General features: G+C 31.2%; 103 protein-coding genes and 2 tRNA genes (2 of these 105 running past the window's edge). 93 read left to right on the forward strand and 12 right to left on the reverse strand.

Features of this window, described 5'->3' with window-relative positions; genetic code table 11:
- The 11 genes from ACQRD1_RS05730 to ACQRD1_RS05780 all read right to left on the reverse strand — a co-directional run.
- Nucleotides 1-127, reverse strand: the 5' portion of a protein-coding gene (locus tag ACQRD1_RS05730; RefSeq protein WP_427787047.1) for a hypothetical protein. Its footprint begins 101 nt before the window's first position; only the first 127 of its 228 coding nucleotides appear in the window; the start codon lies at nt 125-127; its stop codon lies off the left edge, out of view.
- Between the two features lie 53 nt (nt 128-180).
- A complete protein-coding gene (locus ACQRD1_RS05735; RefSeq protein ID WP_427787184.1) occupies nt 181-732 on the reverse strand; it encodes a ClpP family protease in 552 nt (183 codons plus the stop codon).
- A gap of 79 nt (nt 733-811) precedes the next feature.
- A complete protein-coding gene (locus tag ACQRD1_RS05740; protein WP_427787048.1) occupies nt 812-2,050 on the reverse strand; it encodes a PhoH family protein in 1,239 nt (412 codons plus the stop codon).
- 862 nt (nt 2,051-2,912) lie between these two features.
- Nucleotides 2,913-3,146 carry a hypothetical protein gene (locus tag ACQRD1_RS05745; RefSeq protein WP_427787049.1) on the reverse strand — a complete coding sequence of 78 codons (234 nt, stop codon included), beginning with the start codon at nt 3,144-3,146 and terminating at the stop codon, nt 2,913-2,915.
- 229 nt (nt 3,147-3,375) lie between these two features.
- A complete protein-coding gene (locus ACQRD1_RS05750; protein ID WP_427787050.1) occupies nt 3,376-6,243 on the reverse strand; it encodes a hypothetical protein in 2,868 nt (955 codons plus the stop codon).
- On the reverse strand, nt 6,225-6,440 hold the full coding sequence (locus ACQRD1_RS05755) for a hypothetical protein (RefSeq protein ID WP_427787051.1): 216 nt from the start codon (nt 6,438-6,440) through the stop codon (nt 6,225-6,227). The genes ACQRD1_RS05750 and ACQRD1_RS05755 overlap by 19 nt, the downstream gene beginning before the upstream one ends.
- Nucleotides 6,441-6,583: 143 nt before the next feature.
- Nucleotides 6,584-6,865 (reverse strand): hypothetical protein, encoded by a 282-nt coding sequence (locus ACQRD1_RS05760; protein ID WP_427787052.1) that lies wholly within the window; start codon nt 6,863-6,865, stop codon nt 6,584-6,586.
- Nucleotides 6,862-7,083, reverse strand: a complete 222-nt coding sequence (locus ACQRD1_RS05765; protein WP_427787053.1) for a hypothetical protein — start codon at nt 7,081-7,083, stop codon at nt 6,862-6,864. The genes ACQRD1_RS05760 and ACQRD1_RS05765 overlap by 4 nt, the downstream gene beginning before the upstream one ends.
- Nucleotides 7,084-7,507: 424 nt before the next feature.
- The gene (locus tag ACQRD1_RS05770; RefSeq protein ID WP_427787054.1) at nt 7,508-8,332 is read right to left on the reverse strand and encodes a hypothetical protein; all 825 of its coding nucleotides are present in this window, start codon (nt 8,330-8,332) and stop codon (nt 7,508-7,510) included.
- Between the two features lie 104 nt (nt 8,333-8,436).
- Entirely contained in the window at nt 8,437-9,138 is a 702-nt protein-coding gene (locus ACQRD1_RS05775) for an HNH endonuclease (protein ID WP_427787055.1), read from the reverse strand.
- Between the two features lie 1,904 nt (nt 9,139-11,042).
- Entirely contained in the window at nt 11,043-11,267 is a 225-nt protein-coding gene (locus ACQRD1_RS05780) for a helix-turn-helix domain-containing protein (RefSeq protein WP_427787056.1), read from the reverse strand.
- Nucleotides 11,268-11,476: 209 nt separating this feature from the next.
- Here ACQRD1_RS05780 and ACQRD1_RS05785 point away from each other — a divergent pair, with 209 nt between their 5' ends.
- The 39 genes from ACQRD1_RS05785 (at nt 11,477) to ACQRD1_RS05975 (ending at nt 25,184) form a co-directional block, all read left to right on the forward strand.
- Nucleotides 11,477-11,644 (forward strand): hypothetical protein, encoded by a 168-nt coding sequence (locus ACQRD1_RS05785; protein ID WP_427787057.1) that lies wholly within the window; start codon nt 11,477-11,479, stop codon nt 11,642-11,644.
- Between the two features lie 1,229 nt (nt 11,645-12,873).
- Nucleotides 12,874-13,041: a hypothetical protein gene (locus ACQRD1_RS05790; RefSeq protein WP_427787058.1), complete on the forward strand. Its 168-nt coding sequence runs from the start codon at nt 12,874-12,876 to the stop codon at nt 13,039-13,041.
- 31 nt (nt 13,042-13,072) lie between these two features.
- Nucleotides 13,073-13,252 carry a hypothetical protein gene (locus ACQRD1_RS05795; RefSeq protein ID WP_427787059.1) on the forward strand — a complete coding sequence of 60 codons (180 nt, stop codon included), beginning with the start codon at nt 13,073-13,075 and terminating at the stop codon, nt 13,250-13,252.
- A 27-nt stretch (nt 13,253-13,279) separates the two neighbouring features.
- Entirely contained in the window at nt 13,280-13,522 is a 243-nt protein-coding gene (locus tag ACQRD1_RS05800) for a hypothetical protein (protein ID WP_427787060.1), read from the forward strand.
- 34 nt (nt 13,523-13,556) lie between these two features.
- A complete protein-coding gene (locus ACQRD1_RS05805) occupies nt 13,557-13,703 on the forward strand; it encodes a hypothetical protein (RefSeq protein WP_427787061.1) in 147 nt (48 codons plus the stop codon).
- A gap of 3 nt (nt 13,704-13,706) precedes the next feature.
- Complete coding sequence (locus ACQRD1_RS05810) at nt 13,707-13,877, forward strand: hypothetical protein (RefSeq protein ID WP_427787062.1); 171 nt, start codon at nt 13,707-13,709, stop codon at nt 13,875-13,877.
- A 120-nt stretch (nt 13,878-13,997) separates the two neighbouring features.
- Nucleotides 13,998-14,534 (forward strand): hypothetical protein, encoded by a 537-nt coding sequence (locus ACQRD1_RS05815; RefSeq protein WP_427787063.1) that lies wholly within the window; start codon nt 13,998-14,000, stop codon nt 14,532-14,534.
- Nucleotides 14,535-14,574: 40 nt separating this feature from the next.
- On the forward strand, nt 14,575-14,838 hold the full coding sequence (locus ACQRD1_RS05820) for a hypothetical protein (RefSeq protein ID WP_427787064.1): 264 nt from the start codon (nt 14,575-14,577) through the stop codon (nt 14,836-14,838).
- A gap of 18 nt (nt 14,839-14,856) precedes the next feature.
- A complete protein-coding gene (locus ACQRD1_RS05825) occupies nt 14,857-15,027 on the forward strand; it encodes a hypothetical protein (RefSeq protein ID WP_427787065.1) in 171 nt (56 codons plus the stop codon).
- Nucleotides 15,028-15,078: 51 nt separating this feature from the next.
- Nucleotides 15,079-15,243, forward strand: a complete 165-nt coding sequence (locus tag ACQRD1_RS05830) for a hypothetical protein (RefSeq protein ID WP_427787066.1) — start codon at nt 15,079-15,081, stop codon at nt 15,241-15,243.
- Between the two features lie 29 nt (nt 15,244-15,272).
- Nucleotides 15,273-15,497, forward strand: coding sequence for a hypothetical protein (locus tag ACQRD1_RS05835; RefSeq protein ID WP_427787067.1), 225 nt, complete (start codon nt 15,273-15,275; stop codon nt 15,495-15,497).
- Nucleotides 15,498-15,514: 17 nt separating this feature from the next.
- Nucleotides 15,515-15,709 carry a hypothetical protein gene (locus tag ACQRD1_RS05840; protein ID WP_427787068.1) on the forward strand — a complete coding sequence of 65 codons (195 nt, stop codon included), beginning with the start codon at nt 15,515-15,517 and terminating at the stop codon, nt 15,707-15,709.
- A 41-nt stretch (nt 15,710-15,750) separates the two neighbouring features.
- On the forward strand, nt 15,751-15,993 hold the full coding sequence (locus ACQRD1_RS05845) for a hypothetical protein (protein WP_427787069.1): 243 nt from the start codon (nt 15,751-15,753) through the stop codon (nt 15,991-15,993).
- A 41-nt stretch (nt 15,994-16,034) separates the two neighbouring features.
- A complete protein-coding gene (locus ACQRD1_RS05850; RefSeq protein WP_427787070.1) occupies nt 16,035-16,205 on the forward strand; it encodes a hypothetical protein in 171 nt (56 codons plus the stop codon).
- Nucleotides 16,206-16,311: 106 nt separating this feature from the next.
- Nucleotides 16,312-16,485 (forward strand): hypothetical protein, encoded by a 174-nt coding sequence (locus ACQRD1_RS05855; protein WP_427787071.1) that lies wholly within the window; start codon nt 16,312-16,314, stop codon nt 16,483-16,485.
- Between the two features lie 86 nt (nt 16,486-16,571).
- A complete protein-coding gene (locus ACQRD1_RS05860; RefSeq protein WP_427787072.1) occupies nt 16,572-17,237 on the forward strand; it encodes a hypothetical protein in 666 nt (221 codons plus the stop codon).
- 240 nt (nt 17,238-17,477) lie between these two features.
- A complete protein-coding gene (locus tag ACQRD1_RS05865; protein WP_427787073.1) occupies nt 17,478-17,831 on the forward strand; it encodes a hypothetical protein in 354 nt (117 codons plus the stop codon).
- A 32-nt stretch (nt 17,832-17,863) separates the two neighbouring features.
- Nucleotides 17,864-18,055 (forward strand): hypothetical protein, encoded by a 192-nt coding sequence (locus ACQRD1_RS05870; RefSeq protein ID WP_427787074.1) that lies wholly within the window; start codon nt 17,864-17,866, stop codon nt 18,053-18,055.
- A gap of 4 nt (nt 18,056-18,059) precedes the next feature.
- The gene (locus ACQRD1_RS05875; RefSeq protein ID WP_427787075.1) at nt 18,060-18,368 is read left to right on the forward strand and encodes a hypothetical protein; all 309 of its coding nucleotides are present in this window, start codon (nt 18,060-18,062) and stop codon (nt 18,366-18,368) included.
- Nucleotides 18,369-18,378: 10 nt separating this feature from the next.
- Nucleotides 18,379-18,618 carry a hypothetical protein gene (locus tag ACQRD1_RS05880; RefSeq protein ID WP_427787076.1) on the forward strand — a complete coding sequence of 80 codons (240 nt, stop codon included), beginning with the start codon at nt 18,379-18,381 and terminating at the stop codon, nt 18,616-18,618.
- On the forward strand, nt 18,615-18,812 hold the full coding sequence (locus tag ACQRD1_RS05885; RefSeq protein ID WP_427787077.1) for a hypothetical protein: 198 nt from the start codon (nt 18,615-18,617) through the stop codon (nt 18,810-18,812). The genes ACQRD1_RS05880 and ACQRD1_RS05885 overlap by 4 nt, the downstream gene beginning before the upstream one ends.
- Nucleotides 18,813-18,823: 11 nt before the next feature.
- Nucleotides 18,824-19,006 (forward strand): type II toxin-antitoxin system HicA family toxin, encoded by a 183-nt coding sequence (locus tag ACQRD1_RS05890; RefSeq protein WP_427787078.1) that lies wholly within the window; start codon nt 18,824-18,826, stop codon nt 19,004-19,006.
- A 156-nt stretch (nt 19,007-19,162) separates the two neighbouring features.
- A complete protein-coding gene (locus tag ACQRD1_RS05895) occupies nt 19,163-19,330 on the forward strand; it encodes a hypothetical protein (RefSeq protein ID WP_427787079.1) in 168 nt (55 codons plus the stop codon).
- 18 nt (nt 19,331-19,348) lie between these two features.
- Nucleotides 19,349-19,531 (forward strand): hypothetical protein, encoded by a 183-nt coding sequence (locus ACQRD1_RS05900; RefSeq protein WP_427787080.1) that lies wholly within the window; start codon nt 19,349-19,351, stop codon nt 19,529-19,531.
- Nucleotides 19,532-19,579: 48 nt separating this feature from the next.
- Nucleotides 19,580-19,723: a hypothetical protein gene (locus ACQRD1_RS05905; protein WP_427787081.1), complete on the forward strand. Its 144-nt coding sequence runs from the start codon at nt 19,580-19,582 to the stop codon at nt 19,721-19,723.
- 75 nt (nt 19,724-19,798) lie between these two features.
- Nucleotides 19,799-19,999, forward strand: a complete 201-nt coding sequence (locus ACQRD1_RS05910) for a hypothetical protein (RefSeq protein WP_427787082.1) — start codon at nt 19,799-19,801, stop codon at nt 19,997-19,999.
- 34 nt (nt 20,000-20,033) lie between these two features.
- A complete protein-coding gene (locus ACQRD1_RS05915) occupies nt 20,034-20,243 on the forward strand; it encodes a hypothetical protein (RefSeq protein ID WP_427787083.1) in 210 nt (69 codons plus the stop codon).
- Between the two features lie 124 nt (nt 20,244-20,367).
- Nucleotides 20,368-20,514, forward strand: coding sequence for a hypothetical protein (locus ACQRD1_RS05920; RefSeq protein WP_427787084.1), 147 nt, complete (start codon nt 20,368-20,370; stop codon nt 20,512-20,514).
- A gap of 50 nt (nt 20,515-20,564) precedes the next feature.
- Nucleotides 20,565-20,720, forward strand: a complete 156-nt coding sequence (locus ACQRD1_RS05925) for a hypothetical protein (protein WP_427787085.1) — start codon at nt 20,565-20,567, stop codon at nt 20,718-20,720.
- A gap of 61 nt (nt 20,721-20,781) precedes the next feature.
- A complete protein-coding gene (locus tag ACQRD1_RS05930) occupies nt 20,782-21,567 on the forward strand; it encodes a hypothetical protein (protein ID WP_427787086.1) in 786 nt (261 codons plus the stop codon).
- Between the two features lie 13 nt (nt 21,568-21,580).
- The gene (locus tag ACQRD1_RS05935; protein WP_427787087.1) at nt 21,581-21,886 is read left to right on the forward strand and encodes a hypothetical protein; all 306 of its coding nucleotides are present in this window, start codon (nt 21,581-21,583) and stop codon (nt 21,884-21,886) included.
- Nucleotides 21,887-21,928: 42 nt separating this feature from the next.
- Nucleotides 21,929-22,123, forward strand: coding sequence for a hypothetical protein (locus ACQRD1_RS05940; protein ID WP_427787088.1), 195 nt, complete (start codon nt 21,929-21,931; stop codon nt 22,121-22,123).
- A gap of 29 nt (nt 22,124-22,152) precedes the next feature.
- Complete coding sequence (locus ACQRD1_RS05945; protein ID WP_427787089.1) at nt 22,153-22,413, forward strand: hypothetical protein; 261 nt, start codon at nt 22,153-22,155, stop codon at nt 22,411-22,413.
- Between the two features lie 102 nt (nt 22,414-22,515).
- Nucleotides 22,516-22,659 (forward strand): hypothetical protein, encoded by a 144-nt coding sequence (locus ACQRD1_RS05950; RefSeq protein WP_427787090.1) that lies wholly within the window; start codon nt 22,516-22,518, stop codon nt 22,657-22,659.
- Nucleotides 22,660-22,670: 11 nt separating this feature from the next.
- Nucleotides 22,671-22,940 (forward strand): DUF6618 family protein, encoded by a 270-nt coding sequence (locus ACQRD1_RS05955; RefSeq protein WP_427787091.1) that lies wholly within the window; start codon nt 22,671-22,673, stop codon nt 22,938-22,940.
- A 15-nt stretch (nt 22,941-22,955) separates the two neighbouring features.
- Nucleotides 22,956-23,981 (forward strand): tyrosine-type recombinase/integrase, encoded by a 1,026-nt coding sequence (locus tag ACQRD1_RS05960; RefSeq protein WP_427787092.1) that lies wholly within the window; start codon nt 22,956-22,958, stop codon nt 23,979-23,981.
- 475 nt (nt 23,982-24,456) lie between these two features.
- Nucleotides 24,457-24,636, forward strand: coding sequence for a hypothetical protein (locus tag ACQRD1_RS05965; RefSeq protein WP_427787093.1), 180 nt, complete (start codon nt 24,457-24,459; stop codon nt 24,634-24,636).
- A 14-nt stretch (nt 24,637-24,650) separates the two neighbouring features.
- Nucleotides 24,651-24,830: a hypothetical protein gene (locus tag ACQRD1_RS05970; RefSeq protein WP_427787094.1), complete on the forward strand. Its 180-nt coding sequence runs from the start codon at nt 24,651-24,653 to the stop codon at nt 24,828-24,830.
- 42 nt (nt 24,831-24,872) lie between these two features.
- Nucleotides 24,873-25,184 (forward strand): hypothetical protein, encoded by a 312-nt coding sequence (locus ACQRD1_RS05975; RefSeq protein WP_427787095.1) that lies wholly within the window; start codon nt 24,873-24,875, stop codon nt 25,182-25,184.
- Between the two features lie 51 nt (nt 25,185-25,235).
- Here the strand turns inward: ACQRD1_RS05975 and ACQRD1_RS05980 are convergent, their stop codons facing one another.
- The gene (locus ACQRD1_RS05980) at nt 25,236-25,508 is read right to left on the reverse strand and encodes a helix-turn-helix domain-containing protein (RefSeq protein WP_427787096.1); all 273 of its coding nucleotides are present in this window, start codon (nt 25,506-25,508) and stop codon (nt 25,236-25,238) included.
- A gap of 175 nt (nt 25,509-25,683) precedes the next feature.
- Between ACQRD1_RS05980 and ACQRD1_RS05985 the strand changes: the two genes are divergently transcribed.
- From ACQRD1_RS05985 to ACQRD1_RS06250, 54 genes are all read left to right on the forward strand, one after another.
- Nucleotides 25,684-26,121: a type II toxin-antitoxin system PemK/MazF family toxin gene (locus ACQRD1_RS05985; protein ID WP_427787097.1), complete on the forward strand. Its 438-nt coding sequence runs from the start codon at nt 25,684-25,686 to the stop codon at nt 26,119-26,121.
- Entirely contained in the window at nt 26,105-26,407 is a 303-nt protein-coding gene (locus ACQRD1_RS05990) for a hypothetical protein (protein WP_427787098.1), read from the forward strand. The genes ACQRD1_RS05985 and ACQRD1_RS05990 overlap by 17 nt, the downstream gene beginning before the upstream one ends.
- Before the next feature lie 302 nt (nt 26,408-26,709).
- Nucleotides 26,710-26,781 (forward strand) — tRNA-Gln (locus tag ACQRD1_RS05995).
- Nucleotides 26,782-26,786: 5 nt separating this feature from the next.
- Nucleotides 26,787-26,855, forward strand: a tRNA-Leu gene (locus ACQRD1_RS06000).
- Between the two features lie 78 nt (nt 26,856-26,933).
- Nucleotides 26,934-27,554, forward strand: coding sequence for a hypothetical protein (locus tag ACQRD1_RS06005; RefSeq protein WP_427787099.1), 621 nt, complete (start codon nt 26,934-26,936; stop codon nt 27,552-27,554).
- 80 nt (nt 27,555-27,634) lie between these two features.
- Nucleotides 27,635-28,264, forward strand: a complete 630-nt coding sequence (locus tag ACQRD1_RS06010) for a hypothetical protein (protein WP_427787100.1) — start codon at nt 27,635-27,637, stop codon at nt 28,262-28,264.
- Between the two features lie 19 nt (nt 28,265-28,283).
- Nucleotides 28,284-29,654, forward strand: a complete 1,371-nt coding sequence (locus ACQRD1_RS06015) for a hypothetical protein (protein WP_427787101.1) — start codon at nt 28,284-28,286, stop codon at nt 29,652-29,654.
- 48 nt (nt 29,655-29,702) lie between these two features.
- A complete protein-coding gene (locus ACQRD1_RS06020; protein WP_427787102.1) occupies nt 29,703-30,092 on the forward strand; it encodes a hypothetical protein in 390 nt (129 codons plus the stop codon).
- A gap of 3 nt (nt 30,093-30,095) precedes the next feature.
- On the forward strand, nt 30,096-30,983 hold the full coding sequence (locus ACQRD1_RS06025) for a tRNA(His) guanylyltransferase Thg1 family protein (RefSeq protein WP_427787103.1): 888 nt from the start codon (nt 30,096-30,098) through the stop codon (nt 30,981-30,983).
- A 257-nt stretch (nt 30,984-31,240) separates the two neighbouring features.
- Nucleotides 31,241-32,530 carry an RNA-guided endonuclease IscB gene (gene iscB / locus ACQRD1_RS06030; protein ID WP_427787104.1) on the forward strand — a complete coding sequence of 430 codons (1,290 nt, stop codon included), beginning with the start codon at nt 31,241-31,243 and terminating at the stop codon, nt 32,528-32,530.
- Nucleotides 32,531-32,542: 12 nt separating this feature from the next.
- Entirely contained in the window at nt 32,543-33,184 is a 642-nt protein-coding gene (locus ACQRD1_RS06035; protein WP_427787105.1) for a hypothetical protein, read from the forward strand.
- Nucleotides 33,185-33,217: 33 nt separating this feature from the next.
- Nucleotides 33,218-33,598, forward strand: a complete 381-nt coding sequence (locus ACQRD1_RS06040; RefSeq protein ID WP_427787106.1) for a hypothetical protein — start codon at nt 33,218-33,220, stop codon at nt 33,596-33,598.
- Nucleotides 33,591-33,929, forward strand: coding sequence for a hypothetical protein (locus ACQRD1_RS06045; RefSeq protein WP_427787107.1), 339 nt, complete (start codon nt 33,591-33,593; stop codon nt 33,927-33,929). The genes ACQRD1_RS06040 and ACQRD1_RS06045 overlap by 8 nt, the downstream gene beginning before the upstream one ends.
- Nucleotides 33,901-34,512 carry a metallophosphoesterase gene (locus ACQRD1_RS06050; protein WP_427787108.1) on the forward strand — a complete coding sequence of 204 codons (612 nt, stop codon included), beginning with the start codon at nt 33,901-33,903 and terminating at the stop codon, nt 34,510-34,512. The genes ACQRD1_RS06045 and ACQRD1_RS06050 overlap by 29 nt, the downstream gene beginning before the upstream one ends.
- 316 nt (nt 34,513-34,828) lie before the next feature.
- Entirely contained in the window at nt 34,829-35,728 is a 900-nt protein-coding gene (locus ACQRD1_RS06055) for a DNA cytosine methyltransferase (protein WP_427787109.1), read from the forward strand.
- 58 nt (nt 35,729-35,786) lie between these two features.
- Nucleotides 35,787-36,659 (forward strand): DNA (cytosine-5-)-methyltransferase, encoded by an 873-nt coding sequence (dcm, locus tag ACQRD1_RS06060; RefSeq protein ID WP_427787110.1) that lies wholly within the window; start codon nt 35,787-35,789, stop codon nt 36,657-36,659.
- A gap of 41 nt (nt 36,660-36,700) precedes the next feature.
- Entirely contained in the window at nt 36,701-37,024 is a 324-nt protein-coding gene (locus tag ACQRD1_RS06065; RefSeq protein WP_427787111.1) for a hypothetical protein, read from the forward strand.
- Between the two features lie 27 nt (nt 37,025-37,051).
- On the forward strand, nt 37,052-37,375 hold the full coding sequence (locus ACQRD1_RS06070; RefSeq protein ID WP_427787112.1) for a hypothetical protein: 324 nt from the start codon (nt 37,052-37,054) through the stop codon (nt 37,373-37,375).
- A gap of 43 nt (nt 37,376-37,418) precedes the next feature.
- Nucleotides 37,419-38,153 carry a hypothetical protein gene (locus ACQRD1_RS06075; protein WP_427787113.1) on the forward strand — a complete coding sequence of 245 codons (735 nt, stop codon included), beginning with the start codon at nt 37,419-37,421 and terminating at the stop codon, nt 38,151-38,153.
- 31 nt (nt 38,154-38,184) lie between these two features.
- The gene (locus ACQRD1_RS06080) at nt 38,185-38,505 is read left to right on the forward strand and encodes a hypothetical protein (protein ID WP_427787114.1); all 321 of its coding nucleotides are present in this window, start codon (nt 38,185-38,187) and stop codon (nt 38,503-38,505) included.
- On the forward strand, nt 38,498-38,899 hold the full coding sequence (locus ACQRD1_RS06085) for a hypothetical protein (protein ID WP_427787115.1): 402 nt from the start codon (nt 38,498-38,500) through the stop codon (nt 38,897-38,899). Before ACQRD1_RS06080 ends, ACQRD1_RS06085 begins: the two co-directional genes overlap by 8 nt.
- On the forward strand, nt 38,889-39,410 hold the full coding sequence (locus ACQRD1_RS06090) for a hypothetical protein (RefSeq protein ID WP_427787116.1): 522 nt from the start codon (nt 38,889-38,891) through the stop codon (nt 39,408-39,410). Before ACQRD1_RS06085 ends, ACQRD1_RS06090 begins: the two co-directional genes overlap by 11 nt.
- 151 nt (nt 39,411-39,561) lie before the next feature.
- On the forward strand, nt 39,562-39,804 hold the full coding sequence (locus tag ACQRD1_RS06095) for a hypothetical protein (protein ID WP_427787117.1): 243 nt from the start codon (nt 39,562-39,564) through the stop codon (nt 39,802-39,804).
- A 102-nt stretch (nt 39,805-39,906) separates the two neighbouring features.
- Nucleotides 39,907-40,620 carry a hypothetical protein gene (locus tag ACQRD1_RS06100; RefSeq protein ID WP_427787118.1) on the forward strand — a complete coding sequence of 238 codons (714 nt, stop codon included), beginning with the start codon at nt 39,907-39,909 and terminating at the stop codon, nt 40,618-40,620.
- A gap of 22 nt (nt 40,621-40,642) precedes the next feature.
- Nucleotides 40,643-40,921: a hypothetical protein gene (locus ACQRD1_RS06105; protein WP_427787119.1), complete on the forward strand. Its 279-nt coding sequence runs from the start codon at nt 40,643-40,645 to the stop codon at nt 40,919-40,921.
- A gap of 1 nt (nt 40,922) precedes the next feature.
- Nucleotides 40,923-41,186 carry a hypothetical protein gene (locus tag ACQRD1_RS06110; protein ID WP_427787120.1) on the forward strand — a complete coding sequence of 88 codons (264 nt, stop codon included), beginning with the start codon at nt 40,923-40,925 and terminating at the stop codon, nt 41,184-41,186.
- Between the two features lie 44 nt (nt 41,187-41,230).
- Complete coding sequence (locus tag ACQRD1_RS06115; protein WP_427787121.1) at nt 41,231-41,713, forward strand: hypothetical protein; 483 nt, start codon at nt 41,231-41,233, stop codon at nt 41,711-41,713.
- A 53-nt stretch (nt 41,714-41,766) separates the two neighbouring features.
- Complete coding sequence (locus ACQRD1_RS06120; RefSeq protein ID WP_427787122.1) at nt 41,767-42,024, forward strand: hypothetical protein; 258 nt, start codon at nt 41,767-41,769, stop codon at nt 42,022-42,024.
- The gene (locus tag ACQRD1_RS06125) at nt 42,021-42,503 is read left to right on the forward strand and encodes a hypothetical protein (RefSeq protein ID WP_427787123.1); all 483 of its coding nucleotides are present in this window, start codon (nt 42,021-42,023) and stop codon (nt 42,501-42,503) included. Before ACQRD1_RS06120 ends, ACQRD1_RS06125 begins: the two co-directional genes overlap by 4 nt.
- A 3-nt stretch (nt 42,504-42,506) precedes the next feature.
- Nucleotides 42,507-42,998, forward strand: a complete 492-nt coding sequence (locus tag ACQRD1_RS06130) for a hypothetical protein (protein WP_427787124.1) — start codon at nt 42,507-42,509, stop codon at nt 42,996-42,998.
- A 35-nt stretch (nt 42,999-43,033) separates the two neighbouring features.
- On the forward strand, nt 43,034-43,282 hold the full coding sequence (locus ACQRD1_RS06135; RefSeq protein ID WP_427787125.1) for a hypothetical protein: 249 nt from the start codon (nt 43,034-43,036) through the stop codon (nt 43,280-43,282).
- 3 nt (nt 43,283-43,285) lie between these two features.
- Nucleotides 43,286-43,603, forward strand: a complete 318-nt coding sequence (locus ACQRD1_RS06140; RefSeq protein WP_427787126.1) for a hypothetical protein — start codon at nt 43,286-43,288, stop codon at nt 43,601-43,603.
- Nucleotides 43,600-43,800 carry a hypothetical protein gene (locus ACQRD1_RS06145; RefSeq protein WP_427787127.1) on the forward strand — a complete coding sequence of 67 codons (201 nt, stop codon included), beginning with the start codon at nt 43,600-43,602 and terminating at the stop codon, nt 43,798-43,800. The genes ACQRD1_RS06140 and ACQRD1_RS06145 overlap by 4 nt, the downstream gene beginning before the upstream one ends.
- Entirely contained in the window at nt 43,778-44,035 is a 258-nt protein-coding gene (locus ACQRD1_RS06150) for a hypothetical protein (protein WP_427787128.1), read from the forward strand. The genes ACQRD1_RS06145 and ACQRD1_RS06150 overlap by 23 nt, the downstream gene beginning before the upstream one ends.
- A gap of 236 nt (nt 44,036-44,271) precedes the next feature.
- On the forward strand, nt 44,272-44,517 hold the full coding sequence (locus tag ACQRD1_RS06155; RefSeq protein ID WP_427787129.1) for a hypothetical protein: 246 nt from the start codon (nt 44,272-44,274) through the stop codon (nt 44,515-44,517).
- 40 nt (nt 44,518-44,557) lie between these two features.
- Entirely contained in the window at nt 44,558-44,704 is a 147-nt protein-coding gene (locus ACQRD1_RS06160; RefSeq protein ID WP_427787130.1) for a hypothetical protein, read from the forward strand.
- 61 nt (nt 44,705-44,765) lie between these two features.
- Nucleotides 44,766-44,930 carry a hypothetical protein gene (locus ACQRD1_RS06165; RefSeq protein WP_427787131.1) on the forward strand — a complete coding sequence of 55 codons (165 nt, stop codon included), beginning with the start codon at nt 44,766-44,768 and terminating at the stop codon, nt 44,928-44,930.
- Between the two features lie 40 nt (nt 44,931-44,970).
- Nucleotides 44,971-45,183, forward strand: coding sequence for a hypothetical protein (locus tag ACQRD1_RS06170; protein ID WP_427787132.1), 213 nt, complete (start codon nt 44,971-44,973; stop codon nt 45,181-45,183).
- A 12-nt stretch (nt 45,184-45,195) separates the two neighbouring features.
- Complete coding sequence (locus ACQRD1_RS06175; RefSeq protein ID WP_427787133.1) at nt 45,196-45,384, forward strand: hypothetical protein; 189 nt, start codon at nt 45,196-45,198, stop codon at nt 45,382-45,384.
- Nucleotides 45,371-45,658: a hypothetical protein gene (locus ACQRD1_RS06180; RefSeq protein WP_427787134.1), complete on the forward strand. Its 288-nt coding sequence runs from the start codon at nt 45,371-45,373 to the stop codon at nt 45,656-45,658. Before ACQRD1_RS06175 ends, ACQRD1_RS06180 begins: the two co-directional genes overlap by 14 nt.
- A 25-nt stretch (nt 45,659-45,683) precedes the next feature.
- The gene (locus ACQRD1_RS06185) at nt 45,684-45,875 is read left to right on the forward strand and encodes a hypothetical protein (RefSeq protein WP_427787135.1); all 192 of its coding nucleotides are present in this window, start codon (nt 45,684-45,686) and stop codon (nt 45,873-45,875) included.
- Nucleotides 45,859-46,290 carry a hypothetical protein gene (locus ACQRD1_RS06190; RefSeq protein ID WP_427787136.1) on the forward strand — a complete coding sequence of 144 codons (432 nt, stop codon included), beginning with the start codon at nt 45,859-45,861 and terminating at the stop codon, nt 46,288-46,290. The genes ACQRD1_RS06185 and ACQRD1_RS06190 overlap by 17 nt, the downstream gene beginning before the upstream one ends.
- Nucleotides 46,290-46,646 (forward strand): hypothetical protein, encoded by a 357-nt coding sequence (locus tag ACQRD1_RS06195; RefSeq protein ID WP_427787137.1) that lies wholly within the window; start codon nt 46,290-46,292, stop codon nt 46,644-46,646. The genes ACQRD1_RS06190 and ACQRD1_RS06195 overlap by 1 nt, the downstream gene beginning before the upstream one ends.
- 28 nt (nt 46,647-46,674) lie before the next feature.
- The gene (locus ACQRD1_RS06200; RefSeq protein ID WP_427787138.1) at nt 46,675-46,863 is read left to right on the forward strand and encodes a hypothetical protein; all 189 of its coding nucleotides are present in this window, start codon (nt 46,675-46,677) and stop codon (nt 46,861-46,863) included.
- 18 nt (nt 46,864-46,881) lie between these two features.
- Complete coding sequence (locus tag ACQRD1_RS06205; RefSeq protein ID WP_427787139.1) at nt 46,882-47,247, forward strand: hypothetical protein; 366 nt, start codon at nt 46,882-46,884, stop codon at nt 47,245-47,247.
- A 49-nt stretch (nt 47,248-47,296) separates the two neighbouring features.
- Nucleotides 47,297-47,548: a hypothetical protein gene (locus tag ACQRD1_RS06210; RefSeq protein ID WP_427787140.1), complete on the forward strand. Its 252-nt coding sequence runs from the start codon at nt 47,297-47,299 to the stop codon at nt 47,546-47,548.
- 34 nt (nt 47,549-47,582) lie between these two features.
- Nucleotides 47,583-47,816, forward strand: coding sequence for a hypothetical protein (locus ACQRD1_RS06215; protein WP_427787141.1), 234 nt, complete (start codon nt 47,583-47,585; stop codon nt 47,814-47,816).
- A gap of 1 nt (nt 47,817) precedes the next feature.
- Nucleotides 47,818-48,078, forward strand: a complete 261-nt coding sequence (locus ACQRD1_RS06220; RefSeq protein WP_427787142.1) for a hypothetical protein — start codon at nt 47,818-47,820, stop codon at nt 48,076-48,078.
- A 473-nt stretch (nt 48,079-48,551) separates the two neighbouring features.
- Entirely contained in the window at nt 48,552-48,749 is a 198-nt protein-coding gene (locus tag ACQRD1_RS06225) for a hypothetical protein (RefSeq protein ID WP_427787143.1), read from the forward strand.
- Nucleotides 48,750-48,785: 36 nt separating this feature from the next.
- Entirely contained in the window at nt 48,786-49,049 is a 264-nt protein-coding gene (locus ACQRD1_RS06230; RefSeq protein WP_427787144.1) for a hypothetical protein, read from the forward strand.
- Between the two features lie 173 nt (nt 49,050-49,222).
- Nucleotides 49,223-49,741, forward strand: coding sequence for a hypothetical protein (locus ACQRD1_RS06235; RefSeq protein ID WP_427787145.1), 519 nt, complete (start codon nt 49,223-49,225; stop codon nt 49,739-49,741).
- 36 nt (nt 49,742-49,777) lie between these two features.
- Nucleotides 49,778-50,044 carry a hypothetical protein gene (locus ACQRD1_RS06240; RefSeq protein WP_427787146.1) on the forward strand — a complete coding sequence of 89 codons (267 nt, stop codon included), beginning with the start codon at nt 49,778-49,780 and terminating at the stop codon, nt 50,042-50,044.
- A gap of 115 nt (nt 50,045-50,159) precedes the next feature.
- On the forward strand, nt 50,160-50,462 hold the full coding sequence (locus ACQRD1_RS06245; RefSeq protein WP_427787147.1) for a hypothetical protein: 303 nt from the start codon (nt 50,160-50,162) through the stop codon (nt 50,460-50,462).
- Nucleotides 50,463-50,559 carry the 5' portion of a hypothetical protein gene (locus ACQRD1_RS06250; RefSeq protein ID WP_427787148.1) on the forward strand. It continues 101 nt past the right edge of the window, so only the first 97 of its 198 coding nucleotides appear in the window; its start codon is at nt 50,463-50,465; the stop codon falls past the right edge of the window.

A 50,559-nucleotide genomic window follows, 5' to 3' on the forward strand; every position in this document is an offset into this window, starting at 1 on the left:
TTTTGACTTCCTGTTCAATATCATTTTCATCTATATATGTGATAAAAATTCCGTCTTCTGATAAAACTCCCTTTACTGATAATTTGTCTGTAATGTTTCTTTTAAAACTAAGCTTACTTTTAGCCAAAATAAAACCCTTCTTTCTTTCATTCATAAAAATAGAAGAGTATAAACTCTTCCTTAAATAATCTCATCTAAACTGGTCACAACTTCATGAACAATTCCATTTGCCTTTTGTTCATTTGCGTCCATATACCAGTCTTTTGATTTATTTCTTTTATACAATTTTTCTTCCATTCCGCTTCGCTCAAGAATATAAGAACCCATTTCTTCAATCTGTTTCTTATAATTCTTCTGAGCCTGTTCCGTTTGTTCATAAGTTCCTACTGTGCCGCCTGAACCAGTATGAAGCATGGCTTTTGCATATGGGAATGTGTATCTTTTATGTCCAGCCAATAGTAATATGCAACCACCAGAATATGCTTCTGCAATATTTACTGTAATCACAGGTGTTTTACTCATTATCATTGTTGTAGCCAATGACATTGTCTCTGATAACAGTCCACCTGGCGTATCCAAATAAATCTTAATTGGAATTCTATCTTCAATAGAAATATCTTTATCCGCAATATTAATTGCCATAATAGACCTCTGAATTTCTAAGACACTTTCGTCTATTTCATAATCAATATAGAAGATTCTATTTTCTGCAAGTCTCCAATAATTCACCATTTCTGGTGCTGGTAACTTAATATCTTCTAAATTTGTTGGTAAAGCAATTTGTAGTTCTTGTATAATAGACACCTCTTTCTCAATCTAATAAATCTGCCATCGCAGCTGTTTCACTTCTTTCCGTTTTCTGTAACTGAACATAACCAAATTTTTCATGTCCTGCAAGTTTTTGAACAGCAGAAAGTAAACCATTATTCATACGAAATACTGGACTATCGGTCTGTTTAAAATCTCCGTTCATCCATAAAGAAGACCCAACTCCGACACGCCCAATAAGCAATTGTACATGTTCTTTGGTAAGATTCTCAGCTTCACTTACATAAATAATTGTATTTTTAATATCTCTTCCACGAATATATCCAAGATGCTCAATTTCAATATTCCCAGCGACCATTTGCATTTCTAATCCTGTTTCTCCTCCAAGATGATCTGCTAATGGCATAGCATATGGTAATAACTTCTCTAATTTTGATCCCGGCAAAAATCCTACTTCGCTTGCATCTTTTACACCAATTGCATTTCTAACATAAATAAGCTTGTCAAACTTTCCATCTTCAATAAGTTTAAGTGCATTTGCTATCATTAAAAAATCTTTACCAGATCCAAATTTGCCTGAGATAATTTTTATCGTTTCATTTTTATCTTGTAACATATCAAAAGCCAAAACCTGTTGTGGATTCCTTGGCTTTATCTTTCCCATAAATTTACTATTGATTTGTTTATATGAAATAGGAGAGTATTCTTCTCCATTCCATTTTCTATAATCAACAACTTCGCCATCTGACTTTCTGACAATTAAATATTCATTTAACAAACAATCAAATGCGTTCTCATTTAAATTGCAATAAAAATGACTCATTTCTTCATCAGAAAGAGTCACATCTTTATATCCAATATATTCATCTATATTTTTTACAAGATTTATTTCGTTTGTACCTTTTGTGGTTAAGCCAAAAATTTTGCGTGAAATAAATTTGCAATTCAAATCATCCGTACATACAATAATAGGTGAGTTACCTTTATTATAATAATAAGCAGATGCCAATATGATATTATCTGGTGTTTCATCTAAATACATATTTAAAATAATATCTTTGATTTCTTTTTGATATGGAATAACTTCGTATTCTCCATCATGAATATCTAACAATCTTGAAATTTGCCGAGTTTTATATTTTATTTCACCATCTTTATAACTAGATATTTTAATGTTTTCTATTTCTTCTAATGTCTTTTGTGCTATAACAAAAGATTCTTTGAATGCGTTTTCTTGTAGATTTAATAACGCATTGGTATCTAGGAATAATTTACATTCCAATATCTGATACCGTCCTTCCCTCGTTATTTCGCAATAATATTTCTGCGATATTCATTTAGAACTTTCATATTATACCGACTTTCCGTCAAATAATATGTAATTCCACTATGTCTACTTGTGGTATGACTTATACCTTCATAGCCATATTTAATTCCTTTACCAATGAGATATTTGACCTCATTAATATTGTTTAATTTAACTATAAGTTTTCACTCACTTTCTTAATATATTTCTTCCAAAATGGAAGAGTCATAATACAGGTTGATCAGACACGCTTTCATTTGTCTCCAAGTCAGATATCATGTTTCCACTCAATCATACAAGAATTCATTTTACTTACGTGCCTTTCTCTCCCTGCGCCCTCCAAAACACCCATCCACAAGGACTACTTCCATGAGAGGTTATGTGAATAGTCAAAATGATATAGGAAACCTTGGGCTATTTTCATACCTTTGGTGTCACCCATCAGTAATCAACAGGTTTTTAAGCGTCCACTCGATTGACGGTCAAGTTCTACTCTTAGGATGAAATTACTGAATTCTTGGAATCGAACCAAATTACCCATGCTCGTAAAACACAGTCAGATACCAACCTGCCACCAGCAAAATAAAAATAAGACAGCGATGCTGTTATACAACACCGCCATCTCGAGGAGAGTAATGATTATGAAAAAAAGAATTATGATATTTTTCAGAACCGCCACGAAATCCAATAGGCGATGTACTTTTATTCACAGTAGTCACAACTGGAAATATTTCCTCAAGCCGACCTTTATTTACGTCCATATCGGTCGGGACGGGATTATTGTTCTTAATTTGGCATTATCGTTTCACACTTAATGGTAGTGAATCTCCTTTAAAAGTTAAATTTTATCTACGTTTTTATGTTTTTCTCTAATTTCTTTTCTGAATCTATCACTAAATGTTGCATTCAAACTTAATACAAAATCCAAATTAGAAATATCTAAATTTGACTTAGATTGTTCAGGTGGTATATATCTTGAAGTTACTTTTAGTCCAGGAAATAACTTGATTTCAACATAATCATCACTATCACTAAATTTATCCTTTACCACATTACCTAATGAATTTAACACTTTTGAAATATCATCTATTGAACAACCAGTCACATTATGTATTTCAGAAATAACATTTTTTTGATTATAATATTTTTTTTCCTCTTGTATGTTAATACCTCCTCTGATATAATAGTAACCATAGAAAATTTACATACAGAGTAGGGTAGCAGTCGTTGAATAATAGTTTGAAAACTACCCCCTCCTATGTAGAATTAAATTGGCTTTCATATGAGTAATCAACTAAGGTCTAAATTTCCGAATTAACGCTTTTTTTTGTTATTTTATACCCAATATTAAACAATTTTATATCATTTCCATCAACTTCTAACTGTTTAATTTTTGTTGAAGAATCTATAATAGCTTTATTAAAACTATCATTTCCGCAAAGATATAAAACTTGAAGCAATGTATTTTTAATCTGAGAATTTTCTTTGTCTTCTAATGAACTAAGTAATCTGAATAAAGTAGAAAATCCTATAATCTCACTTTCAATATCAGAAACTAAATTATCATATAAAAGTTTAGATTTTGAAAATTTATCATCTTTATCTAAATCAGAACCAAAAATATTTTTTCTATCAGATATATATTTTCTTAGTGTTGCACAAATTTTATCAATTTGATTTTGATTTACACCTGAAGTCCTAAATAATGAATTATCCAATATTGATACAAACGGCAACCAATCTTTTTTATAAGGATTCTTAATCTTAAATCCATTAACAATAGTCTGTAAATAATCCATAGAAGTGTGATACTTACAATAATTCTTTTTTTCTGGATTGTAATATCCCTTTTGTCTTGCAATATGAGAGAAGAAGTGTGGAATTTTCTTTTTATTATATTCGTCACTTAATTCCTCTTTATATTTTTCTCTCATTTTATCGAGTTCTTTACTGTTATTAACATCAAACTCTTTTTTTGCTTTATCAATTTCAATTCCAGACATAATATCCAACTGACAAATATCATAATATAATTCCTTTATATCATTATATGAGCTTCCGTGATACATTTTATCCCATAGCAACGAGTTAAGTTCTTGCGAAAGATTGATTATTTCTCCAATCTTATTTACTGAAGTTTTAATATCAAGGTCAGCCTGTTCTTCTGGTGTATAATATCTTTTTACTTTTTGTGCCGTAACAAATGATGTTGGTGTTTTAAATACATTGTAATTTCGCTTTGCAGCTCTTATTAAAATTTCATTGTCTGTTAATAATACTGTGTCACTGTCGAAGTCTGCACCCGAAAGTCTCTGTAATACATTTTCTCCTATAGAGTTAATACAAACAATTTCTTCTGTAAGATTAAAATAACAATCAATTAATTTATTTTCTTTGTTATTTGCTAACCATATATTTCCCATAGTTACATGTGGACTTCTTGATCCAAGTAACGTCTTATCATATTCAAAACGAATATTATGTATATTTCCAACACCAATCTGACTTTCTCCATTAAATACTCCAATAGATTGTTGCAACATTTCTATTGGATTTCCTAAAAGAGTAGAGTAGTTACCATTTACATACACATGTCCATTTTTTAAATTTTTATAATAAGATGCAAGTAAATCATGTAAAAACTCTTGGTAATATTTTGTTTTGGTGAAATTATCATTGATGCACATTAAATTGTATACCACATCATTTTTATCAAGCATTGGTTTTTGCATTGGTTCAAATTCATCAATATCAGGATATTTTATGTAATATCTTACAACAGCAGGATTATCTCTTAATAACTGTGCAAAATCTAAAGACTCTTGTAAAAATTCTTGCACTTCATCTTTTGAAAGTTGAAGAGTATTGATTAATTGGTAATGCGTTTGAACCAATCTACCACCAAAGAAATGTGTCTTTTTATCATGTTTAACTACTCCGAATCTCGGATATAAATTATCTAGCCAATTATCCAATGTATCAAATTTCAAATATTTAATACTATTAGGAGTGGTAATCAATTTAACATCTTCAATTCGTTTTGCTCTTGTTTTACCATTTAATTGTGATATATCAGTAATATTATTATCTTTGAACCATTGCTGAATATTACAATTAAAACAGCACGATTTAAACATAAGATTTCTAAGAAGCACCATACCATAACAAGAATAATCACCCATAAGCGATACATCAATAAGAGATTGTCCATCCCAAATACTATTTGAAATTTCACAATTCTTTTCAGAAGTAGTGAGCCATCCATTCTCATTATGTGTTTCAATTACATCTTCTCTAAATACACTTTCGTAATCATCAATAAGCAAAATATTTTCTGCTGAAATTGGAAGAGTATCAATAATACTACTTGATGGAAGAGAAATATAGCTTTCATATGCTGCCAAATCAACTTCTTGTCCATCTTTTAACTCAATTCCACCTGAACTAAATTTCAAAATCGGTTTAAATAACGGTTCATTTATAAATAAGCATTTTCCAACACGAGAAGAACCGGAAGATCTTTTCATTCTGCAATACTTTACACCATTGCAAATAAATCCATGTTTATATAATTCCTTGCGCAATTCTGCATTTGTTTTCAATGTTTTTGGTTCTTTTATTTTTTTATACTGTTTTTGAATCTCTTTTATCTTGGCTTTATCTTTTTTATCTTTAATTTCCACATCTTCAACACAAAAACAGTTTGGCAATTCAGAGATAGGAGAGAGTACCTTGTCACTAATCTGTATTCCTACAATTTCTCCGTTTTCATTTTTTGCAATACAATCTTCAAAAACGAGATTTCTGTAATCATATCCAAACTTTACAAAAGTATTCTTATTCATCTGGTTCCATTCTTTTACGGAATATTTAAAAGTAAGATTAATTACATTAGTAGTGTACTTGTGTTTTTTTACTTTGAAATAAAAATCATTACGTCTATATTTTTTATAATAGACATCTAATAATTCGATTAAATCCAAACTATAATCGAAACTATTAATAAATTTTCGTAAATTATACTGTCCGTCTTTGAGTTTTAAATTATATCCTTCTGGATTTTTCTCAATATAGTGTGTTGATAAATAAATATCCTTTGCATCAATAGACGGTATGTAAATTCCTTTATTATCCAAAAATGCAATACCCCCTAATCCAAGTTCTCCCAAAATTCTTCTTCTGAGTTATATCCACCATTATTTATACTTTCTGCAAACTCGTGCGCAGATTTGGTAGATGCTTTGTAATAACATTCTTCTAACTCAGAACATTCGTTACAATTGAAATTTTCATCATACTCACATTCAGGTAGTTCATCCTGTATGAGTTCAATCATTTCATCAATATTGTCAAAGTTATTCTTCATAAACTCATCCTTTCTATATTCATTTTTTAATAGTGTGAAATTTTGAACTTATATGTATATTCTACTTATTACTTCTCCAAAACATCTGACTTTGTGCCAACAAAACCAAATGCCTATCAATCCAAATAAAATTTCTAATTTATCTAATTCACAAAATAAACCGGCACCTTCTCAATATTTTTAATGTGCGCAATCTTCATACTTGAGAAACCGTCAATCAAATTAAAATCTTTATCAATTAGAATATCTGACTCAAATTCGCCAGTTCTTAACCAATATCCCATTTTATGGTTCCATTTCTTTTCTTTAATTTTTGTGCACTTAAAATACTTTGGCACTTTAATATCTTTCGTATAAACCCAATATTCATATCCAGGTTCGTATTTGCCGAATAGTGATTTTATGTACATTATTATTCCTTTCATCTTTCCTCCATCGTTTTAATATCATATCCTAAGAATCTTACTAAATCTCTGCCATAATTAACACATTCCCAATGCGCATACTCTCCAATATCATTTTCTATATATTCTTCTCCATCGTATATTCCTTCATTGCAAATAGAGCAGTAATAGGTAGTTTTTGGTGGTATGTAATTTGGACAACTGCTTGGACATTTTTCAAATCCACAAATTTCACACATTAGCTAATTCTCCTTATGAAATATTGATCATAGTTTCTATTTGTAACAGACCATCTGAGGGATTGCGCAACTCTATTTACTTGATAACCTGAACTTCCAGGATAATCTGTACAAAAATCATTTTCATTCAATACATTAGATGCATATCTGTGAAATTCCTCACGAGTAGGAATGGTTAATGTGTTACTTGTCTCGTCTATGTTGTTTTCTTTTCTCAATATTTAGTTTCTCCTTTTCATCTTTAATAAATTTGTTTTTCATAATTTTCGCTCCTTTGTGAGTGAATTGGTTAGATAATTAATTGATGGTGTAAGTGTAGTTGTGTGGTGGTTACATATACTTATTCTCTTTTTGTTATCTGTTAGATAATAATAATTTCGCAATTTTATCAGTAAAAGCACATTTGACCATTCTTCCTATATATTCATTTCTCTTTTATAAATTCATATTTATCAAAAATATCAGTATCACGTATTTTATCTAAATAATCTTCACATTTATTTTTCTCATACATTCGTTCATACTTTTGATTTTCTTCAATAACATAGTTATAAATATCTGCAATGTCTTTTTCTGTATAGTCTTTCCCACCTCCCTTGAGTAATTGTTGGTACATTTGAGCAAGTCGGCGTTTAGTATTTGCTTTCTTATTGTTATTCTCTAAATAACGATACGACTCGTAATGTTTTTGCTGATTCTTTGCAAAAGTATTTATGTACTCAATATCTGAAGCTCGTCCATAAATATTTGAAAGAGATCTAATATTATTCTTATCATCAATTACAAAATCGTTTTGACGATGTATATATAATAATTTCTCTTTTTCTAATATCTTGTTATATTCAATTGCAGACCTTTTAGATATACCAACTTTCTCAGCAAGATAGTCAATTGTAAAATTACCAACTACCCCATTCTTATATTCTCCATTAGGAAGATAAACAGTAATATTCCAGTTGATAGTACCAATAATAAATATGAAGTATCTTAATAGTGTAAAGTTATTAATGTTTTTAATTTTGAATATCTGTTGCACTTCATTAAAGTAAATCTTTGTAAAGTTTCCACTGTCAGTATCAATCCATAAATTATTACAATCTAATATGTAGTGCTTAGAAAATTCTTTTTGTTTAATTACAATTCCTTTTTCTTCTAATTCATTTATTCCACACTTAATGTAATCTGTTATCTTATTTCTCTGTTGAGATGTTTCACCAGTAAGATAGTAGACAAGTTGATTACATGTCACGCATTGTATTGGTAGTAGAGACGGCACTGATAGTTCTTGTAATAAGCAATAAACTGTGAGAGCATAGTCAGAGTATTCATGACTCTCGCTTATTGATTTTGGAATTAAGATGGAGATTTGATTTCTTTGTATGATAATCCACCTCGTTTCTCTGATAATTTAATTCTAAAAGCACTATTGTTACGAAGAAGTTCAACGTCAACTGACCTATCATCATTCTTTAGAAATTTATAATCTTTATCAAATAAAAAGACATATCCCTTCATTTGTTTACAAAATCTTCTACAACATTGATATATAGCAGATACACTAACTCCTGTTTCCAATGATGCAATTTTTGTCGTTTCATACTCTGCTATATATTCTCCATCTAATGTAAGTTGATGAATCTTTTGTATACTTCCATTTTTCTTTTTGGTTTCTACCATTCTTTTTGAACCAGTTCCGTATTGTCTATTATATTTAGGATCACACCATTCAAGATTGTCAGCCCTATTATTTAATTTATTTTCATCTTTGTGATTAACATATTGTAAATTATCAGGGTTTGGAACAAACACACCTGCAACTATCCTGTGTACAGACAATGTTTTTGTACATATTTCAGAAATTCCCGTTATATCTTTGAAATTATGGTATAATGTAACAACTTGATAGTCTTCCCAAATACTAGGATTGAGAATTTTATCATTTAACCCATCTTTTATCCTTCCTAAGTTACTCACTAGAAATACACCGTCTAATCTTCCTAAATCTTTTTTGATATTTTCTTCAAATAATGGTTTCCATATTTCTTTTTCTTCCATTGTTTTCCTCCTATTTTTTATAAGTTAAACCATTCGAGGTGAAAATTTGTTGCATTTTTTTACATATTATCTGAAGTGTCTTAGAGATAATATGTCAATTTTTGCACTTTCGCTGCACTCAATAAAGTATTAACTAATAATAAGTATTAAATATATAAATTCGTCTCCAAGGAGACTACTTCGTAATTTATTCGCTAACGCTTCATAAATTATTCAGTTATTTTTGTTTTTATTGTTATTGGTTATTTTATTTTTCCTTTCATTTCATATTTCTCTTTTTGTATTCTCTTTAATTAAAATTTTTCATGTTATATTTTTGCCAGTAGAGTAATAAGTAAGATCGTTTTGTTTTAGATGTAAAAATATCCCCTGTTGCAGTTACTATATTTAATGTGATTGACATTAATAGCAGTTTTTGCTTAATGTATTGAACATTGTGTTTTAATTATGATTGGTTCTTGAATTGAAGAGATTGGTATAAGATATATTTCTCCATTTGAAATAAAATTGATGTGAAAATTAAACTTCAAAAATTAATCGTCTATGTATTAGGGTTAAAATGCGATTGTGAGAGTAAATTTTGAATTTTACTTTTAGATGGAAAGTTCTCCATTGAAGTTAGTTTCGTTTAAATTTAAGTCGATTTTGTGTGATTTAGTCCAATGATTACCAGTAAAGAATGTGTTGTATCCTGCTAAATTATATTTTGGATATGTTGTTATGATTAAATAAGATGATAGGTAAATGATAAATCTGATGTAAAGATATTGTATCTTTATGGTTTAAAAATCATGGGAGTAAAATCACGTTTTTGATACCATTTTTTCAATTTTGGTCTTTAATGGAAAGTTAATTACCTGAATGGTTTTGATTGAAAATAGAGTCGATTTCTTTCATTTTACCCCAATGATTGAGGGTAATGAATGGGATAGAAGATAATATATCAGTTGAGTATGTTTGGTTTTGGATGATCAATGATACTTGTTTTAATATAAAAATAACAGATGAGTAAATCACCTGTTATAAAATCATTTTAATATTTCTCTCATTGTGATTTTTTGTTTTGCATTTTTTATGACTTCGATAAGTGGTTTCGGTAAACTCAAAAAATGATAATAATTTTGAATAATGAGATAGTGCAAAAATGCTTGATATTACTGGACTTTTTAGATGTTTTGAAGTTGGATTTTGATGAGGAAATTTGAATGTGAAATGAAGTTTTACCTTATAATATGGTGATTTAAGTGGAGTTCGGTAGAAGCCTTGAATTTCGTGGGGTTGTTGTGTGTTATAGATGTGAAAATGAGTGATTTTTAATTGTCTGAAAATTTAGTTTTGCTTGTGGTTGGTGGGTTTTGTCGAAGTCGGTTTCGAAGTATTTTTAGGTGATTTTAATAAAATGTGTTAAAATTACACACAATTTATGAAATAGAATCGATGATTTAGATTTGGTAGTTTACGTTTGGGTGGAACACATACCCCTGGTTTTGCAGCTGATCAAGTGTTTTAAAATGTAAAATATCCCCGTATATTGTATGGGGATCTCAGGTGTAAAGTTGGATATTCTGCATTTTTGCAACTTAAATTATAGTATATCTGTAAAGTAAAAATACTTGACATTTTTTTGATGATCCAGTTTTCCATCATATATCGCACTACGATATATCGAGCCTCGATATATGGGTTCGGTGATATTCGTTTCTCGAATACACTTTAAAATTTCAAAAGTGGTACTCTATCCCAAAAATAACCCTATTTTAACCACTAAAGTGGTTACTCATCCCAAATTTACACCCAAAAACATACCAAAAGTGGTGGATGTATACTAATTATCGAATATAATACAATGATACCAGATACACACGTTAAAACGTATTCTTTCTATATAATGCAATCAAAACATCTTATTTTCTTTCCGTAATATCAATCATAAAATCGCAGCCAATCGCATCACATAATTGCAATATAATTTTCAAGCTTGGATTCTCTGTCTTTCCTCCAAGTAAATTGCTAACAGTGCCCTTGCTCCACCCTGTAGCATTGCATATATCTTTTTGTGTTACATCATTATCGATCATTTTATGTTTAATCATTTTCATTACTTCGTTTACGTCACCTGTATATTTCATTCAATCATTCCTCTTTTCTTTAAAGTCTTTCATTATATCACATTAAAAACAGTATTGCAATAACAAAACTAATATTTTCATAATAAAATTATATCATAAAAAAACAAAACTTTTTTGCAAAATAGTATTGACAAAACAAAACAAGTTGTGATATAGTATAACCATCAAATAAAGCAATACAAAAAACAAACGAAAGGACGGTTGGTTTTATGACAAATACAAATTTAACAATTAATGAAATGTGGGACACACTTTTAGATCTTGGCGTATCTGAACAGACTTTACAAGTAGTGACAGATATAAACGGTTATAACGAGCAGTCAATGAAAGATATTTTATATAGCGTTACTGGTTATAGAGATTTCAATCAATTATAAAATCCCTCTGATGAGTCTTTGAAAATTAAGACGAAACCGGCAATATAGCCGGTCAGGGATAGTAATATCTCAGCCGAGTCAAAACAGCTACAAAAAAGAATGTGATGATCAAGTGGGGCTTGCCTCTGGGAGAGTGGCAAGGGTAAAAAGATAGCAACGTCAATCAGTCTATCTCATTAGAATACCTCTCAGCGTTTACAACGTACAGTAAATGGCTTTCCTGATTTCAGATAGAAATAGTAAATCAGATCAAGTGCTCAAGACTATCAATGCACTATAACAATTGTGATAGCATCGGGAGCTTGTATACCTCCCTATAAAAACAGATTATACACGTAATGAGAAAGAACGTAGACTTTAAAGGCTGGAATAGTCAGGCGGTGCGGAAATCTGCGGAAAGTACGGTAAACACTAACCAGGATAAAAATAAAAACCGTTAGGGAGTCCGTAAATCCCTGTAGCATTGTAGAAATACAATAAAAGATTGGAGAGCTACACGACACGGCGTCACTCGTAGAAATACGACAGGAGATAATAAAAATGGTAGAAAAGTCCTATATCAGACAAATATAGGCACGAGCCGTCCGGTTGGCTAAACCGCTAATAGGGTGAGATAGTTTCCTATAACTTTGAAAATTAAATGACTAACGCTTGGTATATCACTTCCGTTTTACGGCGTGAGGAAACTGCATACTAGTGTATAAATTGGAGTATGTGAGGAATGGCAATCGGTAAAAATAGCAACCGGCAGCAAGAAGTCGGTATATAAAATCAGATAATAATAGAACGGTATTACATATATAAATAGTCAACACGATTCTCGGATCAGGCAACGATAATTGAAAGCAATCTAAGACTATAAAAAGAAGTGAATCCTGAAGGTGTAACGATTATCGTTTACCGTGTCACATGCAAAACACCTAGCGAATGAAACACGGAAATAAAAAGTTGAGTCAAAACAACTAAAAAAAGAATGTGATGTTCAAGCGATTTACATAGTAATTTTTCAGACTGTTTTATTTAATCAAAATAAACAGTCTTTTTTGTTTTGATTATGCAAGCCATAGAGAATAAGCAAAGTAATATCATTTTCGGGCAAAAGCGTGAAATAGGGTTTAAAACACTCCCCAGGTGGTTGTGAGTAGTAGAAAAGACTTGTTTCTAATATTTTCATACATGGCTTGTATAGATGAGAATAAAAAGAGAATAAAAACAGGAGGACAAACAACATGATGACAAAACAAGCATTATTAGAAAATGTTCTGGATATGTGGCTAACACAAAAACAGATTGAAACAATTAAAACTGGATGGAAAGCATTCTATGAAAACCCAATGCAATACAAAAACAGTGTGGTTATTGACATGGTAAAACAGTTTTTGAAAGAAGAAGCATAGAACAATTATTTCATATAGGAAGGTGGCAAGAATGAAGTACGCAATATATTTTACTTGGAATGATGGCTTTGAGGATTCTTTCAACGTATCATCAGCAAGTGAAAGAGATATGAACATTAAAAACATGATAGCAAGAAAAGAGTTTAAAAGCATTTCATATTGTCCTATATATGCAAATGGAGAATATGGAAAGAGAATAAAAGCACTATAAAAGTGACATTTCAAGGAGGTTTTGTAAATGAAAAAATCATTTTTAGAGTTATTAGAAGAAGAAAAGCGTGTGGTTTTTGATATGAAATATTTTAAAAATTCTGCTATTGATTTTCTGAATAAAGCAGAAACGGAAACTGATCCGGCAATTAAAGAATCCCACAAAAGAATCGCTTCCGATTATGAAGAAAAAGCAATGAAAGCAGAAGAAAATCTTTTGCAAATTAGAAAAGAAATGAAGCAGTATATTTCTTTTATTGAGACATTATAGCAAATAAAAGGGATATTCTAAGGGAGGATGTAGAATGAAGATATACAAAGTATATTACAGAACAGGAAACGGAAACGAAAGTTATACTTTCATTGAAGCGGATAGTAAAGAAATGATTGAAAGTGTACTACATCATGTACAAGGAATGACAACGGAATTAATCAGATATGAGGAGGTGTAGAAAATGTTCAAAGTATATTGCAGGAGCAAAACACACAGACAATGGAAACCATATTCACAGCCATTTATCAATAAAGAAAATGCTGAGAAGTGCAAAGTAAAATGTGAATCACGGAGAATATGCGACGTTCACGGAAATCTTATTGAATATAAGGTTATGGAAGAAAAGCAATAAAAGGAATCTTTCATGGATAGTTAGAAGCCATTATAGAGAAGTATCTATAGTGGCTTTTATAGTGTTCATGAGGCACTAAAACGGAAACATACATACAAATTTGAAAGGATGGTTGATATTATGAGAAGAAATAACAAATTAAGGGGAACTTATTTTTACGGTAACGAGGCAAGCGACTACGCAAAGGAAAACGGATTTTTAGATTATGCAACATTATCAAAGGCTTTTGATGCAGTATTGAACAATGATATTATTAAAAATACTTCTGATATTGGTTATTGGGATATTGAAAACGGATCAGAAGAGTATTATGAGGACAACAACGGAAATCATTATACATACGACGAAAAAGAAGAACGCATTGAAGAACTTGAAGCAAAAATTGAGGAATTAGAGGAACTTGAAACAGAAGAAGCACAGATTGAGGAAATAAGAGAAGATATTGAAGCATTGGAAGATGCACACTATGAGGAAGTTTTCCAGTATTTCATTATTTCAGACAGCGGAGCGGAAATCCTAAAAGACTACACAAATGAAATTGTTTTCTACAATGAAACATTAGATATGTACGTTTGGGGTGTTACTCATTGGGGTACAAGCTGGGATTATGTTTTAACAGATATTAAATTGAATTGTGGAGAAGAAGCATTTAACTAAAACAACCATAAAATTGTAAATCTAAAGGGAGGAAATAACAATGAATATATACGGAAATAACGCACTTGTAATCGTAGAACCTGATATAGTAGAAGAACTAACAGCATACACTGATAAAGAACTATCTCTATTAGTGGAAAACGCATATAATGTCGGAAGACGTGCAGAAAGAACTAGACAACGTCGTGAAGCTAGACAGAAGCGGAAAAGCAGACAGGAAACAATAAGCGCAATTGTATTTTCCGTACTGGCTATTTTAATTTGTTTTGGATTCTTTGCCTATTGGTTAATGATCGGATATTAGAAGAAAGGAAATATCAGAATGAGAGAACTAATTCACATAGGGAATGAAACATTACAATTAGTAGAAACGGAAAGCGGCTATGAATTCCGCACATTTCCAGGAAACACAATACATGAGATATGCAATCATGGAGAACTAAACGAAACAATTTACCGAATGATTGATAGAATCTGTCCGGTTATGGTATAATGGTAGAAATTGTTATAGATAAATCGTGTATTTCATTTGGAGGCGTTAATCATGGCATGGATTCAAGAGAAAACAAAAGAAGAAGTGGAAACCCTGCGAGATAAACTTTTACAATCTGGTAAAATTAAAAGTGCCGGAAAAGTAGAAAAATATATTCATCACAGGGATAGGAAAACACATGAACCGATATATCATTATCAGTGTGAATGTAAATAAATTATATTTAACGAAAGGACAGAACAAATATGACAAGGAAAGAAATGGATCAACTTAATGTTGGCGATAAAGTGGAAGTAAAAACTTATAACACAACAACGGAAAAATACGAATGGATTCCGGCAAAAGTTAGTCAAGTATTAGTATGCAGCGACGGAGGAAAATTTGCTCATGGTGGTTATCATTCTGTATCAGCGAAAGTAAACGGATTTACTGAAATACTAGATAATGAATTGACTAGATTGTGCAAATAAAAATGGAGGTTTTTGAAATGGCAAGTTATACAAAAAAAGAATTAAAAGAAATGAGCACAGAACGATTGATCGGAATACTGATTATCAATTCTGACTCTGAAACAAAATCAACAAGACAATTAGAAGAGAAAGTTTTCAAAGAATTGTCTGACAGGAAAGTTATTGATTATGATGCTATGAAAGTAGAATATGAAAGAATTGGAATGTGGTAAAAGCAAATAGAAACAAACGTATTTTATAGGAGGATTAAAAAATGAAAACAATATATGTTAAGGATTTAAGCGGTATTTTATATGGGAATGTACTTTTTAGAAAGTTTAATGAAGATATAGAAGAATTTGAAATATTATATCAATTTTCTAATTATAATCTTGAAGAAAGACCGGAGTTTCTTTTGGAAATGGAAGTAGTCGGAATATATCTTGCGGATATTGGGGAATATGATGGCGAAAAATGTGATTCTGAAAAAGGAATACTTATTGTAGAAGTAGAATAGAACGCAGGTGAAACTACTGCTTTAAAAGAAAAATTGAAACATTGCAGGAAAAACAAGAAGCAATCGAGGAAAAATCTATAGAATATGACAGAGATTTAACAGAAAAAGAACAAAATATAATCAATAAATATCAAGAACAAATAGAGGAATTAGAAGAAGAAATGGATAGCATAGAAAATGCACTGGACTATTTAAGAGACTATGCCGAATAGATGTAAATCACCTTTTAAACCCTTAAAATGTCGTACATGATAGAAATGTTATGTGCGTATTTTTAAAGGCTTAAACGGTCAAATAACACGGTCAGGAGGTGAAGGAATGGCAAGGAAAACATTAGACGGAAAATATATTCCTGTTGTATACGACAAAGGTTTTGTTGATATGGTGGAATTAAAAGACGGTAAATGGAAAGTTGTTGAATGTGATACGTTGGAAGAAGCAGAACAAAAGGAAAAAGAATACAAGGAGTTCTGGAAAGATTCAAATAGATAATGAATAATTAAACAGAGAATATATAAAGCAGATAGCAAATAGAATGTTATCTGCTTTTTTAATGGAAGAATGGAGGAAACAAAAAAATGAAGAATACTGTAATTTTGGAAATGATCAACAATGGAGAAATCGAGGAACTGAAAACCCTTTTACAAGATGAAATTTACAATGATAGTTTAAAAGGAAATGGAACGGCAAAGAAACGTTATGCTGCTATGAAAAGATATTTTAAATATCCAACGCAAAATAATCCAGCTTTGCAGAAACCATGCAAAGATGTTACGGTTCATGGAGAAAAATATAATTCTTTTATAGATGGATATACTCTTGTACTCACAACGGAATCAATTGGGGAAATGGAAAGTTACGATAACTCAAATAATACATATTTCAAACTGGATTCTATGGTGGATTTTTCACTTGCAAAAAGTATAGATAAAATGGACTTGAATACAATTTTAGCAAAAGCAAAGTCAAAAGGTTATAAATACAAAAAATCTGAAATCAGTCAATGTCAGGATTTTCAATATGCTTTTAAGTACAAAGAAGGATATTTTAAAGTAGGACTATTAGACCAGGCATTCAGTATTATTGATGATGGGAAAGAAGCAGAAGTTTATTACATGGGAGCAAAAGGTTTATTATTCATCAAAACAAGTATTGGAATTGCCGGAATATTACCTTTTAATCCTATGGAAAACGTTGAAGAAAATAAAACAGTTATTCATGTGGAAGATTTAATGGCAGCTTAAATACCGATAGAAGAATCGTTCTTTCGGTAAATTAGAAAGTGAGGTAATTATTATGGACAGTTATGGATGGAAAATCAAAACGTGGAATTTCAATAAAGATAATATTGAACAGAAGCGAAAAGAAATGATTGAATGGTGCGAAAAATGGAAACACAAGTATCAGTTCAGGAGTATTTTCGTAAACAACGCATGGGCAGTTGAATATAAATTATTATTACACCAATAAAGAGGAGGATTAATATGAGATATATTAGTCATTATGAAGAATACCCAATCTACGAACCGGCAGAAGGTGGATATTATTATCCAGGAAATCAGCTTGTAGCAAGTGAACGGAAATCAAAACGTGCTTGTAAAAAGAATCTTCTTGAAATCTGGGAAGAATGTAAACAAGACAATGCAGAACGTGGATTTAGAGAAGATAATAAGGATGAATGGGAACAGATAACACGGAATACACACCAATATCCTTGGATTTTTATTAGAGAATATAATTACATTTATAAGAAAAGTTATTACATCGGTGAAGGTGAAAGCTATGTGATCGAGAGGAATCAAGGTAGCCGGGAACGTGGGTGGCAGCCGTACTGTTAAATAAAACAATGGATTCATTGGAGGAACTAAGCATGGACGAAGATAAAATCAGAATCAGTGGAATTATGTTTGAACATGGAAAAGATGATTATGGATTTTGGGAAGGATTTTCGCTTACAGATGAAGAAGAAAATCAGATTATGGAAATCCTTATGAACCATGATACAGAAGGTTGTTCTATCAGGGGGACGCGGAAACAAATTGCGAGAGAGATTGGAGAGTGATCTAATGCAGAACATACTTTTAAACAACGGAAAAATAATTCCTATATTATCAAAAGATGATGCTTTAGAAGTTATAGAAGAATATTTAGGAACGGAACTAGCTGCATATTTTAAAGATATTTTATATGACATGAATGCAATTGACGAAGAGATAACATCTTTAGAAAATGATAAAAGAAATTTAGAGGAAGAAAACGAAGAGCTAGAACAAGAGAATGAGATGCTTGAACAGAAATTAGTTAAATTAGAATCAGAGTTGGAAAAATATAAGAATGAAAAGGAAGATAATGATGATTCTCTTCCTTTCTGTTAGGAGGCAACTAATGATAGAAATAAGAAAATGTATAAATGTATATTCAGAACTTAATCCTTGGATTGATTTTTACGTAGTTATTAATAACGAAAAAGAATTTGGAGAAGCATATGTAGTTGTTGATCGAGCATATGATGAGTGGAATGAAACAGATAATTGTGAGCCGGTTGCAGATTATATAAGCGGAAAATTAACGGAACGTGGAATTAAACATGAAGTATATTTTAAAGATGAGGAGGAAGAACAATGAAAGTAGAAATTACAATGAAAAAAACAATGAGAATATCAAAGATATTTGATGTAACAGAAGAGCAACTAGATGATTTAATGCGTGGAGAAAATCCATTCTTCGATGAATTGGAAGAAGAAATTGAAACCGGCGATATTGAATATGATTACGCAGTAAATGATATTGATGGAAACGAAATTATCCCTTGGGAATAGGAGTGATGAAGATGAGAATGACAAAACAAATGAGAGAATTTATACCAATATTGATTTCTAATGGCTACCATGAAGTACGAAGCAATGGTAGCCATTTTATTTACAGCAACGGAAAGAATAAAATTACTGTAAATAAAGATTTGAACAAGATGGTACGGAGAAGATTAATAAAAGAGAATAGTTTACGTGTATAAGAAAAATATGCTGAAACTGAAAGGAGGTATCGGTATGTTTTTGCCATTAATTATAATATTGATAGCTTACGTATCATTTAAAGATTGATTAAGAGGAAATAAAAAATCCAAGTAATAACTTAGAATAATGATTTTATGAGAAATGGAGTGATAAAAATGTTAAGATGTTTAATGGATATGTCAATACCAGAAGATGATAAATGTGCAAAATGTTGTATTCATTGTGATGAAAAAGAAACATGCAGTTGTAGATGTCATGGACTTGACGAATGGAAGACGGAAGAAAATATTGCAAATAACTGCATTGAATGTACGGAATGGTAAAAATGGAGGTTAATTAGTATGAACGATGTACAAACAAAAATATATGGATTGTTAGAAAATTATTTAGAATACTGTAAAGAAAACGGATATACAGATTTTAGAATATGGTGCGAAGATAATATTGATACCATAGATGAAGATGGTTTAGTAGATAGCATTTATCAAGAAGTGAATTATGTAGCTGATAAATTATTCTGTTAAAAGCAGATAAATACATAATGTTATTGGTAATTTGAAAGGAGAGATTATATGGGATATATGGTATGTGGAAAGATACACGGATCAGATACGCTTATTAAATTACATTATGAAGAACAGAGGAATATGGCAGTAACATGGATGATGAACAACAAAGCATATTATGATGATATGAGAGTTTATAAATTCAAATAGAAGCAAGAATCTATGACAGAAAGGAAGTAGATGATATGAAAAAAATATCAGACAGGCATTATTTCAAAGTATGAAATGGAAAAATATCTTACAGATTGTGGAATTGAAAATCCGTTAGAGATTATGAAGGAAGCAATTAAAAACAAAACATCGGTTTATATATCCGTGCTGAAGGCAAAATTAGAATGGATATATTGCGGAGACAAGCAATGGAATTTTCAGGGTGGTAATAGTGATAATTTGGACGATTATAATTATCAGATAATGCCACAGTAGGATATGGAATCAGGACTTTAAAGGAGGAATTAGCATGAGTACATTTGAAAAAGTAAAAGAATATTTTGATACAATAAACTTAAATCGTTATGACCTTGGCGGTTGTGAATTTCAAGATGATGATTTTGAAACAATTGCAGAAAGAGTTAATACAGGGGAAGGTACAATTGAACAAGTAACAGACGATTACTTATATAAAGTAAGAGAAATTCTTGATGAAGGATTAGAAGATATAAAAGAATAGATGAAATCGGAAATTCATCTGTAAAAAAGAAAGGACGGTAAACATTATGGATATTATTTTTGGATTTTTATGTATATTAATTGGAAGTTTTTTGGAGGATATTGGGAAAAGGAGATAAGAGAATATGGGAGCAGTTTTATTAATCGCATTAATTGTAGGAATTATTGCATATTTTACATGCAGCAAAGAAGCAAGAGTCATGCGTGATGTTGATAGAATGATTGAGAGAAACGCAGAAGAAACAAAAAAAAGACATGGAATAGACAAATAGCTATCAGGAAATAACCTGGTAGTTTTTTTATTAAAAAGGAGAAAAATAAGATGGAAAGAATTAAGATTGGAAATAGATATATTGCTGAGAGATATACGGATCAATACGGAAAGGCTTACATCAGATTGAAATATAATGGAAAACATAGAACAGAAGTAGTTATGCAAGAATCAGAGTTTGAGAGATTGTACGGAAAGTTTGATTGAAGATGTTGAGAAAGTCTTGTATAATAGTTGTATCTGATTGAGTATAAGGAAGGAATGGACTATGAGTATCATAAGAGAATTAGAAAATAGAGGAATCAATGTAGTTAAATCTGAAAATTTTTATAAAGGAATTCACAAAACAGAAAAGGGAGTTGTGGTGAGTTTCGACAAGCATGAATGTGAAGAGTCTATTTATTTTTTGAATCTCGATAATCATACGGGGAAAGTAATGTGCTGTCCTTGTGGTGATGATATAGTATATGTAACACATGGCACAGAATATCAGGATAAGAAAATAACTAGAAAAGAAGCAAAAATCTTGGCAAGCGAAGGAAAAATTTTCTCATTCTCATGTAGCGAATTATACGCAGAGTATTATGATTTTGACAAACACAAAGAATTGGAGTCTTGTTTCAAACACGGTTATTCAGACAAAAGTAGAAGATATATCAAAGGTGTTATGAGAAATATAGGCTTATTATCTTATACAGATGCAACAAACGGGTCAATGAAAGAAGAAGGGAATCCAACTAATTTTGATACTGATTGTAAATATGATATATATATCAATGCAGAGACAACGGTAGGACAGTTGGAAGATGATAGATGGATCGCACAAACTTGTTATATGGTAGATATTGATGATTTTGCCGTAATCAAAATGTATTTTAATCATAAACCGTCAAAAGTTGAATTAATAACAGCATTTACTATTAGAAGTTTTGAGATGAAACCTATTGAAGTATTTACGTGTTGGGAATGTGGACGCACTGTACATTGGTTAGAACTACATGGTGATATTAACCAGAAATATGAAATGGCAAAAGAGAGATATTGTGGATGCTAGGAGGAAATAAAAAATGCGTAGAAGTCATGAAGGATTAAGAGGAATCACAAAGGATAATTATGTTGGACTACCAAAAGAGCTAGATGAGTTCAACTATTATTATAACGACGGAGATACTGGTCATGTCATTATGGCAATACCAGAATGTTTATTAGAAGAAGCAGAAGAAAATGGCGATCTTGACCTTTTCGAGTGTCCATTCCCGGTAAAATATGTTTTGGATAAAGGGTATAGGATTTATAGAAATCATGTCATTTGTGACGGAAGATATGATGTAGAGTTTGGATTGACTATTGATGAAAAATGGTATGAAGTTTAATCTTAAAAGGATTAATTTAAGGGAGAAAATGGAGGAATTATTATGTATAAAAATTTTTTATTGAAGTGTGATATATATAATCATTGTAAAGGATGGTGGGAAAATACTGAGTTCTATTTTGATACAAAAGAAGAATTGATAGATTTTATTAAAAATGGAACGGATTATACTAAACCACAAGATATTAGAGTACAAGCAACATTTGAGTTAAATAAGATTGATTTGAACTTAAAATGATTGATTCATGGTTGAAATGGAGGTGAACTATGAAGACGAAAACTGTTTATATGTGTGATTTCTGCAACAAAGAATATAACCGTTCAATTGATGCATATAAATGCGAGGCAGAACATTTAGGATTAACTATTGATGAATATAAAGAGTATATGAATTTATTAGAAGAAGAAAGAAGAGCTTTTAGTGCTGTAAGCAGTGTTGTTAATGATGAAATAAGAAAAAGGTGTGATGATACAATAAAAGCAGTTTTTGATTTTCAAAAAGAGCATAATTTTACAGATAATAGATGAATTATAGGTTCAATTTGTAAAAAATAAATAGAAACAAACGCAAAGCATTTGGAGAATATAAAACCAGATGCTTTTTTATTACAAAGAAATGGGGGAATTATTATGAATACAAGTAGATTTACAATTACAACAATCGTAGAAAACGGATATCCACATTATAAAGTACACGATAACCTGACAGATAACGAAATCCATTGTGATTTAAATGAGTTAAATGAAACGATTTGGCAGTTGTTAGGAGTGTAGGAGGTGTTTTTATGGCAGATTACGAGATTAGTTATATCGGAGACAATAACGTAGGCAACGTACATCATATTGGTGTAGACTTCAATGGAAACTATTATAGTGTGATATTCGGAAAATATGTGAACGGTGGATTCTTCAGTATTCCTAATTGGAATTGTGGTGGTGAACTTGCAACTTTTGATGACGTATTTTGGAATGCTGAGTCTATCGGAAGGAGTTTGAAAAGTAAGAAATCAGGGAAAGCGATTGCTAAAGCAATCGCAAAATTTGCGAAAAAATAGAAAGGATATGATTTTATGTCAGCAATTCAAAAAGAAAATGTGCCATTAAAAGAAGACCAGAACATACAGCCTAAAACATGTGAATACAAAGGATTAACATACTTTGTCCTTACAGATATGAACGGAAGATGTTTTATTAATGTTGACGGAAAAAAGAAGTATCTTGATAAGAACGGTTGTGTTTGCAATAAACAAAAAGGTACGAAATCTATTAAGACTGCCATCGAGAACTTTGAGGATATGAAAAAGGTTCAGGACTATTTCATTGAAAATAAACAGTGGAATTTTTATCTTCTCTTTACACTCAATATCAATACAGGTAGACGTATCGAAGATTTACGACAAGCAAAATGGTCTGATTTCTTCTATAAAAATGGGAACATGAAGAAATATTGGGACGTGCAGCGTTTTGACAAAGAGACTGATACTCGTGTAAGCGGAGAAAAGAAAACACATAAAATAAAAGAGTTATACATCAATACTGCTATTCAAGAAGCATTTAAAATCTTTTTAGAGAATGAAAAGAGCATTGATTTTAATTATGATTATGAAGAACCTATATTTAAGCAGCTTCATGGTACTCATAGAGGCAAGGTTGTTAGCCAGGAGGGCTATCGTCAGGCTCTTATCAAAGCTGGTGACTGTTTGGATTATGATGTTCGTTCTCATTCCATGCGTAGAGGTATGGGAAAGATGATGATGGAATTACATCCAAATGACAACAAAGCAAAGTCTGTGCTTATGGAACTTTATAATCATTCATCAGAAAAAATGACTAATAAATATATCGGAGAGACTGCAAAGCTTGAACAGGAATATCTCGAAGATTTTGGAGATAAGTATAAAAAATATGTCATGGACGGTGAAGAGATTCCGTTTTTGGTGAAGAAGCCGGTCAGTGTGTATGACAATGCGGAGTTGAGAGATTATATGCTTTGTGCTTTTGGAAGAATTCTTGATGTAAAGGATGAAACTGATCCGATTAAACTTATGAAACTGTATAATGAGTTATTGGATGGATTGGAAACCATAGCAAAGTAATTTGCCTTGTGATAAAATGGAGGTGGTCGTATGAGGATAAAGAAAATGATATATGCGTTTGTATTATAAGGATAGTAGACCAAAGAAAGGTTAATTATTATGCGGAAAAACAATGAATATGAAAATGGATACGCAAGACCAGGAACTGGTGATGGTTTTGGTGAATACAGCTATCTATATACAGAATGCGGAAATTGGTGGTATTCTGTGAATACTAATCCGATGCGGAGAGATGGTTGTATTTGTCCAAAATGCGGAAAGACTGTTAACGTTATTATACCGAAATAAAAAAGTATTCTGAAATGCAAGTGCTATCAGATAGAAGTGTATCTAACGCTTTGTATGCTTGATGCTATACAGAACAGTATTGTTACTGATAGAAGAGTGATTTTATTTGGAAAACAATACTATATGTAGTGCTATAATTTAATGTATATACTATATATAGTATATATAAAAATGGAGGATAATTAGTATGAGTGATATAAACGAGATCTACTGTGTAGATTGCGGAAAATTTATATCAACAGAAGAAAAAGAAGATATATGTGGTGATATTAAATGTATTGCTGGCAGCTATGAAGATGGGTATTATTATGGAAAAGAAGATGTTTTCTATTGCAAAGAGTGTGCTGCGAAACGTGGATTAGAATAGATGGAGGAATTGGTATGAATAAGAATTGTAAATTATGTGATGGAACATATGATTTTAGAAAATTAATGATTAGTAATGGTGAAATTGCTTTTGTTGGACATTTAAGTATGTGTAATTCTGAAAATAAGTTCAGAGTTTGTCCTGCTTGTGGAGAAAAATTAACAAAAGAAAACTTTGGTGGTAAGGAAATTTAACCATTGAATCTGGTTTTCATATGGGAAATTTGGAGGTAAATTATGAGTAAAGGAAATTTGTTTGCGTGGAATGATGAGATACACAAACTAAACGAAATAGACAATAATAACTTTAAAAAGATTCTTGAAGAAGTGGATAATAGTGTCACATCTGAACAATTATTTAGAAATGGAGAAATAATAGATGATAGCGGAGAATACGATCAGTGGTATTCTGATGCTGTTGGTGGATGCTATAATCGAATTAAAATTTTTAAATTAGATGGTAAATTTTATGTTTATAAAGAAAAAATAACTGTTAATAGAGACTGTTCTGAACAAGCAGAATGTATTGCTTTCTATGAATTAAAATAGAATAACTATTCAATATGAGTCCTGATTATAGGACAGCAAAGGTGATACTATCTATTCAGTATCACCTTTAGTATTTTGTAATTTATTAATGTAATAAGCGTAAGTCATTAAGCGTTGGTAAGTCGGATCGTCAGAAGATAAAATATCATTTGGAGTACATTCAAGAACCTTGCATACACTCTCTAATGTATCGAAGGAAATTTTTGTTGTTTTCCCATCATACAAAGCACATGCGGCAGGATATCCGATTTGCGCTAATTTTGCAAATTGATTTTTGTTTAATCCTTTTTCTTTTAATTTATCTTGTATATTAATTTTTAACATGATGACCTCCTGTATAGAGTTATACTCTTTGTAATATATAGTTTAGCATATATTCTTAATAAAATAAATATATTTTATAGAATATAATCTTGACAATATATTGCAAAGAGTATATAATATGAAATATCAAGGGGTGTGTAGGACATACATAAGAGAACGGAAAGGAGGATGGAATATGGATGAATTGAAAATGTTTGATATTGTTTATGCTGATTTTTCAGATAATAAAATAGGATCTGAACAATCAGGTATTCACCCATATATAATTATACAGAATAATTCTGGAAATAAACATTGTCCTACTGTATTAGGCATGTCTCTTACTAGTGTATTGAAAAAAGAATATATGCCGACGCATTGTATTATACATAAGACTCGTGAAAATGGTCTTAAGAGAGATTCTATGTTATTAGGGGAGACACTTACACAAATTAGTAAAGAGAGAATAATAAAGAAAATTGGATCGATTACTGATGAGAAAACTCAGAATGAAGTATTTAATGCTTTTATCGCAAATGTTACAGGCAAAAAGAAATATAATTCAATGTGGTCTAAGATTGTTAATATGATATTTAGGCTTGTTAAGGAGGGTGAATATGGAAGCGCAGCTTAGTTTTATGACAAAAGAAGATGCTCACAAACTCATTGATTCCATACCGGGCGATGGAGTTTTTATATTAACATATAGTATGAAAGCCGGCATTTCAGACAATGGAAAATACATTAAAAAGAAAAAAGGGAATAAATATGTAGATAAGGCGAAAACAGTTGTTTTGTCGAAAGGTAAAATAACAACATTGAATCTCCATGATAAATTCTTTAATAATTTTAAAGAGTGTAAAGGAGAATATTTAAGAGATGGAATTGTGAGAACAATAATGATTCCTCAAATACAATGACAAAAATAGTATAAAGTCTCTGGAAAATGATGCCATTGACAAAATCGAACTAATGTTCTATAATCGTTCTTGTAAAGAAACTTAATATAAAGAAAAAGCCCTATCACGGTGTTGGCGCACCATATGTGATAGAAGCTTTTTCAAATACATACATACAAATTCGTGTCCAGAATGGACTAGAATTTGAAACATAGCAGAATGCCATGCAACATTATTATTACATATTTGATAAACTTTAGTCAAGATTTTTCAGTGGTATTTCTGCCAATAATTTCCAAAATGTAATAATTGAATAATGATAATGGGCATTTGCCAAGCGGAAAGGCATAGCACTTTGACTGCTACATTCACTGGTTCGAATCCAGTATGCCCAGTTTATGGATCATTAGCTCAGTTGGTGAGAGCGTGTTACAAATACATGTCACAGGTTCGAGTCCTGTATGATCCATTAAATCGGTGTTTCATCGACACTGTTATTTTTTTTACGCCTTTTTTGGAGAAACAATATGTGAAAGGAGAGACGTATATGGATTATGTAATAACAAATCCAACTAATAAGATTTTTATTCGGTTGGATAGTAAAGGAAGTCCACAAACTTGTGTAAGTCAAATGGCACAACGGTTTGAATTTTCAAAAGCGAAAAATATACTAACCAACCTGCCAAAAACATTAAAGAATTTTGGATTTAGAGTTGAGCCAGTTCCAGAAATTCCAATCAAAAACTCAGAAAAAGAAAAAGCAGAACCCAAAGTTCTCCAAAAAGATAATTACATAGTATCAGAAAATATTAGTCGCTGGATAGAAAAATTTGGAATGTGTGACGACATAATCAAAGAAGCAAGAGAAAGAAAAGAAGAGTTGATTGCTGAATTATCAAACGTAGACAAGGAGATTAGTAACATAATTCATCAGATAGAACTCGAAGATTCAGTTGACTTGTATAGAGGTTGGTTAGAGCGGAATCAAATAAAAGCTGCACGTGAAAGGAGAAGAACAATAAAAGATGAACTAATTATTATTTCGAGTGTATTAAAAGCAGATTTTCACAATTTAGATCGTAATAATGTAAGAAAATCTGTTGAAGGCTTATCAAACCGAAAGTTTACACTACGAATTGTTGAGGATGGTGATGAAGATGCTGTGTAGAAAATGCAATACCCAAATAGTTTCTGAAACAAATCATGAAGAAGTAAACGAAAAAAGATATTAAAAGGTAGGTGGTAGTAATGAACATTCAACCGTATATGGAACAGATTATCAATTCATATTATGAAAATGATGCAAGAAAATTACATAAGATAGTGGACAAGGTGTTAAAGAATTTACACTTCGTTGACGTAGATAAAGAAGAATACTATTCATTAGCAACAGAAATTTTTGTAAAAGAAGTAATTCCTAATTACAATCCTGAAAAATCTTTTGATTCTTTCTTATACTCAACTCTATACAAGAAATTTTGTACAGCAATGACGAGAGCTACAAGGTCTAAGAGATGTACAAAAATAAAAGTGGAAGAGATAGATAAGAACGGAAAAATAATTATAAAAGAGATAATTATTCCTGATGAACGACTTAATGCTGCAATTAGAGGTGAAGAAAATTCAACTTTAGAAGATGTGCTTGCTTGTAATCATACTGTCGAGAGTGAAATTTTCGGAGAGAAAGAGGTCGGCTATAGCAAAAAGATGACACAGTACTTAAAGAGGTTATCTATTCTACAAAGAGAAGTATTAAAGCTCATCAGTGTTGGATTTGAACCTAATGAGATTTTAGAAGAGTTACATATTAATAAAAAACAATATGAAGATTGTTATAATGCAATCCACGCATATAGGAATATATCAATTTTGATGTAAGAAACAGGAGGAATATAAAATGGCAAGACCAAGACGACAAGTTTTTACGATGGAACAATATTTAAATAATGAAAGAGAAGGATATATTACAAACAACGTATCCACTCAGAGAAATCCGGCATGGAAACCTATTGTAGATGGTTTGGCAGTTACGATTTTAACAGATGATTATATTCCTCCAATTATTTTAGCAGAAGATGGTAGTGGAAGAACAGTAATCGTGGATGGTGGTAGCAGAACAACAGCATTCAAAATGATTAAATATGGAAACTATAAGATTAAATCGTCTGTAGAAAATCCAATCATCAAATATAAAAAATTAGATAAAGATGATAATGGAAATATGTTATGGACTGACGCTGAATTTGATATTCGTAATAAAAGATATGAAAATTTTCCAAAAGAATTGCAGAAAAAGTTTAATGAATACCAAGTTGAGACAGTAATTCATGAGTGTGATGAAGATACGATAAATATGTATTTCCGACGCTACAATATTCATACATGTATGAACGCTAACCAGAAAATGTTCATTTATATTCCTAAATTTGCTGATGTGATTAGAGAAATTATAAGAAATGATTTTTTTATTAATTATAGTAATTTTTCCGATAATGAAAAAGAGAAAGGAATGTTGGAGCGTGTTATTGCAGAATCAGTAATGTGTATGTTTCATTTTGATAAGTGGAATAAAAACGGAAAGACAATGGCTACATATTTAAATAACAATGCAAGTACAGACGAGTTTGATAAATTAGAAGATAATCTGAATAGACTTGAAAGTATTATTACTGATAATACTAGAACTCTTTTTAATAGCAAAGACTGTTTTGTATGGCTTACGTTATTTGAAAAATTTACACAGTTTGGTATTGACGATATTAAGTTTGGAGATTTTCTAAATGCTTTCATTGACGGATTAAGAAATAAAGAAGTGGATGGCAAATTATTTGATAGCGCTGATGAAATAGGCAGTACAAAAGATAAACGGGTTGTTGAGATAAAATTACATATTTTAGAGACTCTTATGAAAGAGTATTTACATATTGCAGAAGATAATAACGAGAGTGAAATTGATGAAGAATCTTTTATCGCAGAATTAGTTGATTTAGATAAAGAGACCATTCACGATGATATGTTTTTTTATAAAGAGTCGCTGGAAGATTTAAAAGATGTCACAATTAAAGATGGCTCGAAATTATTACAGGAAGATAATAACTTATCTTTATTAGCAATGGTAGTTTATTCATATAAAGAAGATATCGACCTGGAAGAATGGCTTACAAAGTATGCAAAGAATAATAATACATATTTTAAAGATCAGCGAAAGAATTATTATCATATGTTAAATGATTTCAGACAGTATCAGAATAGAATAGCAGTAGCATAAATAGATAGTTAAATCAATTGGCATTTTGAAAGGAGAATATATACATAAGTGGATTGGAGAGACGCAACAAAAATAAGATTACTTGCAGATTTTGACGGTTCTTTCTTCAACGAAAGAGAAGAATTTATCGCACATAGATACTCAAATACATATTTCATTTTTTCAAATTGTGAAAGTTTGGAAGATGTGAATTGCAAAGTATTAGAGTGGTTGTCAAGAGCTGCCGATAAAGGTATTCCGTATCGCCAGGATTGGAGAAATAAGAAATTTCAGAAGTTTATGCTTGACGGAATAAACTTGTTTCTTCATACAGATTTTAGCAAGGAAGATATAGATTTAATTTATACATATCTTGGAAATGCCTGTAATCATCAAAGAACATTGGAGTTTGTTCGTAGTGGTTATGATATGGAATTATTGAGAGAATTGGAGGATTAACATATGCCAGTACATGATGATCTTGGTACTCGTATGAAGACATTTTACGAGCAGATACCAAAAACAAAATTAATGAGAAGAACGCCGGTTATCATCAGAATTGATGGTAAAGCGTTCCATACCTTCACAAGAGGATTTCAGAAACCTTTTGATGAAGTTTTGATTAAAACAATGCAGGAAACAACCAAATATCTCTGTGAAAATATTCAAGGTTGTGTTCTTGGATACACACAATCTGATGAGATTTCTTTAGTGTTAGTAGACTATCAGAGATTTGAAACATCCGCATGGTTTGATTATGAAATTCAGAAAATGTGTAGTATTGCTGCAAGTATGGCTACTATGGCATTTAATAAGTTCTTTGAGAGGAATGTAGCTGATGGTTATGAGCATAGGTATGATGTAAAAGATGAATGTTCAATGCCTTATGACCTGTATAAAGCTTATACTGATGCAATAAATAAAGGTGCAATGTTTGATGCTCGTGTATTCAATATTCCGAAAGAAGAAGTGACTAATTGCATTTATTGGAGACAGCTTGACGCTTCTCGTAACAGTATTCAGATGGTAGGACAGGCTAATTTCAGTCATAAGGAATTACAAAACAAGTCTTGTAATGATATTCAGGATATGTTGATGTTGCAGAAAAATATCAATTGGAATGATTTTCCTATATATCAGAAAAGAGGAACTTGTATTGTCAAGGAAGAATATTGGGTTGAAAAAAGCTCTGGTGACGAATACTCAGAAGAATATTCAGCAGTGTTAAATCGTATAGGCGGTGGAGATGACGATGTGAAAAGATCTCGCTGGATTATTGATAAGAATATTCCTATTTTCAGAGGTGATGGAAGAGAATATATTGAACAGTTAATAATGGTGGGAGAATAATTCCTGCCATAAATCGAAGGTTTCAACGGGATTTTTACACAGTGATGTGTAACTTCGTAAGAAGTCGTTGAATAGCCTAAGTCTTAAATGACTACGTTGTTTTAGTTACCACACCATAGAATGATTCCCTAGTTCTATGCAACTGTGTAGGCTCTGTAAAAGTCTTGAAAATCACGAGACGGTCAACCTAGTATTGGTCGAATGACAAGCTATTACAACATTGGCGAAGGGAAACAACTCTGAAAGGAGGACAAAACTTGAGAGTATTTGTCAAAAATATGCGTGGAGAATCACTTATGCCATGCAGTCAAAGAAAAGCTAGACTTTTATTAAAAGAAGGAAAAGCAAAAATTATTGGTTACAAGCCATTTACAATTCAACTCTTACAAGCAACTGGTGAGACAACACAAGAAGTTCATTTGGGTGTTGATACAGGTGCGAAATACATTGGAATCGCTGCAACAAGTGGTAACAAAGTATTGGTAAAAGGGGAAATTGAATTGAGAGATGATATTCATAAAAATATGATGGTAAGACATCAAGCAAGACGAGATAGAAGAAATAGAAATACAAGATACAGAAAAGCAAGATTTCTTAATCGCAAAAGAAGAGAAGGATGGCTTCCTCCAACTGTACAAAGTAAACTAAACGCAACGTTTATGTGGATAGATAGATTTTACTCGCTGTTACCAAATCCAATTCTTCATATAGAAGTAGGTAAATTTGATATACACAAAATGATAAATCCCGATGTAGTAAAAGATGGATATGAAAATGGTCAATGTACCGGTTATTATGATGTAAGGTATTTTGTATTTGCAAGAGATAATTATACATGTCAAGTGTGTAAAAAGAGAAATAAGATATTAAGAACACATCATATCGTTTATAGAACAGAAGGTGGAACTGATAGAGCAGATAATCTTATAACAGTATGTACAGAATGTCATACATCAGAAAATCATAAAGTTGGTGGAGTTTTATATAACTGGATGATTAAACATAAGAAAGTTAAACAGTATAAAGAAGCAACTTTTATGAATATTGTAAGGAAAAGAACATTTGCAAAATATCCAGACGCAATCATTACTTATGGTTCAGAAACTTCACCATACCGAAAAGAATTGGGATTAGAAAAGACACATTATAATGATGCTATTGCTATTAGTAAAATAGAGAACATCAAAGAAAATCTTAATGAGTATTTTTATATCAAACAGTTTAGAAAGAAGAAAAGGTCATTGCATGAGAGTATACCAACAAGAGGCAGGAAGAAAGAAAAGAATACAAGTGCCAAACGAAATGTTAAAAATGTTCCTTCAAGAAGTGGTTGGTATATGAACGATATGGTTATTTTTGATAATAAAATTGGTTGGATTTATGGATTCTCAGGAGGAGAAAACGGTAAGGAGTGTGTTATAAGAGATATAAATGGAGAAAATATTAGAGATAGTAGAAGAGTAAAATATAATCCAAATGTTTCATTTTCTAAATTAACATTTATTTGCCATAACAATAACTGGCAATATCAAGTATTTGTTGGATAGTGAGGTGGAATTATGAATGAATTTGAATATATTGGCGAATGGGTAGAAGTTAAATGTGCAAATGATGGTTCAAAATTTATAGTTGATAGAAGTTGTTGGGATTCTTATTTAAAGGATTACAAATGGATATCTTGTACAAATAAATATGGACAAATTTCTATACAAACAGCAGTTAATAAAGTTACAAAACTTATTCATCAAATGATATATGAAAGAGAATATCCTAAATGGATGTGGCATGGTGCAATAATAGATCATATATCAGATTCTTATTATGGCAATAAGAGAAGAGATAATAGGAAGTGTAATTTAAGAGTAGTTGAAAGTAATTCAATAAATGCAAATAACATTAAATCTACAAATAATATGATACATGAATCGAAAAGTGGATACCAAGTTACTTGTACTTGTATGGGAGAGAAAAAGTATAAATTCTTTGGAATTAAAAATTATGGTTCAAAAGAAGATGCATTAAAAGCTGCTGAATTATATAGAGATAATGTTGTTATTCCTTGGAAAAACGAACAAGTGAAAAACGAGGAAAAAGAATTAAATGAATCAATGTTAAAAAGAATGATACACAATGCTATATCAAATGGAGATATAGATATGATTACAAATTTTGTAAATGAAGCAAAGTTAATTTATACATAGAAGAAACATTTTATAGTTGAAATGAGGTGAATTATGACATTAGATGAAGCGATTTTACACGCAAGAGAAGTTGCTGAAAGAAACAGGCGAGCTATGAGCTTTGAGCCAGAAAATAATATTGATGATGATATTAAGGTAAATTGCCTTAATTGTGCAACGCAACATGAACAGCTTGCAGAGTGGTTGGAAGAACTGAAGTTCCTTAGACAGTGGAAGTCAGATATTATGGATGAGTTTTGCAAGTATGATGTGAGCAGTTTTGAAGAATTGGTTACTAATACAAGGAATAAGGCAATTGATGATTTTGTTACAAAGTATAAGTTTTGCGATAATAGGTCAATTCAATGTCGTAAAGCTTTGAATTGTGCTGATTGCATAGCAGAACAGTTAAAGGCAGGTATTACCAATGATTGAAAACGAAATTCCAAAACATCGTAAGAAGAAACAATCATCTACTTCTAAATCCAGTACAAAATCAAAGCACAAACACGAATACAAAGAAGTCTTACTAATACATAATGACAGACCACATTGGGCAAAAGTTTGTAAGATTTGTGGTAAGATTGGCGACTTGCATTTCTTTGAGGCTGAACCTTATAGAGATGGAATGTGGAGACAACTTGACGATGATGAAGTGTTTGAGAAATATAAGGATTTAGAGAATATAGTAATAGATGATATCTGGCAGAAATATGTGCCGATTAGTTTGGAAGGTGGTGAGAAAAACGAATTATTATATTGGTGATTTGCACTTTGGATGTACTAATAAATACGAAAACCGTACATTAGAAACAGACAAACATATTATTGAAAACTGGAATCGTGTAGTACATCAAAATGATGATGTGTATTTGCTTGGTGATATTGGTAGATTTGGCGGAAACAGAGATAATGAATATCTATGCCAATGTTTGTCTGTATTGAAAGGGCGTAAACATTGGATTCTCGGAAATCATGATATCGCTAAAGACGCAAGAATCAATCAATTATTTGTAGAAATTTGTGATTATAAGGAAATTACAGATAACTACAATGGTTTAAATCATAAATTGGTTCTTAATCATTGCCCAATATTTACTTGGAATGGAGGTTATAAAGGAACAATTCACTTATATGCTCATGTTCATAATAATACAGACGGATTACTATATCAGGAAAGTTTGCAGAAATTAAGAGAACTTTGCATTAATGAAAACATTAAGGGATTCCAGATTAAAAATCCACCATATGCTTTTAATGTAGGAGCGATGTTGGATTATATGAATTATTGTCCAAGAACGCTGAAAGAAATTTTGGACGCAAATGATTTTGGAAAAGAGAATAAATAGATAGCCTGACTAACTTGCCGGTCTGACAGGCTATCTAAATACATAACAACACGAAAATCGCTTGGATAGATGCATTGTATTTACATATTATATCAATTTTCTATGCCTATTTCAAGGCGATTTCCCAAAAAGTATTCCTAAAGCAATTAGCAATAGGATAGTGGCTACAGGTTCATAGCCAATACACTCTATTTTAGACTGTATGAACGGGTAATTTTACCGATGAATTATTGTATTTAAGGTTGTTTTGAAATTTTAAAGAAAGGAGTAAAGAGGTTTGTGCGCACGTTAAAGCTGGCTTTACTCCGAGTATATATTGGAGAAAGACGGATTAAAAATATTAAGTCTTTGCGGTGGAATTGAAACAGGAATTCTTGCGTTGCAGCATCTTGATATACCAATAGCGGAATATCATACATATGAGATTTTACCGGAAGCAATAGCAGTATCATCATATCACTTTCCTTGGATTATTCATCATGGAGATTTGTTTGATGCAGATTGGAATGATTATAAAGGATTTGATTTAGTAATCGGTGGTATGTGTTGTCAAAGTCTATCAAGAGTACGAATTGAGAATAAAGAAGTAAATAATGGACTGCTTGGTAAATCAGGAATCGTTTATGAATTGCAAAAGGCATTAGACATTATTCATCCAAAATGGTTTATGGCAGAAAATGTAATTCCATCGGACGAAGATGATTTGAAAGAAATTAATAGGATTATGGGTGTTGATGGCGTTCTGATCAACAGCAATAGATTTTCGGCACAAGACCGAGAACGATATTATTGGACAAATATATCGATTACACCAATACCAGAAAGTAATCCATTAGTATTAAAAGATATTATGGAGTCTGATGTAGACGAGAAATATTTTTATAAGAAAGATTTTGAAATTTTAGATATGAAAAAGAAGGTTTGTGCAGAGTTAAAAGTGAACTCTATGGAAATGAATAGACGTATTTATAATCCAGAGTTTAAATGTGCAACCTTGACTTGTATCAATGGTGGATACCATGAAAAGAAAGTTCTTGATAATGGTAGACCACGAAAATTAACAGAAATCGAATACGAGAGATTACAGGGTGTACCTGATAATTTCACAAATGTATTGATTAATGGTAGAAAAATTCCTTACACAAAGAGATGCAGTTTAATGGGTAACGCATGGAATGAGCCTACTATTGAGCATATTTTTAGAGGATTGAAATAAGCAGAAAGGAGTAAGAGGTTTGGTATACCGAAAACGCAGCGTTTACTCCTAATACGCATTGGAAAAGATTAACGTACTTAGTTTATTTGATGGAATCAGTTGTGGACATATAGCTTTAGATAAAGCTGGAATATCAATCAACAAATATTACGCAAGTGAGATTGATAAATACGCAATTAAAGTAACAAACAAAAATTATCCAGAGACTATAAATCTTGGAGATGTAACAACAGTAAGGGGAGAATTATTTACTGAGAAGATTGATTTACTCATAGGTGGAAGCCCATGTCAAGGATTTTCACAGGCCGGTAAAATGAAAAACTTTGATGATCCACGAAGTAAATTGTTTTGGGAATATGTAAGAATCTTACAGGAAGTAAAACCAAAGTATTTTCTTCTTGAAAATGTGGTTATGAAACAAGAGTGGCAAGATATTATTTCAGAAGCATTAGGTGTTAAGCCGATTATGATTGATTCTTCACTCACATCCGCAGCTACAAGAAAAAGATTATATTGGACAAACATTCCTGGTGTTGGTCAGCCAGAAGATTTAGGAATTACTTTTGGTGACATTAGAGAAAGAGATGTTCAAGAGGGTTCTATCTATTATACAGATAAGGGACTTGATTGGATTCGTAGACACGAAAAGAGAACTGGTAAGACACTAAGAATAATTGGTGATTCAGATAAAATGCAAATGTTAGAAGCATCAATGTATAAGAAATATTCTTCTCAAAGATTTTTTGGTATCGAGGATACTCATGGATTGAGATACATAACGGTTACAGAGTGCGAGAGATGTATGAACGTTCCTGACGAATATACAGATTGTTGTAGCAACACGCAAAGATATAAGCAACTCGGCAACGGATGGGAAGTAAATACGATTACACATATCTTTAGAACATTGAAAAATGCGCTTGAAAAATAGCCATGAAAAAAGTGTTTTATAGTGAAAATTGGAGGTGAATTATGAGTTATTTTGCAAGCTATTATGCTTATGAATATGGCGTTCTTATGAGATTGAATGATGTGTTAAAAATAGAGTCAATTGATATTGATTCTGAAACTTGGGAAGCAACTAAACCCATATTTGGAAAACTTGAAAACAAAGTAGTTAAGAGAATTAAAGGAGAAGACACTATTAGATTAAACTTTGCCAACGATTTTCACTATGAATTTTACAGAAAAATTCTTAGAGAAGCTTATGGACAAGGGTATTGCGAAGAGTATATAGCATCACAACTAAGAAGAGATATCCGAGAAGAATTTTTGGATAAGTTTGTGAATCGTTAAATTCCGCATTTCATCAGGAGGTGAGAAATGTATTCAAGTGAAGAAGTAGGGAAGGCTTTTAGAACAATATTAAAAAGATTAAAAGAATCAGAATTTAAAACAGAGAATAATGAGTTACCACATACTTGCAACAACTGTAAATATTGTCATGGTGTTGAAGGATATGACCAGCAATGGGGAATGACTTATTGTGTACATAGTTGGTGTGATAAGGATAGAAACTTGATGGATAGTTGGAAAGATAGAAATAATCTTAATTCTCATTACTTAGTTCCATGTGAGCATTTTGAATATGGTAAAGGACAATATGACAAAATGAGCGAAAAAGAAAGAAGAAGATGTGGTATATAAAATCTGCGTTCAATTTGGATAAAAGGAAGGAGAATAAATACATATGAATTCAAAAGGAATTGTGGCACTTAAAGATACATCGGTTTGCATGAAGTGTCTGAAAAAGAAAGCAACACATGCATACAGAATCTCAGGAAGAGGTTATGGAAGTATATATGATAATTTCAATTCACAGTTCCATTTATGTGATGATTGTGCCAAAGAAGAATATCAAGAATGGGCAAGTGAATGTGGTGAATGGGATGAAAGTTATTTTTGCGGAGAAGATTACAAATATGAAAAGAATCTTAATGAGTTAATTAAATCATTTCCATTAGAAGGACAAGAGTTATTTTATAACAGATTTGCTAGTGGTGCTTGTGCCAATTATAATATGAAACCTCAAGATTGGATTGATTTCAAGCTAGATGAATTGCCACATAAGAAGTGCAAACAGTATGGTTTTTATTCTCCACAAGAAAGGGCAGCTTATAAAGAAAGATTTCCTAATTGTGAATGTGTAGTAATCAATAAATATAAAGATGGTTCACAAGGAAGTAGCTGTCCTTATGGTGCGTTTGGAGATGAGAATGGGAATATAGATTTAAACATATGGAATTCTTGTTATATGTGTACTCATTATAAGCCAAGAGAGGGCGATATTAAAGTGATTGATAAGGTTGCTGAGTATTACAAGAACGAAAAAGATAGATTGATACATATGTTGCAGTATGCTTCTACCAGATTGAGAGAATTAGAAAATGATGTAGAGAAGTATATCGACAGACACAGCAGATAAATCTTGCATTTTATTTGCGGAAAGGAAATATATGAGAACAGTTTATATTGCCGATGATGGCAAAGAATTTGACAATGAATTTGATTGTGAACATTATGAATGGATATTAAATCATCCAAATCTGAAACACATAAAGATTTATGATAACAGAACTGGTGAATTATTCGATGATATTACGACTGACGATGCTTATAATTATGGTGATAAGGTAGTAGTTCCAACAGAGTCTGCATTAAATGATTTGCATGATTGGGCAACATATAGTGGTTATTGTTATTTTCATCAGATTACAGAAGTTGGAACTTGGGTATTTAATGAGAAAGAGAATGTATATGAGAAGGTAGGTGAATAAAATGCAATTTGAATATTATGTGCTAAATTATGATACCAATAAGAAGAAGGTAATCCCATATAACATTTTTAGAAATATAAATGTTCAGGAATGTACAGAAAGAGAAATAAGAACATACCTTCGCAGTCCAAAGAATTATACATATAAGTCATTTGATGGCAAAGAAGAGTTATATGGTTTCGATGCACTTGTCAAAGAAATTGACCACATTATTAAGTGGCAAGAGTGGTCACGTTGCGGTTATGAGATGGGTGTGTGCTATAAATTTGAAACCGATTGTAAAAATATAATGCATATGGATTGCTATGAACAGGCACATATGAATATTGAGATGATTACAAGAGAAGTTATTCGACAATATAAAGAACAGAAGAAAGCAAAGGATGGTGAGTAACATAAAAGTATTAAAAGATAATTCAAATAATATTGAAGTAAAAGAAGAAAAATACATTGAACCATATCCAAGAAAACTTATTTGTGAAGGTTGTCAGTCAGAACTTGAATATGATGAGTTTGATTTAGTTATGGGCGAATATGGTTGTATGTATGTTGATTGTCCTATTTGTGGAGAACACAATATGCTCGTAGATAATGAAAAATCAATTACTCTGACAGTAGATAATATTGAGTTTCCAGTACATTTTCATCATGTATCCGTAGAAACTGGTGCAAAAGAAAGATGCAATACAGAAGAAATTAGAAATGAACTGCGTAGAGCAATTACATATTTTAGAGAGAATAAAGAGGAAACAGATTGGTATACATGGTCTGGCAACTTATTTGTATTTGTGCGTAGATGGTCAGGCGATGAGAATTATGAAGTAGTTGTGAGTAAAGATTTTTATAATATGGAAATTGATTTTGAGGATAAAGATTATGAACGAAAAAGAGATGAGTCAAAGTAAATGTGAAATGGCAAGACAGAAATACTGCCGGAAATCATCATTTGGATATTGTAATGCTGATGATACGGATGTTTAAAGATGTCCGTATCTGAAAGCGATTAGAGAAATTGCTAGGTTTGCAGTGGAGAATAGCAAATTAGAGGAGAATTTTATGTCAGAACAAGAAATGTTAGATTATTTACTTTCAACAGGATTATATGAAGTTACAGACGAAAAACGACCATATAATGACTTGTTTTACGAATATAGAATGATTAAAACAGATAAAACAGTTCCAATCAAAGATCTTGTTGAAAGGTTTGTTGAGATTGATAAGGAATACAATGGCGAGCCTTGGAATATCAAACAGATACTTGCCAATATCAATATAATTATTCCTGTTGAAGACAGGTAGAATTTTCATGTTATTGCCAAAATAAAAGGAGGGATAAAAATAAGGTTACAACCAGATAAAACAAAAATAGGAGAAGTAAAAAACAATAATCAAGGAACGCCAATGAAAATTATAGCATATAGAACATGTAGCGATATTGACGTTGAGTTCCTTGACGAATATCACTATGTAAAAAGAAATAATACATATCACAATTTTAAAATGGGTCAAATAAAGAATTCTTATGATAGAGCATTGTTTGGAGTAGGATTTATAGGCGATGGCAAATGGAAAGTTAAAGATGAAAATGGAAAATTTTCACGAGTATATTTATGTTGGATGCACATGATTGAAAGATGTTATTACGAGAAAAATAAAGACTTACACCCATCGTATTTTGGTTTAGCAACTGTATGTCCTGAATGGCATAATTTCCAAATATTTGCAGATTGGTATAAGGAAAGAGAATATGATGTTGATGAGAGATTACATTTGGACAAAGATATTAAACATGCAGGTAATATGATTTATGCGCCTGAACATTGTTTACTTGTTCCACAAAGGATAAACGAATTATTTACATGTAAACGAAATAATTATGGATTGCCAGTTGGTATTAAGAAGACTTCTAGTGGTAAATATTCTGCTAGTTATAATGGTAAGAATCTTGGAACATTTAAAACATTAGATAAGGCTTTTGAAGAATATGCAACAACAAAAGAAAGAGCAATTAAAGATGTTGCAAATGAATACATCAATATAATTCCAGAAGAAGTATATTTAGCACTTATGGATTACAAAGTATTGATTGAAAATGACAAGAATTATATTGCATAAGTAAGAAAGGTGAATAGAGAATATGTACATAGAAAATATAGTCATAGGTAAACCAATAGTAGAACCGCCTACTATGTTTGCTGCCGATGAAGATGATTGGAATAAGGTTGAAAAAGAGAAGACTTATTATACAGACGAAAGATTTTTGCCAAGAATCTTAGTTGATCTTGGTATCTATCCATCTGTTAGTGAGATAAGAAGAAATAAGCCGGAATTGATGGTAAATCTTGATAAATTGGATTTTATTGACAATTTGAAAGCTAGTAAGAAAAGAAGATTATGGATATTGGTAGGTGAGTAAGATGATAGTCATTAAATTAGGTAATGGAGATATTGGCATTACTCAAACAGTAAGTCCAGAAAGTAATGAGATTAGTTTGATGTTTTCACAATTAGATGATACTGGAAGAGTAGGTGAATTACTTAATGAAGAAGATGTTGGTCAGCCAATATGTAAAATACAATTTGATAATATTGATGGCTTAGACAATTTAATCAATATACTCGATTCTTTAAGAGAAAGTGTGTATAGGAGCAATCATTTTTACGAAAAGATGTTGCCATAAAAAGCCAATTCTATCAGTAAATTAACATTTAAAGGTGGGATGATATGTTTAAAAGATTGTTTTGCAAACATGAAGGAAAATTAATTCATGTAAAAGACTATTACGGAGATAGAATCAATGAGTTACCAAGATTCACAAGAAGTGAGTGGATCTGTCCAAAATGCGGAAAAATTTTATATAAAGAATATCTGAGCAAAGACGTTCTGTACGTTCCAGACGAAGGAATGGGAGAAATTTCAGATGGTTATCACACATTCAATGAGTTATATCATCATCGTGCTGTGCTGTTTTCGGTGATTTGTAATTCACATCCACATTTAGCATGGAAAAGCAAAAAACACCATGACGGAAGTATGTATGATGGAATGTTTATTGTTGGAATAGAGACACCAGAAGGACAAGCGACATACCATTATAACATTGATCCATATTGGAATATGTTTCATGTTAAAACATATGAAAATGCACCAGAGTGGGATGGTCATACACCAGAGGAAGCAATCAAACGAATCGGATTGCTTGCTTAATCTGGCATTTAGACAGATAAATTCGAGATTCAATTGGATAAATGGAGGAAAATATGTACGATGTAGAGATGATGCAAATGCTCAATCTTATACATGCTGAGAATCAGTATATATTTGAAATATTAAGAGCTGGTTTATTATCTAATGATATGAAAGATGCTGTAACTTTTGATGATTATGATAAAGAATATAAACGAATAATAAAGAGTCTTGAAAGATATTCGTATTGTTCTGATTGTAGTTACAAAAATCGTTTTGAAAAGATGAAAGATATTATAAAAGAAAAGCCAGAAGATGAGGTAAAAGAATGAATACGATTTTATTAACAACAATCATAACATTATTGGTTTATTGGCTTATCGGAACTATCGTTTACATAGCTACAGATGAAAATGATAAATTTGCAGCATATTATACGATTGGAATTATTGGTTTGATTGTTTCTGGCTTCTGTTACATAGTCAGACTTATCAAGAGATGGTGGTTTAATCACGATAAGCGTTCAATCTTTGAAGATGAGAATGGTAATAGATTTTACTGTGAAGTCAAATATGCTAATGATTTTAATTGGCATTATGACATGGTTAAAAGATATGCCACTAAAGATAAATGGCAAGATTTAACACCATTCACAAAAGAACAGATTGAACTTGCTCAGAGAAATTGTGATAGATGTAAGCACGATGGTAGTTGCACATTTGATATGTGGAGAGCAAGTCTGGATAAGATTAAGTGTAAGCATGATAATTTTGGAACGGTTACAGAGTTTGATAAGTTTGAAAGGAAGTAGAGTATGGAGAAGTATTTTGAAGTAAAGCAAAACAGTGATTTTTATAAGAAGTATTTTGATTATATAGATATGTCAAATAAAGTAAATGTGTTATTTAAACAGTTTGCAAAGGATAATGATATCGAAACGAAAGAATACTATCAGAACACAGAAAGATTGGTTATCGTTCCAACACAGGAAGATAGAATTAAATTCAAGGGAATGTTTGTACAAAATTCTGACACTGACTTTAAGAAGACTGCTCCAATTTGTAAGAGTTGGGTTAATCTGTGTAAAGAAAATGGTTTAAAATCGCCTAGAAAACCAAATTTATTATGGGATAGTTCATGTAAGCTTGGTTCTTATAGTACCAGTTCAAGATTATTTCATATCGGAGAAAAGGTGTATGGCAGCATTGATAATAAGCGTAATACAGATATTGAACTAACAGATGACTTTGTTGAAATGAAAGCCAGTGAGTTCTGGAAGATTGTTGAGGATGCAGAGAATAAATAGGCAATAAATCATCGGTTCAATAGGAGAATGAATATATGAAAGAATACTTAGTATCTAGTGATTATGGTCAATGGGATAATACCTGGATCGTACTTGCTCAAAATGCAAAAGACGCAATTGAACAGGTATATCAGGCTTATGTAGTTCCGTTGAATGAAGATGTAAGAATAGAAAATGAAGAAGCAGGATATAAGATGTTGCGAAAGTGTTTCAAAAATGAATTACATGCAAGAAGCATCGGAAGCCTTCATAATGAACACGGAAAGATTATTTTGGTGAATTGAAATATGACAGATAAAGAACGAATGGAATATGCAAATAAAATTCAATATTTCAGAAAATCTCCATCAGCATTTGCAGAATATTTATATGGAGCAAAATTACATTGGTATCAAAAGTTTATGTTGGATAATATAGAAAGTTTGAAATCTTACCCACGTAAGCCTATGAGAAAATGGAACACATATATCTCCTTGTGCTATGCTTACATAGAGATGAAAGATGATGATTATATTGCAATTGCAAGTCCAAAGAAAGTAGAAAGATTAAGTAAATCAGAGTTTTTAGAGTATTTAGAGAATTATTGGGGAGATGGTGACAAATGAAAAAATCAATTAGTTGGTATGCTCTGTGGAAAAGAATAGGTAAACAGCCGTTACATAAAACAAGAAATACAAAAGTCCATGTGCTTATTGATGGAGAATTAAAAGAGTGTGCTTTGGTATTTACAAATAGTGGTAGTGATTTTCATTTAGAGCCGGTTGGAAAGGTGGTAGAAAATGACAACGGTAGAACAGATTGACTATATGATTCAGTCTTTGCAAGTTGCAAAAAATGAGATTGAATATGCGGAAAAATACATGGAAGAAAAGAATAGTGACAAAGAGTTTTATCAATATGGGCATATTGGACATGATAAGAGAACACCAAACGGGACTATTATCAGGGAATCATTAAAGATGGTTGGTAGAATGGCTAATATCGCAGCCAACAATGTATGTTTGAGTCCGTATAACAGTTGCATATTTAGAGAGTAGGTGATACATATAGGTGCATTTTTAATATGGTTAATTAGAACAGCAATTACAATATTTTGGATTTTAGATATCTGTAATATGCCATTTATGGAAATGTTTGATACGACATATCCATTGAACGGATTATTCTGGTTTTTAGTGTGGCTGTTATGTGGTGGATCTATCAGTATTACAAGTAAAAGTGATGACAAATAGAACAACTCTTTTATTTAGAAAATACTTAGGAGGTAAATAATTTGAAAAAGAAATTAACATTATTTTTATGTTTGGTTAGTGTTTGTATGTGCCTAGCAGGTTGCCAACATAAACACGATACCATAAAGATATACAATAAATCCGATTTAATTTTTGATGATGTTACTATTGAAACAAAAGATGGTTATTTTTATAAAAGCCATGAAAAATTTACGGTTGATGAAAATACAATTGCCGTTACGATTTACTTTTCAAAATCAGAAGAAGACGTATGGGACGATAATTAGAGTAGTTTTGGCAATAGATTTTTGCTTTTAAGGGAGAATTATGGAAAGAAATCTAAGAAAAGAGATATCAGCTATTGAAATAGAAGAAATTCTTGTAGACTACTTTAATGCTTTTGATGTGCTTTTGAAAATTGTAGATACTAAAGACGGACAAATGGTTTATGCAGAAATAGTTGATTACAAATAGAACTAACATTCAATTTGGAGAATAAAGATATATAAATAAATATTTTGTGAGGTGAGAAAATATGACAAATGAAGATTTTTTAAAGGCTAAACAAATAAAAAAAGATTTGGAGGCACTTAAAGATTTAACAATAAGTGTCGGTGCTTCAAAGGAGTTAATTGACAGTTGGAAAAATTGGGCTAACGGAGAGATAGATAGACTTAATAAAGAGTTTGATGAACTTTGATTACAGATGAATCCAGAGTTCAATCTAGGAGAATAAATATATGGACAAAATTACAACTAAAATTTTTGCAGACGGCATTGCTGTATATGATGATAATAAAGAGATTGCATTTTACAGCAATATAACAAAAAAGATTAGATATAACAATGATGAAAGTAGTATTGGATGTGCCGAAATCTCATTTATCAAGAATGCAATTATTATTCATTTGATAAAAAGATACATTAAAAACAGAATCATAGCTAGGAAATAATAGGAGAATACTATGAGTCTTAATAAAGCAATAGAACATGGAAAAGAAAAGAGAAGACCATATAAAGGCGCAAAAGCTATTGACTGTACTTGCCGGAATCATGGTAGCTGCGAATGGTGTAAAAGAAATAGACTTTATCATCAGTTAAAAATGGATGAAGCAAGTAGGCAAGCATTGGAGGAAGAATATGACACAGATTGAAAAAGAAAGAACAATTCAATATATTAAAAACCAATTGGATTATGGATATGTTGATCTTGGATGTCATGATGAAGATGAAATAGAAATAATTCGTCAAGCAATAAATGCTTTAGGATTGATTGATCAATATAAATGGGAACGAGATATTGCTATTTGCCAGCTTGAAGAACTTGGGTTGGGTTTAGGACAAAAGATTGATGGAGTTTATCTTACTCATGACCAATATAATGAATTACTTGAATGTAAATATAGATATGAAAGTTTATGTGATTGAATCTTGGTTCTATATGGAGGTTTGCATGTTTGTATTTAGAAAAGGAATTGGTAAATTAAAACATCTTTCTTATTATGAGAAAAATCAAATTATTGATAATTTGCCAGTAAATATTGGGTATGATGTGGTGGCAATGGTTGGAACTGGTGATGAAAAATACGATTATTATGATTTAAAGTTATTTAGAAAAAAGGACAAAGATGGAAAGAGTCAATAAAAGAAATGTTTTATCTGAGAAGCGAGGTGATATTTTGAGATTATTTTACTGCCCAAAGTGCAAGAAAGAAGAAATACGAAGTGATAATCCGTATAGGCACGAAGAGACAATCACCAATATGAGAGATGGGTATGGCAGACCAATACGACATTATAAATGTGAATGTGGAAATTATCTTGCTGGTTCAATGGATGTGAATGGTTGGTTAGATAATCCAGATGCAATCTTATATTGTAAAGGACTGATTGAAGACTATAATCCAGGCGGTTGTTTTTATAGTGGTATTGTTGGATTGAATGGAGATAAATCAGATATGTATGAGAGAGCAAAGAAATGTTACGAAGAGAGAAAGAATAGAGGTGTTAGAAGAACAGCTTCAATACTGGAACAGAGAATGAATGGAGAATATAGTTAATGTGTAAATTTTGTGACAGTTTAGAGTGGAGAAAATATAAAATCCCATACAGAAATTGCAGTTCAGATGATAATAGTTGTGAATATGGCTCTCCTGATGTTATAGATGGAGAAGTATATGATAGCACATGTGACGATTGTTATGGGTGTGCTGATAATAATTTATACTTTTCTATGCATACGTATGATAATCGTATTGGTTTTGACTTCATACATAAGATTAAGAACTTGATTATAGAACCAAGCAGCGAAATGATTAGTATAAATTTCTGTCCTTGGTGTGGAAGAAAACTAGATGATGTGACAATTCCGTTTGAAAAATGTTGCATGGGTAGAGAACTAGAAAATGCAGATTGAACTCACGTTCTATCGAAGGAGGATGTTAATGAGAAGTGAAAGTTATAAGAAAAGAGAAGAAGAACTGAAAATCGAATATGATAATTTCTTAAAGACAAAAGAAGGACAAGAATGGAAAAATGAGTGGATTAAAAGATATACAGATCCTGATGATATAAGAGATGCCGGTGATTTTGGAGATTATTTGTATGATTTTCATACAGAGATGTTGATGTGAGAGAGGTGAAAAAGTAAAATGTTTCCTTTAGATTTAGCAACAAAATCTGACGAATTGAAGAAGTTAATTGCAGAGAATCAAGATTTACCCATCGTTGTATTAGCAGGAACAGATGCTACTGATGGTGAACAATCTATGTATTGTGGCGATATTCGTTTCTACATTGATGAAATTTTGGATTGCGAAGTTCCATATATGGAATATGTGGAAACAGACAGAGTTAATTTTGAAGAACAGATAGAGGAATGGCTTTGGGACGAGATGGGTGGTAATGATAAGGGTAGTAAATTATCGGAAACTGTTTTTGAAGAAGCGTTAAAAGAAACAAAAACAAAGTATGAACCATATTGGAAGAAAGTTATTGTGATTCATGCGGATAATTAGCAGATGAAAAATTTGATTTATTTATATAATTGGAAGGAGAAGTAAGTAAATGACAAATCAAACACAGGATTATATTACTTTAAAGCCAATTGCAGAACGCTTTAAAGAAGTAGCTATGAGTATTTCAGATGACGAAATTAAAGCAATTATTAAAGAAGAATTAAGAGAACAGATTCGTAATCAGGTTAATTTTGGTTCTACTATTGGTCAGTGGGTAGATGATATGTTAGAAGATGATGAATCGTGGGTAGAATTAGTTGTTGATTGTATGAAGACAAGCATTAAGAATAAATTCAAATAAATCGGGGATTTTATTTATAAATATGGAGGATATTATGGAGCTGTCGCAAGAAGAAAAAGATAAATTATATGAGTTGATAGACAAACTAAATCCATGTGTTGCAATAGCTTCAAAAGAAACTATTGAACGATTTAAAGAGTGGACTGAAGAACAGGTAAAAGTTTTTGAAATTCCAGATAATGATAAATTTTTATGCGAAGACAAGATCTATTTGATACCTGTTGAACAATCAAATAAACCAATAAGAGTATTTATAGAAGGAGAATAAGTTGAAGAAAATTATATGTGATTATTGTAATAAAGAATCAGATAATACGACTGAATATGTTTTACCAGATTATGTTACTTATGAAGCAAAGGACTTAAAAGGAAATATACTATACAAATTTGCGAGTAGTAATGAGATGCATAATGTAACAAAAGATGTTTGTCCAAATTGTGCAAAGAAGATTATCGGATTATTACAATTAGTTCCTAGAGTGAATTTTGAAGAAGAAAATAAAATAGAAACTATGTCAATTAAATGGTAATGAAACAAAAGTTTTCTTGGCATAATCGGAGGATATTTTATAAATTTAGTTATTTATAATAAGAAAAATAGAAATGCTATTTGTGCATATGACAATTGCTATTCTATTCCTCAAAGGCATAACACAATTGTCATTGGAGAAGAAATGTATGAAGTAGTTGCTGATCCATGCTTCTCTTTTGAAAAGAACAAGGTGTGGATACTTGTACAAAAAGTGTAAATAGAAATTTTATTCAATGGTAGAAATGAGGTGTCGTTATTTTAAATCGAGAAGAATTATTAAATAAAGTTAGATATTGTACACCACAACTAGGATGGGACAAAAAATATCCCGATTTATTTGGCAAATATGGGATAACAGTATGTGGAATATGTGATGGATGGTGTTGGTTAGAAGAAGGAAATATTACGGATTATGCAAGAGAACATGGTCATTTACCATTAACGGATGCTACTGATATTGAGTTACTAGAAATGTGGGCAATTGCAGATAATTATTGGTTACATAAATATCAAGAATGGCTAAAACGTTCAGAAGAAAAATCTTCTAAATTGGATAGATTTATCGGAGAATGTGAAATGAAATACTTTGGTTATGATGAAGATGGTTATACAGATAAGACTATAGATAGGATTTTTAAATCTATACTTGAAATTTTGGAATGCAGATAGAAAATCCATTTTATTTTTATTTGGAAAGGAGAATAAATGAGTAAAGAGGTAACATTTGATATAAAAGTTACAATGAACGAACGATGGGTAGATGATTTCTGTTCCATGCTTAATTGGATGCAAAGTTGTGGTAATTTAGGGCATTCATCTATCGTTGGGTTTTATTCGGACGGAGATGGTGATTTTAGACCAAAATTTGAAATAGATAGGGAATATGAAAAGAAAAATGGTTTTTGGAGAAAAGATTATAAACAGAGCGATCGTTTTCCGAAACCCGAAGTGATTTTTGATGCAGGATAAAAGCACGATTCAATTCGGATAAAAAGAGGTGATTCAGGATAAGTAAACGACAAGATACGATTTCTCTTGAAAACTCATTAATAAATCAGACGAGAGAAAAGAGGATATATGGTTGTGAAGAGATTACAATCGGTTTTTACAATAACGGTCATGGCAATGAGATTGTTGATTTCATGACTATGGATTCTAAAGGAATTATCAGGTGCTATGAACTAAAGGTGACACTACAAGATTTAAAATCTAATGCCAAGAAATCTTGGTATGGACATTATAATTATCTGGTCGTTGGAAGAGAATTATATAATCAGGTATCAGATTGGAGCAAGTACATACCAGAGCATATAGGCATCGTTGTTGGTTATAGTCTTGAAAGTAAACGAAAAGCACAAAAATGTGAAGTGACTACTGAAACAGAAATTATGTTGAAAGAAAGCATGATACGAAGTATGTATCATAAAATGCAGAAATATAAAGATGCTCAGAGTTTGGATAAGCAGAAACAATTACAATCCAGAATCAGAAGATTAGAACGTGAAAGAGATAGCGCTTATGACAGAGCGTTGAAAGCAGAAATGATTGTTTTTGATTATGAAACCTATAAATCTTACAATGATGGTGTAGACATTAATCTGGCATCTATGGCAAAAGAAGAGAAGGAAAAATTCAAAGAGAATAAGAGAAAACACAGATGAAAGTTTCGATTCATGGTATTAGAGAAAGGAGAATATATGTTTAAGAAGATTTTACAAGAGATTGGCGAACTAAGAAAACAGATTGATGGTTTATATGATGCTATTACTAAGCGTTCATACATACTAAAACATTATGAAGAAGAAATTGATAGTTTAAGAAAAAGTTTAAATGTGCAGACCGAATTAAATCGACAACTTATAACAGGCGCATTTGAAAATAATCAGAGAATAACCAGATTGAAGTTGCTGTATTTGTTCCATATAGAGGAACTCCTTATGTATTTAAAGATGGTAAGAAAGTAAGCACAGATCATATGACAAGTTTTAATATTGATTGGGCTTATGATAGAAAAACGGAAGTTACTGTTAGAAGCGAATAAATTCTTATTTCATTTGGATAATTTTGGAGAATATATAAATGACAGACAATGAAAAGATATATATTTATTATATAACAAAAACAGAATTGTATGATAGAACGCTTACAACTATGCGAAGTCCATATGATAACACAGAAGCATTTATTACAGATAAGTTTTCAAGGAGATTATCTAATAAATACGCAATAATATTATCACAAAAATTGCATATTGGACGCATAAAGAAAACAATTCATCCGAGTCTATTACATATGTCTGCTCAATGGTTTATAGATGTGTTTAATAATTTATGCGAGAACAATGAGTTAGATTTTATTGAAAAGTATTTGGAGAATATGTAGGTGGAGGTGATACTAATAGAGTTCAAAACAAGCAAAAGATTAGATAAATGGGTAGAAAATCATAGGAAACAAGGTTGTGTGTCTCATGCAACAGCAG

The sequence above is a fragment of the Bariatricus sp. SGI.019 genome, assembly GCF_050315235.1.
In the GTDB taxonomy this organism is placed as follows: domain Bacteria; phylum Bacillota; class Clostridia; order Lachnospirales; family Lachnospiraceae; genus JAFBIX01.

Coding starts and splice junctions, on each gene's coding strand:
- ACQRD1_RS05920 (WP_427787084.1), top strand. CDS start 20,368: ATGGGAGCAGTTTTATTAATCGCATTAATTGTAGGAATTATTGCATAT.
- ACQRD1_RS05805 (WP_427787061.1), top strand. CDS start 13,557: ATGAAGATATACAAAGTATATTACAGAACAGGAAACGGAAACGAAAGT.
- ACQRD1_RS06120 (WP_427787122.1), top strand. CDS start 41,767: ATGTACGATGTAGAGATGATGCAAATGCTCAATCTTATACATGCTGAG.
- ACQRD1_RS06065 (WP_427787111.1), top strand. CDS start 36,701: ATGAGTTATTTTGCAAGCTATTATGCTTATGAATATGGCGTTCTTATG.
- ACQRD1_RS06170 (WP_427787132.1), top strand. CDS start 44,971: ATGGACAAAATTACAACTAAAATTTTTGCAGACGGCATTGCTGTATAT.
- ACQRD1_RS05815 (WP_427787063.1), top strand. CDS start 13,998: ATGAGAAGAAATAACAAATTAAGGGGAACTTATTTTTACGGTAACGAG.
- ACQRD1_RS06165 (WP_427787131.1), top strand. CDS start 44,766: ATGACAAATGAAGATTTTTTAAAGGCTAAACAAATAAAAAAAGATTTG.
- ACQRD1_RS06205 (WP_427787139.1), top strand. CDS start 46,882: ATGTTTCCTTTAGATTTAGCAACAAAATCTGACGAATTGAAGAAGTTA.
- ACQRD1_RS05825 (WP_427787065.1), top strand. CDS start 14,857: ATGAGAGAACTAATTCACATAGGGAATGAAACATTACAATTAGTAGAA.
- ACQRD1_RS05990 (WP_427787098.1), top strand. CDS start 26,105: ATGGAAGCGCAGCTTAGTTTTATGACAAAAGAAGATGCTCACAAACTC.
- ACQRD1_RS05925 (WP_427787085.1), top strand. CDS start 20,565: ATGGAAAGAATTAAGATTGGAAATAGATATATTGCTGAGAGATATACG.
- ACQRD1_RS05930 (WP_427787086.1), top strand. CDS start 20,782: ATGAGTATCATAAGAGAATTAGAAAATAGAGGAATCAATGTAGTTAAA.
- ACQRD1_RS06175 (WP_427787133.1), top strand. CDS start 45,196: ATGAGTCTTAATAAAGCAATAGAACATGGAAAAGAAAAGAGAAGACCA.
- ACQRD1_RS06190 (WP_427787136.1), top strand. CDS start 45,859: ATGGAAAGAGTCAATAAAAGAAATGTTTTATCTGAGAAGCGAGGTGAT.
- ACQRD1_RS06115 (WP_427787121.1), top strand. CDS start 41,231: ATGTTTAAAAGATTGTTTTGCAAACATGAAGGAAAATTAATTCATGTA.
- ACQRD1_RS05935 (WP_427787087.1), top strand. CDS start 21,581: ATGCGTAGAAGTCATGAAGGATTAAGAGGAATCACAAAGGATAATTAT.
- ACQRD1_RS06075 (WP_427787113.1), top strand. CDS start 37,419: ATGAATTCAAAAGGAATTGTGGCACTTAAAGATACATCGGTTTGCATG.
- ACQRD1_RS05795 (WP_427787059.1), top strand. CDS start 13,073: ATGAAGTACGCAATATATTTTACTTGGAATGATGGCTTTGAGGATTCT.
- ACQRD1_RS06105 (WP_427787119.1), top strand. CDS start 40,643: ATGTACATAGAAAATATAGTCATAGGTAAACCAATAGTAGAACCGCCT.
- ACQRD1_RS06200 (WP_427787138.1), top strand. CDS start 46,675: ATGAGAAGTGAAAGTTATAAGAAAAGAGAAGAAGAACTGAAAATCGAA.
- ACQRD1_RS06080 (WP_427787114.1), top strand. CDS start 38,185: ATGAGAACAGTTTATATTGCCGATGATGGCAAAGAATTTGACAATGAA.
- ACQRD1_RS06090 (WP_427787116.1), top strand. CDS start 38,889: ATGGTGAGTAACATAAAAGTATTAAAAGATAATTCAAATAATATTGAA.
- ACQRD1_RS06210 (WP_427787140.1), top strand. CDS start 47,297: ATGACAAATCAAACACAGGATTATATTACTTTAAAGCCAATTGCAGAA.
- ACQRD1_RS06145 (WP_427787127.1), top strand. CDS start 43,600: ATGAAAAAATCAATTAGTTGGTATGCTCTGTGGAAAAGAATAGGTAAA.
- ACQRD1_RS05940 (WP_427787088.1), top strand. CDS start 21,929: ATGTATAAAAATTTTTTATTGAAGTGTGATATATATAATCATTGTAAA.
- ACQRD1_RS05735 (WP_427787184.1), bottom strand. CDS start 732: ATGGTGAATTATTGGAGACTTGCAGAAAATAGAATCTTCTATATTGAT.
- ACQRD1_RS05895 (WP_427787079.1), top strand. CDS start 19,163: ATGTTAAGATGTTTAATGGATATGTCAATACCAGAAGATGATAAATGT.
- ACQRD1_RS05910 (WP_427787082.1), top strand. CDS start 19,799: ATGGAAAAATATCTTACAGATTGTGGAATTGAAAATCCGTTAGAGATT.
- ACQRD1_RS05810 (WP_427787062.1), top strand. CDS start 13,707: ATGTTCAAAGTATATTGCAGGAGCAAAACACACAGACAATGGAAACCA.
- ACQRD1_RS05860 (WP_427787072.1), top strand. CDS start 16,572: ATGAAGAATACTGTAATTTTGGAAATGATCAACAATGGAGAAATCGAG.
- ACQRD1_RS06235 (WP_427787145.1), top strand. CDS start 49,223: ATGACTATGGATTCTAAAGGAATTATCAGGTGCTATGAACTAAAGGTG.
- ACQRD1_RS05945 (WP_427787089.1), top strand. CDS start 22,153: ATGAAGACGAAAACTGTTTATATGTGTGATTTCTGCAACAAAGAATAT.
- ACQRD1_RS06185 (WP_427787135.1), top strand. CDS start 45,684: ATGTTTGTATTTAGAAAAGGAATTGGTAAATTAAAACATCTTTCTTAT.
- ACQRD1_RS05865 (WP_427787073.1), top strand. CDS start 17,478: ATGAGATATATTAGTCATTATGAAGAATACCCAATCTACGAACCGGCA.
- ACQRD1_RS05915 (WP_427787083.1), top strand. CDS start 20,034: ATGAGTACATTTGAAAAAGTAAAAGAATATTTTGATACAATAAACTTA.
- ACQRD1_RS05890 (WP_427787078.1), top strand. CDS start 18,824: ATGAGAATGACAAAACAAATGAGAGAATTTATACCAATATTGATTTCT.
- ACQRD1_RS06160 (WP_427787130.1), top strand. CDS start 44,558: ATGGAAAGAAATCTAAGAAAAGAGATATCAGCTATTGAAATAGAAGAA.
- ACQRD1_RS06215 (WP_427787141.1), top strand. CDS start 47,583: ATGGAGCTGTCGCAAGAAGAAAAAGATAAATTATATGAGTTGATAGAC.
- ACQRD1_RS06195 (WP_427787137.1), top strand. CDS start 46,290: ATGTGTAAATTTTGTGACAGTTTAGAGTGGAGAAAATATAAAATCCCA.
- ACQRD1_RS05775 (WP_427787055.1), bottom strand. CDS start 9,138: ATGGAAGAAAAAGAAATATGGAAACCATTATTTGAAGAAAATATCAAA.
- ACQRD1_RS05800 (WP_427787060.1), top strand. CDS start 13,280: ATGAAAAAATCATTTTTAGAGTTATTAGAAGAAGAAAAGCGTGTGGTT.
- ACQRD1_RS05835 (WP_427787067.1), top strand. CDS start 15,273: ATGACAAGGAAAGAAATGGATCAACTTAATGTTGGCGATAAAGTGGAA.
- ACQRD1_RS05875 (WP_427787075.1), top strand. CDS start 18,060: ATGCAGAACATACTTTTAAACAACGGAAAAATAATTCCTATATTATCA.
- ACQRD1_RS05955 (WP_427787091.1), top strand. CDS start 22,671: ATGGCAGATTACGAGATTAGTTATATCGGAGACAATAACGTAGGCAAC.
- ACQRD1_RS05870 (WP_427787074.1), top strand. CDS start 17,864: ATGGACGAAGATAAAATCAGAATCAGTGGAATTATGTTTGAACATGGA.
- ACQRD1_RS05755 (WP_427787051.1), bottom strand. CDS start 6,440: ATGAAGAATAACTTTGACAATATTGATGAAATGATTGAACTCATACAG.
- ACQRD1_RS06100 (WP_427787118.1), top strand. CDS start 39,907: ATGAAAATTATAGCATATAGAACATGTAGCGATATTGACGTTGAGTTC.
- ACQRD1_RS05765 (WP_427787053.1), bottom strand. CDS start 7,083: ATGTGTGAAATTTGTGGATTTGAAAAATGTCCAAGCAGTTGTCCAAAT.
- ACQRD1_RS05780 (WP_427787056.1), bottom strand. CDS start 11,267: ATGAAATATACAGGTGACGTAAACGAAGTAATGAAAATGATTAAACAT.
- ACQRD1_RS05980 (WP_427787096.1), bottom strand. CDS start 25,508: ATGTTAAAAATTAATATACAAGATAAATTAAAAGAAAAAGGATTAAAC.
- ACQRD1_RS05785 (WP_427787057.1), top strand. CDS start 11,477: ATGACAAATACAAATTTAACAATTAATGAAATGTGGGACACACTTTTA.
- ACQRD1_RS06095 (WP_427787117.1), top strand. CDS start 39,562: ATGTCAGAACAAGAAATGTTAGATTATTTACTTTCAACAGGATTATAT.
- ACQRD1_RS06005 (WP_427787099.1), top strand. CDS start 26,934: ATGGATTATGTAATAACAAATCCAACTAATAAGATTTTTATTCGGTTG.
- ACQRD1_RS05840 (WP_427787068.1), top strand. CDS start 15,515: ATGGCAAGTTATACAAAAAAAGAATTAAAAGAAATGAGCACAGAACGA.
- ACQRD1_RS05960 (WP_427787092.1), top strand. CDS start 22,956: ATGTCAGCAATTCAAAAAGAAAATGTGCCATTAAAAGAAGACCAGAAC.
- ACQRD1_RS06025 (WP_427787103.1), top strand. CDS start 30,096: ATGCCAGTACATGATGATCTTGGTACTCGTATGAAGACATTTTACGAG.
- ACQRD1_RS06225 (WP_427787143.1), top strand. CDS start 48,552: ATGTGGGCAATTGCAGATAATTATTGGTTACATAAATATCAAGAATGG.
- ACQRD1_RS05905 (WP_427787081.1), top strand. CDS start 19,580: ATGGGATATATGGTATGTGGAAAGATACACGGATCAGATACGCTTATT.
- ACQRD1_RS05985 (WP_427787097.1), top strand. CDS start 25,684: ATGGATGAATTGAAAATGTTTGATATTGTTTATGCTGATTTTTCAGAT.
- ACQRD1_RS05790 (WP_427787058.1), top strand. CDS start 12,874: ATGATGACAAAACAAGCATTATTAGAAAATGTTCTGGATATGTGGCTA.
- ACQRD1_RS05975 (WP_427787095.1), top strand. CDS start 24,873: ATGAGTAAAGGAAATTTGTTTGCGTGGAATGATGAGATACACAAACTA.
- ACQRD1_RS06135 (WP_427787125.1), top strand. CDS start 43,034: ATGAAAGAATACTTAGTATCTAGTGATTATGGTCAATGGGATAATACC.
- ACQRD1_RS06110 (WP_427787120.1), top strand. CDS start 40,923: ATGATAGTCATTAAATTAGGTAATGGAGATATTGGCATTACTCAAACA.
- ACQRD1_RS06045 (WP_427787107.1), top strand. CDS start 33,591: ATGATTGAAAACGAAATTCCAAAACATCGTAAGAAGAAACAATCATCT.
- ACQRD1_RS05950 (WP_427787090.1), top strand. CDS start 22,516: ATGAATACAAGTAGATTTACAATTACAACAATCGTAGAAAACGGATAT.
- ACQRD1_RS05970 (WP_427787094.1), top strand. CDS start 24,651: ATGAATAAGAATTGTAAATTATGTGATGGAACATATGATTTTAGAAAA.
- ACQRD1_RS05760 (WP_427787052.1), bottom strand. CDS start 6,865: ATGAAAGGAATAATAATGTACATAAAATCACTATTCGGCAAATACGAA.
- ACQRD1_RS05965 (WP_427787093.1), top strand. CDS start 24,457: ATGAGTGATATAAACGAGATCTACTGTGTAGATTGCGGAAAATTTATA.
- ACQRD1_RS06040 (WP_427787106.1), top strand. CDS start 33,218: ATGACATTAGATGAAGCGATTTTACACGCAAGAGAAGTTGCTGAAAGA.
- ACQRD1_RS06140 (WP_427787126.1), top strand. CDS start 43,286: ATGACAGATAAAGAACGAATGGAATATGCAAATAAAATTCAATATTTC.
- ACQRD1_RS06035 (WP_427787105.1), top strand. CDS start 32,543: ATGAATGAATTTGAATATATTGGCGAATGGGTAGAAGTTAAATGTGCA.
- ACQRD1_RS05845 (WP_427787069.1), top strand. CDS start 15,751: ATGAAAACAATATATGTTAAGGATTTAAGCGGTATTTTATATGGGAAT.
- ACQRD1_RS06010 (WP_427787100.1), top strand. CDS start 27,635: ATGAACATTCAACCGTATATGGAACAGATTATCAATTCATATTATGAA.
- ACQRD1_RS06150 (WP_427787128.1), top strand. CDS start 43,778: ATGACAACGGTAGAACAGATTGACTATATGATTCAGTCTTTGCAAGTT.
- ACQRD1_RS06180 (WP_427787134.1), top strand. CDS start 45,371: ATGACACAGATTGAAAAAGAAAGAACAATTCAATATATTAAAAACCAA.
- ACQRD1_RS05830 (WP_427787066.1), top strand. CDS start 15,079: ATGGCATGGATTCAAGAGAAAACAAAAGAAGAAGTGGAAACCCTGCGA.
- ACQRD1_RS06245 (WP_427787147.1), top strand. CDS start 50,160: ATGACAGACAATGAAAAGATATATATTTATTATATAACAAAAACAGAA.
- ACQRD1_RS06230 (WP_427787144.1), top strand. CDS start 48,786: ATGAGTAAAGAGGTAACATTTGATATAAAAGTTACAATGAACGAACGA.
- ACQRD1_RS06015 (WP_427787101.1), top strand. CDS start 28,284: ATGGCAAGACCAAGACGACAAGTTTTTACGATGGAACAATATTTAAAT.
- ACQRD1_RS06070 (WP_427787112.1), top strand. CDS start 37,052: ATGTATTCAAGTGAAGAAGTAGGGAAGGCTTTTAGAACAATATTAAAA.
- ACQRD1_RS06130 (WP_427787124.1), top strand. CDS start 42,507: ATGGAGAAGTATTTTGAAGTAAAGCAAAACAGTGATTTTTATAAGAAG.
- ACQRD1_RS05885 (WP_427787077.1), top strand. CDS start 18,615: ATGAAAGTAGAAATTACAATGAAAAAAACAATGAGAATATCAAAGATA.
- ACQRD1_RS06125 (WP_427787123.1), top strand. CDS start 42,021: ATGAATACGATTTTATTAACAACAATCATAACATTATTGGTTTATTGG.
- ACQRD1_RS05880 (WP_427787076.1), top strand. CDS start 18,379: ATGATAGAAATAAGAAAATGTATAAATGTATATTCAGAACTTAATCCT.
- ACQRD1_RS05900 (WP_427787080.1), top strand. CDS start 19,349: ATGAACGATGTACAAACAAAAATATATGGATTGTTAGAAAATTATTTA.
- ACQRD1_RS05855 (WP_427787071.1), top strand. CDS start 16,312: ATGGCAAGGAAAACATTAGACGGAAAATATATTCCTGTTGTATACGAC.
- ACQRD1_RS06240 (WP_427787146.1), top strand. CDS start 49,778: ATGTTTAAGAAGATTTTACAAGAGATTGGCGAACTAAGAAAACAGATT.
- ACQRD1_RS05820 (WP_427787064.1), top strand. CDS start 14,575: ATGAATATATACGGAAATAACGCACTTGTAATCGTAGAACCTGATATA.